General features: G+C 66.9%; 51 protein-coding genes (1 of these 51 running past the window's edge). 25 read left to right on the top strand and 26 right to left on the bottom strand.

Annotated features, from left to right (window positions below; translation table 11 throughout):
* Positions 1-104 precede the first annotated feature (104 nt).
* Both ABE543_RS11870 and ABE543_RS11875 read right to left on the bottom strand, forming a co-directional pair.
* On the bottom strand, positions 105-2,183 hold the full coding sequence (locus ABE543_RS11870; RefSeq protein WP_346475717.1) for a S9 family peptidase: 2,079 nt from the start codon (positions 2,181-2,183) through the stop codon (positions 105-107).
* A 232-nt stretch (positions 2,184-2,415) separates the two neighbouring features.
* Entirely contained in the window at positions 2,416-4,380 is a 1,965-nt protein-coding gene (locus ABE543_RS11875) for an oligopeptide transporter, OPT family (protein ID WP_053516183.1), read from the bottom strand.
* A 200-nt stretch (positions 4,381-4,580) separates the two neighbouring features.
* Between ABE543_RS11875 and ABE543_RS11880 the strand changes: the two genes are divergently transcribed.
* Together ABE543_RS11880 and ABE543_RS11885 are read left to right on the top strand one after the other, a co-directional pair.
* On the top strand, positions 4,581-5,729 hold the full coding sequence (locus tag ABE543_RS11880) for a heparan-alpha-glucosaminide N-acetyltransferase domain-containing protein (RefSeq protein WP_065182373.1): 1,149 nt from the start codon (positions 4,581-4,583) through the stop codon (positions 5,727-5,729).
* 88 nt (positions 5,730-5,817) lie between these two features.
* Complete coding sequence (locus ABE543_RS11885; RefSeq protein ID WP_065174593.1) at positions 5,818-7,572, top strand: oligopeptide:H+ symporter; 1,755 nt, start codon at positions 5,818-5,820, stop codon at positions 7,570-7,572.
* Between the two features lie 45 nt (positions 7,573-7,617).
* On the opposite strand, the gene ABE543_RS11890 is transcribed toward ABE543_RS11885, so the two are convergent.
* Together ABE543_RS11890 and ABE543_RS11895 are read right to left on the bottom strand one after the other, a co-directional pair.
* Positions 7,618-9,606, bottom strand: coding sequence for a prolyl oligopeptidase family serine peptidase (locus ABE543_RS11890; protein ID WP_197600829.1), 1,989 nt, complete (start codon positions 9,604-9,606; stop codon positions 7,618-7,620).
* Between the two features lie 162 nt (positions 9,607-9,768).
* Entirely contained in the window at positions 9,769-10,404 is a 636-nt protein-coding gene (locus ABE543_RS11895; RefSeq protein WP_053516190.1) for a LysE family transporter, read from the bottom strand.
* Positions 10,405-10,542: 138 nt separating this feature from the next.
* Here ABE543_RS11895 and ABE543_RS11900 point away from each other — a divergent pair, with 138 nt between their 5' ends.
* From ABE543_RS11900 to ABE543_RS11910, 3 genes are all read left to right on the top strand, one after another.
* The gene (locus ABE543_RS11900; RefSeq protein ID WP_053516191.1) at positions 10,543-11,448 is read left to right on the top strand and encodes a LysR family transcriptional regulator ArgP; all 906 of its coding nucleotides are present in this window, start codon (positions 10,543-10,545) and stop codon (positions 11,446-11,448) included.
* A 67-nt stretch (positions 11,449-11,515) separates the two neighbouring features.
* Positions 11,516-12,100: a hypothetical protein gene (locus ABE543_RS11905; RefSeq protein WP_197600828.1), complete on the top strand. Its 585-nt coding sequence runs from the start codon at positions 11,516-11,518 to the stop codon at positions 12,098-12,100.
* Positions 12,101-12,143: 43 nt separating this feature from the next.
* Positions 12,144-12,590: a GNAT family N-acetyltransferase gene (locus ABE543_RS11910; protein ID WP_065182375.1), complete on the top strand. Its 447-nt coding sequence runs from the start codon at positions 12,144-12,146 to the stop codon at positions 12,588-12,590.
* A gap of 27 nt (positions 12,591-12,617) precedes the next feature.
* On the opposite strand, the gene ABE543_RS11915 is transcribed toward ABE543_RS11910, so the two are convergent.
* On the bottom strand, positions 12,618-13,025 hold the full coding sequence (locus tag ABE543_RS11915) for a hypothetical protein (RefSeq protein WP_057496236.1): 408 nt from the start codon (positions 13,023-13,025) through the stop codon (positions 12,618-12,620).
* A 65-nt stretch (positions 13,026-13,090) separates the two neighbouring features.
* Entirely contained in the window at positions 13,091-14,206 is a 1,116-nt protein-coding gene (locus ABE543_RS11920; protein WP_080375221.1) for a PAAR domain-containing protein, read from the bottom strand.
* 214 nt (positions 14,207-14,420) lie between these two features.
* Here ABE543_RS11920 and mqo point away from each other — a divergent pair, with 214 nt between their 5' ends.
* From mqo to ABE543_RS11975, 11 genes are all read left to right on the top strand, one after another.
* Positions 14,421-16,106 (top strand): malate dehydrogenase (quinone), encoded by a 1,686-nt coding sequence (gene mqo, locus ABE543_RS11925; RefSeq protein ID WP_197600827.1) that lies wholly within the window; start codon positions 14,421-14,423, stop codon positions 16,104-16,106.
* Positions 16,107-16,372: 266 nt separating this feature from the next.
* A complete protein-coding gene (locus tag ABE543_RS11930; protein WP_197600826.1) occupies positions 16,373-18,574 on the top strand; it encodes a TonB-dependent siderophore receptor in 2,202 nt (733 codons plus the stop codon).
* 131 nt (positions 18,575-18,705) lie between these two features.
* Positions 18,706-20,349 carry a malonate decarboxylase subunit alpha gene (gene mdcA / locus ABE543_RS11935; RefSeq protein ID WP_197600825.1) on the top strand — a complete coding sequence of 548 codons (1,644 nt, stop codon included), beginning with the start codon at positions 18,706-18,708 and terminating at the stop codon, positions 20,347-20,349.
* Positions 20,350-20,359: 10 nt separating this feature from the next.
* Positions 20,360-20,680, top strand: a complete 321-nt coding sequence (gene mdcC, locus ABE543_RS11940) for a malonate decarboxylase acyl carrier protein (protein WP_053516201.1) — start codon at positions 20,360-20,362, stop codon at positions 20,678-20,680.
* Positions 20,677-21,585 carry a biotin-independent malonate decarboxylase subunit beta gene (locus tag ABE543_RS11945; RefSeq protein WP_197600824.1) on the top strand — a complete coding sequence of 303 codons (909 nt, stop codon included), beginning with the start codon at positions 20,677-20,679 and terminating at the stop codon, positions 21,583-21,585. Before mdcC ends, ABE543_RS11945 begins: the two co-directional genes overlap by 4 nt.
* Positions 21,582-22,292 (top strand): biotin-independent malonate decarboxylase subunit gamma, encoded by a 711-nt coding sequence (gene mdcE, locus ABE543_RS11950; RefSeq protein WP_053516205.1) that lies wholly within the window; start codon positions 21,582-21,584, stop codon positions 22,290-22,292. Before ABE543_RS11945 ends, mdcE begins: the two co-directional genes overlap by 4 nt.
* Complete coding sequence (gene mdcG, locus ABE543_RS11955; protein ID WP_197600823.1) at positions 22,285-22,926, top strand: malonate decarboxylase holo-[acyl-carrier-protein] synthase; 642 nt, start codon at positions 22,285-22,287, stop codon at positions 22,924-22,926. Before mdcE ends, mdcG begins: the two co-directional genes overlap by 8 nt.
* Entirely contained in the window at positions 22,923-23,780 is an 858-nt protein-coding gene (mdcB, locus tag ABE543_RS11960; RefSeq protein WP_128989346.1) for a triphosphoribosyl-dephospho-CoA synthase MdcB, read from the top strand. Before mdcG ends, mdcB begins: the two co-directional genes overlap by 4 nt.
* On the top strand, positions 23,777-24,697 hold the full coding sequence (gene mdcH, locus ABE543_RS11965; protein WP_197571092.1) for a malonate decarboxylase subunit epsilon: 921 nt from the start codon (positions 23,777-23,779) through the stop codon (positions 24,695-24,697). Before mdcB ends, mdcH begins: the two co-directional genes overlap by 4 nt.
* A 106-nt stretch (positions 24,698-24,803) precedes the next feature.
* On the top strand, positions 24,804-26,159 hold the full coding sequence (locus ABE543_RS11970) for an SLC13 family permease (RefSeq protein ID WP_053516216.1): 1,356 nt from the start codon (positions 24,804-24,806) through the stop codon (positions 26,157-26,159).
* Positions 26,160-26,218: 59 nt separating this feature from the next.
* Positions 26,219-26,938 (top strand): GntR family transcriptional regulator, encoded by a 720-nt coding sequence (locus tag ABE543_RS11975; protein WP_065174583.1) that lies wholly within the window; start codon positions 26,219-26,221, stop codon positions 26,936-26,938.
* A gap of 65 nt (positions 26,939-27,003) precedes the next feature.
* On the opposite strand, the gene ABE543_RS11980 is transcribed toward ABE543_RS11975, so the two are convergent.
* Positions 27,004-27,300 carry a hypothetical protein gene (locus tag ABE543_RS11980; protein ID WP_065174582.1) on the bottom strand — a complete coding sequence of 99 codons (297 nt, stop codon included), beginning with the start codon at positions 27,298-27,300 and terminating at the stop codon, positions 27,004-27,006.
* Positions 27,301-27,453: 153 nt separating this feature from the next.
* On the opposite strand from ABE543_RS11980, the gene ABE543_RS11985 reads away from it, so the two are divergent.
* The gene (locus ABE543_RS11985) at positions 27,454-28,401 is read left to right on the top strand and encodes a nucleoside hydrolase (RefSeq protein ID WP_065174581.1); all 948 of its coding nucleotides are present in this window, start codon (positions 27,454-27,456) and stop codon (positions 28,399-28,401) included.
* Between the two features lie 4 nt (positions 28,402-28,405).
* On the opposite strand, the gene ABE543_RS11990 is transcribed toward ABE543_RS11985, so the two are convergent.
* From ABE543_RS11990 to ABE543_RS12010, 5 genes are all read right to left on the bottom strand, one after another.
* The gene (locus ABE543_RS11990) at positions 28,406-29,686 is read right to left on the bottom strand and encodes an MFS transporter (RefSeq protein ID WP_065182383.1); all 1,281 of its coding nucleotides are present in this window, start codon (positions 29,684-29,686) and stop codon (positions 28,406-28,408) included.
* Between the two features lie 115 nt (positions 29,687-29,801).
* A complete protein-coding gene (locus ABE543_RS11995) occupies positions 29,802-30,929 on the bottom strand; it encodes a metallophosphoesterase (RefSeq protein WP_065182384.1) in 1,128 nt (375 codons plus the stop codon).
* Positions 30,930-31,040: 111 nt separating this feature from the next.
* The gene (locus ABE543_RS12000; protein ID WP_065174578.1) at positions 31,041-32,579 is read right to left on the bottom strand and encodes a TerC family protein; all 1,539 of its coding nucleotides are present in this window, start codon (positions 32,577-32,579) and stop codon (positions 31,041-31,043) included.
* A gap of 44 nt (positions 32,580-32,623) precedes the next feature.
* Positions 32,624-32,848, bottom strand: coding sequence for a helix-turn-helix transcriptional regulator (locus ABE543_RS12005; RefSeq protein ID WP_346475718.1), 225 nt, complete (start codon positions 32,846-32,848; stop codon positions 32,624-32,626).
* Between the two features lie 13 nt (positions 32,849-32,861).
* Positions 32,862-33,329 carry a DUF2975 domain-containing protein gene (locus ABE543_RS12010; protein ID WP_065174736.1) on the bottom strand — a complete coding sequence of 156 codons (468 nt, stop codon included), beginning with the start codon at positions 33,327-33,329 and terminating at the stop codon, positions 32,862-32,864.
* A gap of 259 nt (positions 33,330-33,588) precedes the next feature.
* Between ABE543_RS12010 and ABE543_RS12015 the strand changes: the two genes are divergently transcribed.
* Together ABE543_RS12015 and ABE543_RS12020 are read left to right on the top strand one after the other, a co-directional pair.
* Positions 33,589-33,906, top strand: a complete 318-nt coding sequence (locus ABE543_RS12015) for a metalloregulator ArsR/SmtB family transcription factor (RefSeq protein WP_196768758.1) — start codon at positions 33,589-33,591, stop codon at positions 33,904-33,906.
* An 11-nt stretch (positions 33,907-33,917) separates the two neighbouring features.
* Positions 33,918-35,312, top strand: coding sequence for a DUF2867 domain-containing protein (locus tag ABE543_RS12020; RefSeq protein WP_164151782.1), 1,395 nt, complete (start codon positions 33,918-33,920; stop codon positions 35,310-35,312).
* 69 nt (positions 35,313-35,381) lie between these two features.
* Here the strand turns inward: ABE543_RS12020 and ABE543_RS12025 are convergent, their stop codons facing one another.
* The 5 genes from ABE543_RS12025 to ABE543_RS12045 form a co-directional block, all read right to left on the bottom strand.
* The gene (locus tag ABE543_RS12025; protein WP_346475719.1) at positions 35,382-35,900 is read right to left on the bottom strand and encodes a GNAT family N-acetyltransferase; all 519 of its coding nucleotides are present in this window, start codon (positions 35,898-35,900) and stop codon (positions 35,382-35,384) included.
* Entirely contained in the window at positions 35,897-36,019 is a 123-nt protein-coding gene (locus ABE543_RS12030; protein WP_258391157.1) for a hypothetical protein, read from the bottom strand. Before ABE543_RS12030 ends, ABE543_RS12025 begins: the two co-directional genes overlap by 4 nt.
* Before the next feature lie 127 nt (positions 36,020-36,146).
* A complete protein-coding gene (locus tag ABE543_RS12035; protein ID WP_197600822.1) occupies positions 36,147-37,877 on the bottom strand; it encodes a diguanylate cyclase in 1,731 nt (576 codons plus the stop codon).
* 101 nt (positions 37,878-37,978) lie between these two features.
* Positions 37,979-39,004 carry an AI-2E family transporter gene (locus tag ABE543_RS12040; protein WP_053516238.1) on the bottom strand — a complete coding sequence of 342 codons (1,026 nt, stop codon included), beginning with the start codon at positions 39,002-39,004 and terminating at the stop codon, positions 37,979-37,981.
* 142 nt (positions 39,005-39,146) lie between these two features.
* Positions 39,147-40,154 carry a LacI family DNA-binding transcriptional regulator gene (locus ABE543_RS12045; protein ID WP_111186026.1) on the bottom strand — a complete coding sequence of 336 codons (1,008 nt, stop codon included), beginning with the start codon at positions 40,152-40,154 and terminating at the stop codon, positions 39,147-39,149.
* Between the two features lie 95 nt (positions 40,155-40,249).
* Here ABE543_RS12045 and ABE543_RS12050 point away from each other — a divergent pair, with 95 nt between their 5' ends.
* The 5 genes from ABE543_RS12050 to ABE543_RS12070 are packed head-to-tail and all read left to right on the top strand — an operon-like array spanning position 40,250 to position 44,885.
* Positions 40,250-41,302, top strand: coding sequence for a sugar phosphate isomerase/epimerase family protein (locus tag ABE543_RS12050; RefSeq protein WP_346475720.1), 1,053 nt, complete (start codon positions 40,250-40,252; stop codon positions 41,300-41,302).
* 27 nt (positions 41,303-41,329) lie between these two features.
* Positions 41,330-42,547, top strand: coding sequence for a nucleoside permease (locus ABE543_RS12055; protein ID WP_180875415.1), 1,218 nt, complete (start codon positions 41,330-41,332; stop codon positions 42,545-42,547).
* A gap of 12 nt (positions 42,548-42,559) precedes the next feature.
* Entirely contained in the window at positions 42,560-43,684 is a 1,125-nt protein-coding gene (locus tag ABE543_RS12060) for a Gfo/Idh/MocA family oxidoreductase (protein ID WP_197600820.1), read from the top strand.
* Positions 43,685-43,703: 19 nt separating this feature from the next.
* The gene (locus ABE543_RS12065; protein WP_346475721.1) at positions 43,704-44,570 is read left to right on the top strand and encodes a sugar phosphate isomerase/epimerase; all 867 of its coding nucleotides are present in this window, start codon (positions 43,704-43,706) and stop codon (positions 44,568-44,570) included.
* An 18-nt stretch (positions 44,571-44,588) separates the two neighbouring features.
* Positions 44,589-44,885, top strand: a complete 297-nt coding sequence (locus tag ABE543_RS12070) for a cytochrome c (protein WP_053516691.1) — start codon at positions 44,589-44,591, stop codon at positions 44,883-44,885.
* A gap of 13 nt (positions 44,886-44,898) precedes the next feature.
* Here the strand turns inward: ABE543_RS12070 and ABE543_RS12075 are convergent, their stop codons facing one another.
* The 5 genes from ABE543_RS12075 to ABE543_RS12095 form a co-directional block, all read right to left on the bottom strand.
* A complete protein-coding gene (locus ABE543_RS12075; protein WP_346475722.1) occupies positions 44,899-45,642 on the bottom strand; it encodes a DUF1080 domain-containing protein in 744 nt (247 codons plus the stop codon).
* A 43-nt stretch (positions 45,643-45,685) separates the two neighbouring features.
* On the bottom strand, positions 45,686-46,261 hold the full coding sequence (locus ABE543_RS12080) for a gluconate 2-dehydrogenase subunit 3 family protein (RefSeq protein WP_065174572.1): 576 nt from the start codon (positions 46,259-46,261) through the stop codon (positions 45,686-45,688).
* Positions 46,261-47,946 (bottom strand): GMC family oxidoreductase, encoded by a 1,686-nt coding sequence (locus ABE543_RS12085; protein WP_164151768.1) that lies wholly within the window; start codon positions 47,944-47,946, stop codon positions 46,261-46,263. Before ABE543_RS12085 ends, ABE543_RS12080 begins: the two co-directional genes overlap by 1 nt.
* Before the next feature lie 29 nt (positions 47,947-47,975).
* Positions 47,976-48,866 (bottom strand): TIM barrel protein, encoded by an 891-nt coding sequence (locus tag ABE543_RS12090; RefSeq protein ID WP_181452097.1) that lies wholly within the window; start codon positions 48,864-48,866, stop codon positions 47,976-47,978.
* A 200-nt stretch (positions 48,867-49,066) separates the two neighbouring features.
* On the bottom strand, positions 49,067-49,636 hold the full coding sequence (locus ABE543_RS12095) for a single-stranded DNA-binding protein (protein ID WP_053516685.1): 570 nt from the start codon (positions 49,634-49,636) through the stop codon (positions 49,067-49,069).
* Positions 49,637-49,951: 315 nt separating this feature from the next.
* On the opposite strand from ABE543_RS12095, the gene ABE543_RS12100 reads away from it, so the two are divergent.
* Positions 49,952-50,983 carry a LacI family DNA-binding transcriptional regulator gene (locus ABE543_RS12100; RefSeq protein WP_053516684.1) on the top strand — a complete coding sequence of 344 codons (1,032 nt, stop codon included), beginning with the start codon at positions 49,952-49,954 and terminating at the stop codon, positions 50,981-50,983.
* Positions 50,984-51,084: 101 nt separating this feature from the next.
* Here ABE543_RS12100 and ABE543_RS12105 read toward each other — a convergent pair whose 3' ends face one another.
* The 4 genes from ABE543_RS12105 to ABE543_RS12120 all read right to left on the bottom strand — a co-directional run.
* The gene (locus ABE543_RS12105) at positions 51,085-51,471 is read right to left on the bottom strand and encodes an SseB family protein (RefSeq protein WP_164151766.1); all 387 of its coding nucleotides are present in this window, start codon (positions 51,469-51,471) and stop codon (positions 51,085-51,087) included.
* Positions 51,472-51,622: 151 nt separating this feature from the next.
* Positions 51,623-53,338, bottom strand: a complete 1,716-nt coding sequence (locus ABE543_RS12110; protein ID WP_322522899.1) for an alpha-amylase family glycosyl hydrolase — start codon at positions 53,336-53,338, stop codon at positions 51,623-51,625.
* A 5-nt stretch (positions 53,339-53,343) separates the two neighbouring features.
* Positions 53,344-54,831: an MFS transporter gene (locus tag ABE543_RS12115; protein WP_277381482.1), complete on the bottom strand. Its 1,488-nt coding sequence runs from the start codon at positions 54,829-54,831 to the stop codon at positions 53,344-53,346.
* Positions 54,828-56,891 carry the 3' portion of a Six-hairpin glycosidase-like protein gene (locus ABE543_RS12120; protein WP_346475723.1) on the bottom strand. It continues 129 nt past the right edge of the window, so 2,064 of the gene's 2,193 nt are visible here — the last part of the coding sequence; its start codon lies off the right edge, out of view; it ends in the stop codon at positions 54,828-54,830. The genes ABE543_RS12115 and ABE543_RS12120 overlap by 4 nt, the downstream gene beginning before the upstream one ends.

Below are 56,891 nucleotides of genomic sequence, written 5' to 3' on the forward strand. Positions count from 1 at the left end.
GCCATGCTCGGCTGCTGTTGGCGGGAAAGGAGGCACAGAGCAGCCGAGCATGGCTCGGCTCTACAAAAAGCAGAGCGCCGCCCTGGGGGCGGCGCCGGACCGGCTTATTCGCCGATATGCTGCTTCAGCCAGCCGTTGACCGTGTCATGCCACAGGATGCTGTTGTGCGGCTTGAGCACCCAGTGGTTCTCGTCCGGGAAGTACAGGAACTTCGACTCGATCCCCTGCCGCTGCGCCGCCGTGAATGCCGCCAGGCCCTGCTCGACCGGAATGCGGAAGTCCTGCTGGCCATGGATGATCAGGATCGGCTTCTTCCAGTCCGCCACGTGGTTGACCGGGTTGAACTTCTCGTAGTTCGCCGCCTTCTGGTACGGCGTGCCGCCCTGCTCCCACTCGGTGAACCACAGCTCCTCGGTGGCGTAGCCCATCATGCGCTGGTCGAACACGCCATCGTGGTTGACCAGGCACTTGAACGGGCCGTTCCAGTTGCCGGCGATCCAGTTGACCATGAAGCCGCCATAGCTGGCGCCCAGAGCACAGGCCTTGTCACCGTTGAGGAACGAATACTTCTTCAGTGCCGCGTCCCAGCCCTTCTGCAGGTCTTCCAGCGGACGATCACCCCAGTGCTGGCTGATCGCATCGGTGAATGCCTGACCGTAACCGGTGGAGCCGTGGAAATCGATCATCACCACCGCGTAGCCCTGGCCCGCATAGGTCTGCGGATTCCAGCGGTAGCTCCAGCCGTTGCCGAAGCTGCCCTGCGGACCGCCATGGATCAGGAACGCGACCGGGTAGGACTTGCCTTCCTGGTAGTTGTGCGGCTTGACCACATAGCCGTGCACGGTGTCGTTGTTCCAGCCCTTGAACGAGAACTGCTCGAAATCGCCGAAACTGACGTCCTTCAGCACGTCGCCAGCAGACGGTGTCAGCGCGCGCAGCTCGCCCATCGGCTGGCCGGCGGCTGGCAGCAGGCCGACCAGTACCTGGTCGTTGCTCTTCAGGCTGTTGCGGGTGATCGCCACGCTGGTGCCGGCCACATCGACGGCGGTCACGCTGCCATCGCCGATCAGGCGGGTGGCCTTGCCGGTGGCGACATCGATCTGGAACAGCGGGTGCTCGCCCAGATCATCGGCGGTGGTATAGATGCTGGCGCCATCGGCGGACAGCACGATGCCACCCGCCGAGCGATCCCACTGCGGGGCGATCTCACGGCTCTTGCCGCTGGCCAGATCCATCGCCATCAGGCCGAAGCGATCAGCTTCAAAGCCGGGGCGCTTCATCGCACGGTAGAACAGCGTCTTGCCATCGGCACTGAACACCGGGCCCGCATCCCATGCGGGGTTGGAGGCGGTCAGGTTCACCGGTGCCTGACGGCCGGCAGCATCGAAGCGATAGAGGTCGAAGTTGGTCGACCACGGTTCCTCGCGGCCCGCCACGCGGATGCTGGCGACCACGCTGCTGCCGTCCGGCGACCACACGAAGTCATCATTGTCACCGAATGGCTTGGACGGCGCATCGCCATCGAGGGTGGCGCTCAGCGCTGAAGCCCCCTTGACCGGGCCGGCCTGGGCGCCCGGCAGCGGCGCGACGAACAGGGTGTTGCGACGGCCGTCGTTCCAGGTATCCCAATGGCGCACGAACATCGAATCCCAGACCTGGCCACTGGCCTTGGCGTCCTTCTTCTCTTTCAGCTTCTTCTCGGTGCAGGCCAGGTCCGACGCGCAGGCCTGGAACACGCCGGCGCTGAACAGCACGCGGTCGTCCTGTGGCGAGACGTGGTAGCTGTCCACATCCACCGGGAAATCGGTCAGCTGGCGCGGGGCGCCGCCGCTGATCGCCTGCGCGTACAGCTGCTGGCTGCCGTTCTTGGCACTGAGGAAGTACACCGTCTGGCCGTCCGCCGACAGCGAGGCGGAATTGACGTTCCAGCCGGCCGGGGTGATCTGCTTCGGCGGTGCCGCGTCACGCGTGCGCAGGTTGCGTGCGTACAGGGCGGTGCTGGCCTTGAGGTTGGCGTCGGTGCTGCGCTTGGCGAACACCACGGTGCCGCCATCGGCGCTCAGCACCGGCGCGGAAACGCGATCCATGGCCACCATGTCGCGGATCTCCAGGCCACGGGCAGCGGCGACGCTGGGCAGAGCGGCCAGCAGGCTCAGTGGCAGCAGGGCATGACGCAGTTTCATCGGGATCTCCGCAGGACGGCAAAAAAGCGATGGTAGGCCCCGCAGCCCGGGGCTGCCAAGGCCATCGGTCATGGCCGTGATCGGGCAGCCGCCAGAAACAGCAAACCGCGCCGTAGCGCGGTTTGTGGGTGGACCCGGGGTCGGATCCGATTCCGCAGGAATCGGCTCTGCCCCGGGCGCCGCCGGCGTGGGGTCAGAGCCCTTCCCTTCCGGGAGGGATCCGACCCATCACTTACGCCTTGGCGTACTTGCCGGTGCGGTAGATCAGCCAGCCCACCAGGAACAGCACGGCCAGGCCGATCCACTGCGCGGCCGGCAGATGGAACGGCACGGCCAGCACGTCGGCGCGGCTGCTGACCACGATCGGAATGGCGATCGCGATGCCCATCAGCGCCTCGCCGGTGATCAGGCCTGCGGCGAACAGCACGCCCGGCTTGTGCACGCGGTCGCGGCCCTCTTCATCATCGGCACGCACCTTGTGGAAGCGCTCGACCAGGTAAGCGATCAGGCCGCCGAGGAAGATCGGCACCATCAGCTCCAGCGGCAGGTAGATGCCGATGGCGGCCGCCAGCACCGGCACCCGGAAGCGCGCGTTGCGCGCCTTCAGCCAGCTGTCGAAGGCGATGATGACGGCGCCAACCACCGCACCGATGCCGATGAAGGTCCACGGCAGCTCGCCACCGAACAGGCCCTTGGCCACCGACGCCATCAGGTTGGCCTGCGGCGCAGCCAGCGCGTTCGGGTGCAGCTCGGTCTTCACGCCGATGCCATAGGCGGTGGCCAGCAGGTTCAGCACCGGGGCCATGATCAGCGCGCAGGAGAACGCACCGATGCCCAGCATCAGCTGCTGCTTCCAGGGCGTAGCGCCGACGATGTACCCGGCCTTGAGGTCCTGCAGATTGTCACCACCGACGGCGGCAGCGCAGCACACCACCGCGCCGATCATGATCGCCGCCACCGCACCCAGCGGTGCTCCGCCGGTACCGACCGGCTTGAGGCCATCGGCACCCAGCAGCACGACCAGTACCGCCGAGGCGAACAGGATGGTGGAAATGGTGATGCCCGAGACCGGGTTGTTGGACGAACCGATCAGGCCGGCCAGGTAGGCCGAGACCGACACGAACAGGAAGCCGGCGACGATCATGATGATGGTCATCGGGATCGACACGTGCCACTGGCCGACGATGGCCTGGTACAGGGCCAGCAGCGGCAGCACGAAGACCACCAGGGCGACCAGCATCCACTTCATCGGCAGGTCGCGCTCGGTGTGCGCCAGCACCGGTCCGCCGCTCTTGCGAGCGGCGGCAAAACCGCTCTTGACGCCGTTGAGCAGCGACTTGCGCAGCGAAATCAGGGTCCAGATGCCACCGATCAGCATTGCGCCGACACCCAGGTAGCGCATCTTCGCGCCCCAGATGGCGAATGCGGCCTCGGTGGAGGATGCAGCGGCCACCGACGCGGCCAGTGCCGGATCGGTGTTCATGAAGAACGCCTGGTAGAGCGGGATGGCGATGTGCCAGGTCAGGATCGAACCAGACACCACCACGATGCCGACGTTGAGGCCGACGATGTAGCCCACGCCCAGCAGTGCCGGCGACAGGTTGGTGCCGATGAACGCGGTGACCTTGGAACTGCCCACGTAGGCCGAGGTGGCCCAGGCATCGGGAATCAGGCGCATGCCGCTTTCCGCGGCCAGCTTGACGAACGCGCCGATCACCGCCGACAGGCCCAGGATCTTCAGGCCCGGACCCGGGTTCTCACCGGCCTTGAGCACTTCCGCCGCCGCCTTGCCTTCCGGGAAGGGCAGCGGATCTTCGACGATCATCGAGCGGCGCAGCGGCACCGAGAACAGCACGCCCAGCAGGCCGCCCAGGCCGGCAATGCCCAGCACCCACCAGTACTTGAAGTCCGGCCAGTAGCCCATGATCACCAGCGCGGGGATGGTGAAGATGACACCGGCGGCGATCGAGGAACCGGCCGAGGCGCCGGTCTGCACGATGTTGTTCTCGAGGATCGAGCCACCGCCCAGCAGGCGCAGCACGCCCATGGAAATGACTGCGGCGGGAATCGCGGTGGCGATGGTCAGGCCTGCGAACAGACCGAGGTAGGCGTTGGCCGCGGACAGCACCACCGCCAGCACGATGGCCAGGGCCACTGCGCGGAAGGTGAGCTGCTTGGGCGCAGCGTCGTGGTTCATGGGAGCCCCTGCTGGCAAAAAATCCCTGCCACGCTAGCGTTCAGGGGGCGGCAAGTCCAGCACACCGCAGCATGACAAGCGCCAGCGGATCAGGCAGGACACCGATCAGGCACAGGCAGCAGACGCATCCGGCACATTCCGGCTGGGCATCCCGCAAACGATATGTTATATCTTTTCGATTTAACGCCATCGCCGTCCGCATGCCCTCTCCGCCACCGGCCCGCCTCACCTCCATAGACCAGCTGCGCGGCACCGTCATGCTGTTGATGCTGCTCGACCACGTGCGCGAGACCTTTTTCCTGCAGCACCAGGTCAGCGACCCGATGGACGTATCCACGGTCTCCCCCGCGCTGTTTGCGTGCCGCCTGCTGGCCCACCTGTGCGCACCGGTGTTCGTGCTGCTGACCGGCCTGTCGGCCTGGCTGTATGGCCAGCGCCAGGCGGATCCGCGCCGGGCCACGGCCGCGTTCCTGCTCAAGCGCGGGCTGTTCCTGGTGGTGCTGGAACTGACCCTGGTGAATTTCGCCTGGACCTTCCAGCTGCCTCCGGACACCGTGTACCTGCAGGTGATCTGGGCGATCGGCCTGAGCATGGTCGCGCTGGCCGGCCTGCTGTGGCTGCCGCGCGCGGCGCTGCTGGCGCTGGCGGTACTGCTGGTGGCCGGCCACAACCTGCTCGACGGCGTGCGCGTGGCAGGCGACGGTGTGCTGCCGGTGCTGTGGAAGGTGCTGCACCAGCGGGACTGGATCGAGGCCGGTGCACTCCGGCTGCGCACGTCCTATCCGGTGCTGCCGTGGATCGGGGTGATCGCGCTCGGCTATCTGATGGGGCCCTGGTTCGCGGCGGACCGCATGCCAGCGCAGCGTCACCGCTGGCTGGTGTGGGCTGGGCTGGCAGCGCTGGGCATGTTCGCCCTGCTGCGGTTCGGCAACGGCTATGGCGATACGCCCTGGCAGTTCCAGCAGGACGCGCTGCGCACCTGGATGAGCGTGTTCAACGTGACCAAGTATCCGCCATCACTGCAGTTCCTGTTGCTGACCCTGGGCGTTGGCCTGCTGTGGCTGCGCCTGTTTGAGTGGCCTGCGATGGCACGGGCGTTGAGGCCGCTGGCAGACATCGGCGCGGCTCCGATGTTCTTCTACCTGCTGCATCTGTATCTGCTGAAGCTGCTGTATCTGGCGGCGCTCGGGTTCTGGGGGCCGACCCACGGCAGCCTGTACGCTCTCGATTCGGTCGCCGGCCTGATCCTGGTGGCCTGTGCATTGGCGGTGGTGCTGTACCCGCCGACGCGGGCATTCGCGCGGTTCAAGGCGCGTCGGCGCGACCTGGGCTGGCTGCGATACCTGTGACCCCGCTCGCCGGGCGCGGCCTGATGCTGCCCGCCACGGGCGCGGCGGCGGGCCTATAATCGCGCCCTTTCCGCAGTGCCCGCCGTCGATGACCGTTGCCGCTCCCGCTTCCGACGACTTCCTTGGCCACCCCAAGGGCGTCTACGTCTGCTTCTTCACCGAAATGTGGGAGCGCTTCTCCTTCTATGGCATGAAGGCGCTGCTGCTGCTGTACCTGACCAAGTACCACCTGTTCGGCGACAAGGCCGGACTGGACCTGCTTGGCGCCTACGGTGGCCTGGTGTACTGCATCCCGGTGTTCGGCGGCATGCTGGCCGACCGCTGGCTGGGCATGCGCCGTGCAGTGCTGTTCGGCGGTATCCTGCTGGTGCTGGGCCATCTCGGCATGGCCTTCGAAGGCCACGCGGCATACCGGGTCAACGGTGAAGTGGTGCGCGACACCTCGGCGCTGGCGGTGACCTATCTGTCGCTGGCGCTGATCATCATGGGCGTGGGCTTCCTCAAGCCGAACATCTCCACCATCGTCGGCAAGCTGTACGCCAAGGACGATCCGCGCCGCGACTCGGGCTTCTCGCTGTTCTATGCCGGCATCAACCTCGGGGCGCTGTTCTCGTCGCTGGTGTGCGGCTTCCTCGGCGAGGCCTATGGCTGGAAGTATGGCTTCGGCGCGGCGGGCATCGGCATGCTGGCCGGGCTGGCGATGTTCCTGTGGGGGCAGAAGTACCTGCACGGGCATGCCGAGCCGCCACAGCCGGCCGCGCTGAAACAGCGGGTGCTGGGCCTGCCGCGTGAATGGCTGATCTATCTGTGCGCGGTGCTCGCGGTGCTGCCACTGGCGTGGCTGATGTGGGCCGCCGGTAACGGTGCGTTCGCTCTGGGCGGCGAAATCAGCCTGGCGTTGATGCTGATGCTGGTGGTGCTGGGAGGCGTGCTGGTCTGGTTCGCCTGGTTCACCGGCAGCCAGTGCACGCCGGTGCAGCGCCAGCAGATGATCGCGCTGATGGTGCTGATTTTCCTGGCGCTGGTGTTCTTCACCCTGTACGAGCAGTCCTATGGCTCGTGGGTGACGTTCACCGATCGCCTGCTGACCAAGGACATCGTTCCCTCGCTGGTGATCACCGACGGCACGCCGCTGCCCTGGTCGATCCTGTCGTTGCTGCTGGCGCCGCTGGGCTTCGTGGTCAGCGCGCGCCTGACCGAGCGTCGGCCGGGGTCGGCCGCGCCGCGCCGGTTCTTCATTGCCATCGTCGCGCTGATGCTGGTCCTGCTGGTGCGCGACTGCCTGGTGATTCCGCAGACCGCCGGCTCCCTGACCTATCTGGGCGGACTGTTCCTGGTGCTGCTGGCGCCGGCCTTCGCCGCCCTCTGGACCTGGATGGACCGTCGCGGCTGGGAGCCGGGCAAGCCAGTCAAATCCGCCTGGGGCCTGGTGATCGGCGCGCTCTCGTTCGTCCCGCTCGCATTGGCCGCACAGCAGGTCGGCGCCACCGGCGAGATGGCCAGCGTGTGGTGGCTGGTCCTGGCCTACTTCCTGTTGGCCAGTGGTGAGATGTGCCTGTCGCCGGTGGGCCTGTCGGCCGTAACGCAGCTGGCCGTGCCGCGGGTGATGAGCCTGATGATGGGCACCTGGTTCCTGGCCACAGCGTTCTCCGAGACGCTTGCCGCGCTGTTCGGCAAGCTGGCGGCCATCGACGTGCCCGAAGGCGGCACGCTGGACATGGCGGCGGCGGCCGGTGCGTATGCGCACCTGTTCTGGCTGCTGATGTGGATCGGCCTGGGCTGCGCCCTGCTGGCCTTCATCGCCGCGCCGCTGCTGAAGCGGATGATGCACGGGGTCAGGTAACTGCACTGCGCGGCGGCGGATCGTGGATCCGCCGCCACTCTGCGTTTACGGCGCCTTGCCCTTCCCTGCCGGCGCCGATGCCTGGGCGGTCTTGCCTCCCAGGCTGCGCGACAGGAATGCGAGCAGCTTGTCGTAGTACTCGGTGCGATGGGCCAGGGTGTAGAAGCCGTGCCCCTCGGTCTTGTAGTACAGGCTTTCCACCGGCGTCCCGGCACGCTTCAGTGCCGCTTCCATGCGCTCGGTGTGCTGGATCGGCGCACGCTTGTCTTCGCCACCGGCCGCGAGGAACACCGGCACCTTGATCTGCGTGGCCAGGTTCACCGGCGAAACCGCGCCCAGCTTGGCCGGATCACCCAGCCATTCGCGCAGGAAGGTCACGCCCGAGTCGCGCTCCTGCACATCGCCGCGGGCAAACATCAGCGGCAGGTCGTACACGCCGACATAGCCGGCCGCGCACTGGTACAGCCCCTGTTCGCGGGCAGCGCCCATCATCGCGGCGTAGGCCCCGTAACTGGCACCGTAGATGCAGATGCGTCTGGCATCGGCGATCCCCTGCGCGATCGCCCAGCGGGTGGCGTCGGTGACGTCATCCTGCATCGCGGCGCCCCATTGCTGGGCGCCGGCCTGGGCATGCGCGCGGCCATAGTTCCCCGAGCCACGGAAGTTGACCTGCAGTACGGCGTAGCCGGCGGCGGCCAATATCTGCGTCTCGCGGTCGTACTGGCCATTGTCGAACACGTGGAACGGTCCACCGTGCGGCATCACCACCATCGGCAGGTTGCGTCCGTCGCTGCCGGAGGGCACGGTGAGGAAGCCGTGCAGCGGCAGGCCGTCGCGCGCCTTGAGTGCCACCGGACGCACCGTTGCACTGCGATCGATGTCGATCCAGTCGCTGCGGCTGATCAGGTGATCAGCCTTGCGGGCCTCCGTGTCGTACACATAGAAGTCGCCGGGATTGGTGCCTGACCAGGTCTCCACCAGCACCACGCGGCCATCCCGGGTACTGGACGTGATGTAGACCGGCCCCCCGAAGGCCGCCTCCAGGCTGCGGTACAGGCGCGCCTCCGGCGACTTCTCGTCGAAGAACCGGGTCCGCGGTGTGTCGCCCATGTACAGGGCGCCCACCGGCACATGGGTGCCGGGCCGGTGGATGATGCGGTACGGATCGACCACCTCGTCGCGCAGCACGACAGCGCGCTCACCGGTCTGCGGATTCCAGCTGACGATGGCATCCGGCCCCTGCGTCTGCTCGGCCTGCAGGTACGCCAGGCTGCCATCCGCGGAGAAGCCGATCGCGGTCTCGATGCGCTTGCTCACTGCCTCATCGTTGATCATCTTCCAGCTGTCGCCCGATCGCTCGCGGTAGTACAGCTTGTTGACATTGTCGCTGCCGGACCCGTGGACGAACCGGACTTCGCCCTGGCCATCGGTGGTGAACTCACCGCGCCGCACCGGCGAGGAGGCCATGCGCACGCGCCTGCCGCTGGCCACGTCCATGCGTTCGACGCGGGTGAACGGATCCTCCGCGAACGGCCATACCGTCACCAGCACGTTGCGTTCGTCGCCGGGCAGATCATCGGCCAGGAACGCCGCGACCGCCTCGACTTTCTTCGGCTGGATGCGGGTACCCGGGCCCTTGCTTTCGACGCGGTAACCGACCAGCAGCTCGCCGCGATTGCCGTTGGCATCGATGGCGTAGAGCTCGCCGGTGGGATTGGGCTTATCCAGCGCGCCCCACTTCTCGGCCAGGCCGATCAACAGCCGTTCGTTGCTGACCCAGTCGAATTCGTAGGCGTGATTCTTCTGCGGCGGGCGGAAGCTGCCCACGAGCTGCTTGTCGGCCAGCCGCATCACCGCGATCGCGGTGCTGTCCTCCATCGGCACGGTGGCAGCGACATACTCGCCCCCCGGCGATATCTTGATGTCGGTGAAGGTCTCCTGGCGCAGGAACTGCGTCAGATCCACCGCCCATGCGCTGCCCGCGGCAACGCTACCCACGACGACCAGTGCGGCCGTCAACATCGTCCTGCGCATCCTTCCCCCTGCTCCGATGGACACCTTGTCCTGTACACGGATTCTAGGCAGGCGCCGTCTGTCCCGCCAGAGCCGGAAAAGACGACGGCACCGTTGCCGGTGCCGTCGTTGCCACTGCCTTGGAGAGAGAGTCAGGACGTGGGTTCGGGGGCGTGCGCCGGGTCAGTGGACCCCGCGCACCGCCAGGGTGAGGGCCAGGATGCTGAGGATCACCGCGATGGTGCCGTCAAGCACACGCCAGGTGCTGGGCTTGGTGAACAGCGGCGCCAGCAGGCGCGCACCGAGACCCTGCGCGGTCAGCCACAGGCAGCTCGCGGTGACCACGCCGGCCGCGAAGGCCATGCGTGCGTGGCCGAAGTTCTCGGCAATGGAGCCGATGACCATCATGTCCAGCCAGAAGTGCGGGTTGATCAGCGAAAAGCCGACCGCCGCCATCAGCACCGCGCGGCGGCTGCCGTCGTCGCTGTCGGCTTCACCCATGCCACCGCCACCGGCAATGGCGCGGCGCGCCGACTTCATCGCGTACCAGGCCAGGAAAGCCACGCCGGTCCACAGCACGGCCGAGGTCAGCCACGGCAGCGCCGAGGTCAACGTGCGCAGGCCGGCCACGCTGGCGAAGATGAAGAACGCATCGATGGCCGCGCAGGTGGCGACCACCGGCACGATGTGCTTGCGCAGGATGCCCTGACGCAGGATGAAGGCGCTCTGGGCACCGACCACGGCGAACAGGCCGATACCGGTGGCTGCACCAGAGAACCAGGCACCGAGGCCGGTGCCGGCGGAGATGACCGAAAACATGGGATTCACTGCCTTGTCTTGCTGGGGGGAGGGTGCCTCGCGAAGGCGGACAGCACCGGGTACGGGCGCCATTGTCGCGCCGCAACATAGAAAAGACGAGCTAAACTTCCTAAACCAACATTAGCGGAACTTAATACCATGCGCATCGACCATGCCCAGCTGCGCGCGCTCGCCGCCGTGATCCGCGAAGGCAGCTTTGATCGCGCGGCGCAGTCGCTCAATGTCACCCCCTCGGCCATCTCGCAGCGGGTCAAGGCGTTGGAGGATCGTGTCGGACGCCTTCTGGTGAAGCGTGGCGCCCCCGCCACTGCCACCGCCGAAGGCCAGGTGCTGGTGCAGCTGGCCGAGCAGACGGCCCTGCTCGAGCATGACGCCCTGCACCGGATGGGCCTGGCCGATGAGGATCTGCCCCAGGCCAGCATTCCGGTGGCGGTGAACCACGACAGCCTGGAAACCTGGTTTCCGCAGGCGGCGCAGCAGTTCGCACTGGGTACCGGCACCACGCTCGACCTGCGCGTGGAAGACCAGGACCACACCGTGGAGCTGCTGCGGCAAGGCACGGTGCTCGGCGCGGTGACCACCCTGGACGAGCCGGTGCAGGGCTGCCAGATCCATGCACTCGGCAGCATCCGTTACGCGGCCACCTGCACGCCGGAGTTCCGCGAACGGCACTTCGCCAAGGGCGTGACCGCGCAGGCGCTGGCACAGGCACCGGTACTGGTGTTCAACCGCAAGGACGAAATGCAGTCGCGCTTTGCCCGGCGCATGGCCGGCGATGACCTGCCCAGCACCGCGCCGACCTGGTGGATTCCCTCCACCCGTGCCTTCGTGCAGGCCAACCTGGGCGGCATGGGCTGGACCATGAACCCCCTGCCGCTGGTCAAGCGGCACCTGGATGCCGGCCGCCTGGTCTACGTGCGACAGCGCGCGTGGGAGGACGTGCCGCTGTACTGGCAGCACTGGAAGGGCGATGTACAGACCATGGCCCTGCTGACCCGCGCGGTGCTGGAGGCGTCCTCGACGCTGGTGCGGCGCAGGCGCTGACGCCATATGCATCCCCTCCACAGCGGGCATGCCTCTACTGTGCGGAATCCGATGACAGGACGGGCCGATGCAGACCGATCCGCTGTTCCTGCATATCCGCGTAGTGATGGGCATCATCCTGGGCCTGTCGATCACGACCCTGCTGAAAGGGATTGCGCAGATCATCGAGCATCCGCAGCGACGCGGCTGCTCGGCACTCCATCTGTGCTGGGTGGCATGGACGCTGGTGTCGCTGGTCACCTTCTGGTGGTGGGAGTTCCGCCTGATCGAAGTCCACCGGTGGACGTTCGAGACCTATCTGTTCGTGATCTGCTACTGCGCGACCTGGTTCCTGCTCTGCGCCCTGTTGTTCCCGGATGACCTGCGCGACTACGGCAGCTACGGCAATTACCTGATGCAGCGCAGACGCTGGATATTCGGCGTGATCGGCGCGCTGACGCTGCTGGATCTGGTGGACACCGCGATCAAGGGCACAAGCCGATGGCATCTGCTGGGCGCGGCGTATCCGGCCCACACCCTGCTGATGCTGCTGGTGGTCCTGCTGGGCTGGAAACTGCACTCCAGCCGGGCACAGCTGCGACTGGCCGCGGCCACCCTGCTCTACCAGATCGGCTATTTCACCGCCGAATACTTCACAATCGGCAACGATTGAACGAGACGGGCAGTTCCTTCAGCGCCCGGTCACAAGGAGTGCCATGACCATCCGTTACCGCGATGCCCATCCCGACGATGCCGCCGCCTGCATCGACCTGCGCGGGCGTACCCGCGAGAATGCCTTCAGTGCCGCGCAGCTGGCCGAGCTGGGCATCACGACGCAGAGCTGGGCCGAAGGCATCTGCAACGGAGATTTCATCGGACGCATCGCCTGCGACGGCGAGCGCATGGCCGGCTACGGGTTTGCCGACCGCGAAAGCGGCGAGGTGCTGGTTCTGGCCCTGCTGCCGGAGTACGAGAATCTGGGCATCGGCCGACGTCTGCTGCAGGATGTGGTCAGCCTGGCCCGGGATGCCGGTCACCACCGGCTGTTCCTTGCGTGCTCGGCCGACCCGCGCTCGCGCTCGCATGGCTTCTACCGCCATCTCGGCTGGTGCCCGACGGGCGAGATCGACGAAACCGGCGACGAGATTCTCGAACTGCGTTGACCCCAAGCGGAGTGCTGGCCGCTGCGGTCAGTCGGCGTCGACCACGTGCAGCTGCGCCTGGACCACCTGCGCCTCGGCGCCGGTGGAACCGGGTGTCAGATTGATCGAGAACTGCAGGGTCACATCCATCGGGCGCAGGGCGAAGCGTGTCAGCTCCTGCGGCTTGATCGGGAAACCGATGCGCAGGGACTGGCCCGCGCGCAGCTCCTGCATCTGCTGCCGCAGCGCGGCCGCGGCCATGCCGCTGCGCAACGCCGTGGTCTTCTCGGAGTGGTTGTCCTTCACCCTGACCGACGGGCCACGGCTGCGGATGTACTCCAGCGGCAGCGACACAGGCTCGCTGCCGCTGTTGCGCAGTTCCAGTTCGACGTTGAGGGTGTCGCCACGGAAACGGCACTGGGCATCGTCCACGCAGCGCGCATGAAGTTCGATCATGGGAGGAAGCTCCTTGCTGTGGGCCGGCAGCGCTGCGGCAGCGGCAAAAGTGGCAATCAACGAAATCACTTGACGGTGCATGTTATCTCCCGGCCGATTTCCCGGCTCAGCAGTTCACGTACTTCCCGCGCGATGTTCCAGGCATGACGCGGCCGGGTCACCGCGCAGTCCACGGAATTCATGATGGTCGCCGCCGGATCGGTCAGCTCACGGGAATCCGGAACGGCAACCAGCACCTCCGGATCCAGAGTGCCATCGGGCTGGACGTAACGCACGGTCTCTTCGTCCGGGTCGTTATACGAATACTCGTCCGGCACGCCCAGGGTGTGGGCGAACTCGTGGGCGAATGTCCAGGCCGTGGTCGACACGGAGACATCGATATCCGGGAATTCCACCTGCTCCCGGTCATAGGTGCGATGAACGATCAGCCTGTAGTCGCTGCCGCCCTGCACCCACCGCACCTCGTAGCGGATCGGGAAGCTGCGGGTGCCGCACGCGGGATCATGGACGTCCAGCGTGAACCGGCCGTTCCAGAACTGATCGATGCCGCGCTCCATGCGCGCCTTGACCGCCGCCACCTCGGCAGCGGTGACGCCGGGCTTGGGCATCACCTGCACCTTGATCGACACCACCACCTCGCCCTGGGCCTGCAGCGGAACATCGATGCGGTAGCTGACCTGGAAAGGATAGTCATGCTTGTCGCCATTGACGTCATAGGCTTCGTAGTAGCGCCCGTCCACGTCACGGTCGATCTGCGCATCATGGTCCGCCACCCAGCACTGCGGCGCGTCCTCGTCGCGCACGGCGGTGCCGGGCGCTGCGAAGGGGGGTGTCTGCAGGGTCGGCTTCAACAACGGCGCGACGATCGCTGCGATCGCCGCCACTCCGGCGCCTGCACCTGCGCGCCCTCCACCGCCGGCCACCACGTGGGCGCGCTGCTGCTTGCCCGATACCAGTGCGCAACCGCAGCTGGCCCTGTCGCCATCGCGGGCGACCGGCTGGCCATCGATGACCAGGGTGGCATCGCCGGAAACGATCGAACCCGGACCATGGCGTGCACAGATGACACGGTCGCCGACACGCGCCACGGCGCGCCCTTCGATATCGGTATGCGGGGAACCTGTAAGGACCGAACCGCCCGTCTGCAGGGCGTCACCCACCACGATCAGCATCCGTGACATCGTTGCGCGGCCCCTCCGTGGCCGGTGGTCGTTCTGGAATCAGCCGACAAGTCTACCCCGGAGCGACCGCCGGCAGGATGATGCATTGCACAAAAACCGGACCCGTTCCGGGTAGAATCCTCTGCAAGGATGCTGCAAGGCGTTGTTTCTTCACGCCCTTCCCCTGCCCAGCGCGCATCCTGATCTCCTCCCCTCCGCCAACGATCCCGCCCCCATGAAGAAATTTGGCAAGGCCCTGCTCGCCCTGCTCGTGCTGTTCCTGCTGGCTGCCGCCGTGTTCCTGTACTGGCCGCTGACCCAGCGCTCCGTACCCGCCGCCAGCAACGACAAGCCTGTCGACGTTGTGCTGGTCGGCGCCGGCATCATGAGCATCACCCTGGCCACCTACCTGCAGGAACTGCAGCCGGACTGGAACATCCAGGTCTATGAACGCCTCGACGGCGTCGCCGGTGAAAGCTCCGACGGCTGGAACAACGCCGGCACCGGCCACTCGGCATTCGCCGAGCTGAACTACACCCCGGAACTGCCCGACGGCAGCATCGAGACCAAGCGTGCGGTCGGCATCGCCGAATCGTTCGAGGTCTCGCGCCAGTTCTGGTCGCACCAGGTGAAGGAAGGCCGGCTCAGCGAGCCCAGCGACTTCATCAACCCCACGCCGCACATGAGCTTCGTCTGGGGCGATGACAACATCGCCTACCTGCATAAGCGCCAGCAGGCGCTGGTGAAGAACCCGCTGTTCTACGGCATGCAGTACTCGGAAGACCCGGCACAGATCCGGCAGTGGGCTCCGCTGATGATGGAAGGCCGCGATCCGAAGCAGAAGGTCGCTGCGACCTGGATGCCACTGGGTACCGACGTCAACTTCGGCGTGATCACCCGCCAGTTGACCGCCGGCCTGCAGCGCAGTCCGAACTTCAGCCTGCACCTGAACCACGAAGTCTCGGCACTGCGGCAGAACGCGGACAAGAGCTGGAACGTCACGGTGAAGGACCTCAAGGCCGGCACCGAGAGCACCACCCACGCCCGCTTCGTGTTCATCGGTGCCGGCGGCGCCGCGCTGAAGCTGCTGCAGATGTCAGGCATTCCCGAGTCAAAGGACTACGCCGGCTTCCCGGTGGGCGGCCAGTTCCTCGCCTTCCAGGGCCAGGACGTGACCTCGCGCCATGGCGTCAAGGCCTATGGCATGGCCGAGACCGGTTCGCCGCCGATGTCGGTGCCGCACCTGGATGCGCGCAAGCTGGACGGCAAGCCGGTGGTCCTGTTCGGACCGTTCGCGCTGTACAGCACCAAGTTCCTCAAGCACGGCTCGTGGTGGGACCTGTACTCGTCGGTGACCCACAACAACGTTGCGCCGATGCTGGAAGTGGGCAAGGACAACCTGGACCTGGTGCAGTACCTGATGAGCCAGGCGCGGCTGAATGATGCCGACCGCCAGGCCGAACTGGTCAAATACTTCCCCAATGCCAAGCCGGGCGACTGGAAGCTGGTCACCGCAGGCCAGCGCGTGCAGATCATCAAGCGCGACCCGTTGAAGGGTGCGGTGCTGCAGTTCGGTACCGAGATCGTGACCGACAAGGACCACACCATCGCTGCGCTGCTGGGCGCTTCGCCCGGTGCCTCGACGTCGCCGCCGATCATGCTGGATCTGATGGCCAAGGCCTTTCCCGAGCAGATGAAGGCCGGCTGGGAAGCCCGCCTGCGTGAGATCGTGCCCTCCTACGGGCGCAAGCTCAACGACAGTGCGGCACTGGTCAACGAGATTCGTTCGATGACCAGCCAGACCCTGAAGCTGCCCTACCTGGAAGTGCCGGCCGATGCCACGGCTGCACCGGCCACACCGCCGGCGCCGACGCCGGGCAAGGAAAAGCGCAACGCCAACGAGGAACTGCAGGCGCTCTGAGCCCGGGTCTTCGATGACACCTACGGACGGCCACCTTCGGGTGGCCGTTCGCATTCAGGGAGCTCGGCTCTGCCGGGGCTCGCGGTGCGTGTCCCAGGCATCGACCAGCACGGGCGAATTGTAATGTTGTTAAGAACGATTTACATTTGCGCCTCGCGCGGACCGCCCGCGCTCACCAGACGGACCTGACCCAGCCCGAAGCCGCCGCCCCGGGTACCGCCCGGCTGTTGCCGCCCTTCCGACTCTCCCGCATCGAGCCCACCAAGATGTCCCTGCACTCCCCTACCCGCCCGCTCCGTCGCGCGCTGCTGCCGGCCGCGCTGCTCGCATCCCTGGCCCTGTCGACACCGTCAGCGTTCGCCGCCGGCGATGCCGCAGCCGATGCCGCAGCCGATGCCAAGACCCTGGACCGCGTCAGCGTGCGCGCCGACCAGGCTGCGCCGCCCTCAAGCAGCACCCGCCTGCCGATCACCCTGCAGGAAACGCCGCAGTCGGCCACGGCCATCAGCCTGCAGCGCCTGCAGGACGAATCGCTGTTCAGCATCAACGACGTGCTGCGCAACGTCACCGGCGTCAGCGTGTCCTTCTATGACACCCAGCGCCCGCTGTACTACGCCCGCGGCTTTGCCATCACGGACTTCCAGGTCGATGGCATTCCGACCTACAGCGGCTCCACCAACCAGGAATACGACACCGCCTTCTATGACCGCATCGAAGTGATCCGCGGTGCCAACGGCCTGCTCAGCGGCGCGGGGGTGCCTTCGGCCACGGTCAACCTGCTGCGCAAGCGCCCCGGCAAGGACTTCGACGCCTCGTTCTCGGTGAGCGCCGGCAGCTGGGACTACCGGCGCATGGAGGCCGACGTCACCGCGCCGCTGACCGCAGATGGCCGGTTCCGCAGCCGCGTGGTCGCCGCCTATACCGATCGTGATTTCTATTACGACCGCTACAAGGAGAACAAGATGGCCGGCATGGCGGTGCTGGAGGGCGACCTGACCGACAGCACCACGGTCACCCTCGGCTACCAGACCCAGGACAACAACCCGGTCGGTTCGACCTGGGGTACCGTGCCGTTCTTCGACAGCCGCGGCGACTTCGCGCACCTGCCGCGCTCGACCAACCTGGCACCGAAATGGAGCTACTGGCAGCGCGAGACCAGCACGGTGTTCGCCAACCTGGAGCAGCGCTTCGGCGAGGACTGGCTGCTGAAGATCAACACCGCCCACACCCGTGGCAATGTGCAGAACATGCGCCTGTACGGCACCGGCAATCCCGATCCGGCCACCGGTGCGGGCATCTACCTGCGCACTGCCGCTGGCGACTCCGAGGACACCCGCCGCAACATCGATGCCTACCTGACCGGCACGTTCCCGCTGTTCGGCCGCGAGCATGACGTCACCCTGGGTGCCCAGTGGTCCGACCTGGAAGGCACCACCCACACCGTTGCCCTGAACTACCCGCGCGACTGGGCCACCTGCGGCCGCGAGCGCTGCTACTACATCCCCAACGTGTACGACTGGAACGGCGACATCTCCGAGGTGACCTACACCCGTACCGGCGCGCGCCGCGTGCAGAAGACCACGCAGAGCGGCGTCTACCTGGCCGCGCGCCTGCGCTTGGCCGATCCGCTGTCGTTGATCGCGGGTGCGCGCCTGAGCCGCTGGGAAACCCTCAGCCGCTCCTACAGCGTGGCCGGTGCGTATACCGGGACCAGCGGGGCCTACAAGGTCAGTGATGAAGTGACCCCGTACGTGGGACTGGTCTACGACGTCACGCCGCAGTTCTCGGTCTATGCCAGCTACACCGAGATCTTCAACCCGCAGAACTTCAAGGACCGCAACGAGAACCTGCTGGCGCCGGTGCAGGGCTCGAATCTGGAAGCGGGCATCAAGACGCAGTGGTTCGATGGGCGACTGACCGCCAACGCCGCTGTGTTCGAGGCCAAGCAGGACAACTATGCCGTGCGCGACATGGGAGTGCCGGAAGGCTCGCTCAGCGATGGCACCTCGGCCTACATCGGCGTCAACGGCACCAAGTCGCGTGGCTGGGAAATGGACGTCAACGGCGAGATCCTGCCGGGCTGGACGGTCAACGCCGGCTTCACCCATGTCAAAGTGACCCGCGCCGCCACCGACCTTCTGTACGCCAACCCGCCCGAAGACCTGCTGCAGCTCAACACGCAGGTGCGCCTGCGCGGTGCACTGGAACGCCTGAGCCTGGGCGCCGGCGTGCAATGGCAGAGCAAGGTGCAGGGCTACAACATCCCCTACCCGCTGGGCGGCACGGTAACCGTGAACCAGCCGGCCTACACGCTCGTGCAGTTCAACGCCAACTACCGCATCAGCGACAACTGGACGGCAACGCTGAGCGTGCGCAACGCGCTGGACAAGACCTACTGGGCGAACCTGGACTACAACAACTACGGCGAACCGCGCTTCGTCGCCGCCAGCCTGCGCTGGAAGTTCTGAGAACGACCGGCTGAAAGCCTGCAACCTGAATGGGCCCGCCATTGGCGGGCCCTTCTTTTTGCTGCGCTGCAGGTTGCGTCGCCTTCCGTAATTATGGCGTAATTATCTCAACGCCAATCGGAAGCCGGTCGATGAACCCGAGCTGGGACACGCTGGAACGCAGCCGCCAGGCACGCCTGCAGCGGGCTGCGCCCTGGAGCAGAGGCCGTGCAGTGGCCGCCGACGATGTGGGCGAGCTGCTGCACGCCCTGCTTGAACCCGGCGACAAGGTCTGCCTCGAGGGCAACAACCAGAAGCAGGCCGACTTCCTGGCCGAATGCCTTGCCGGGCTGGACCCCGCCCGCGTGCATGATCTGCACATGGTGCAGTCGGTGCTGTCGCTGCCCTCGCATCTGGACGTGTTCGAGCGGGGCATTGCCTCGAAGCTGGACTTTTCCTTCTCAGGCCCGCAATCGGTGCGACTGGCCAACCTGGTAGCCGAAGGGCGGATCCAGATCGGGGCCATCCACACCTACCTGGAACTGTTCGGCCGCTACTTCATCGACCTCACGCCGCGCGTGGCCCTGGTCGCAGCGCAGGCCGCCGACCGCGACGGCAACCTCTACACCGGGCCGAACACCGAAGACACGCCGGTGATCGTCGAGGCGACCGCCTTCCGTGGGGGCATCGTCATCGCCCAGGTCAACGAGATCGTCGACACCCTCCCCCGCGTCGATATCCCCGCCGACTGGGTCAACTTCGTCGTGCAGGCACCGCGCCCGAACCACATCGAACCCCTGTTCACCCGCGACCCGGCACAGATCTCCGAGATCCAGGTGCTGATGGCGATGATGGCGATCAAGGGCATTTACGCCGAATACGGTGTGAACCGGCTCAATCACGGCATCGGCTTCGACACGGCCGCGATCGAACTGCTGCTGCCGACCTATGCCGAATCGCTGGGCCTGAAGGGCAAGATCTGCCAGCACTGGGCGCTCAATCCGCATCCGGCGCTGATTCCCGCGATCGAGTCGGGTTTCGTGAAGTCCGTGCACTCGTTCGGTTCGGAACTGGGCATGGAGAAGTACATCGCCGCGCGCGGTGATGTGTTCTTCACCGGCGCCGATGGCTCGATGCGCTCCAGCCGCGCGTTCTCGCAGACCGCCGGCCTGTATGCGTGCGACATGTTCATCGGCTCGACGCTGCAGGTCGACCTGCAGGGCAACAGCTCCACCGCCACCCGCGACCGCATCGCCGGCTTCGGTGGCGCGCCGAACATGGGCTCGGATGCGCGCGGCCGCCGTCATGCCAGCGACGCCTGGATCAAGGCCGGCCAGCAGGCCGCACGCCCGGGCGAGATGCCACGCGGGCGCAAGCTGGTGGTACAGATGGTGGAGACCTTCCGCGAACACATGGCACCCGCGTTCGTTGACCGCCTCGATGCGTGGGCGCTGGCCGAACGCGCTGGCATGCCACTGCCACCGGTGATGATCTACGGCGATGACGTGAGCCATGTGCTGACCGAGGAAGGCATCGCCAACCTGCTGCTGTGCCGCACCGCGGAGGAGCGCGAACAGGCGATCCGCGGCGTGGCCGGTTACACCACGGTCGGTCTGGGCCGCGATCGCGCGATGGTGGAGAACCTGCGCGACCGGGGCGTGATCCGGCGACCGGAAGATCTTGGCATTTCGGTGCGCGACGCCAGTCGTGACCTGCTGGCCGCGCGCTCGGTGAAAGACCTGGTGCGCTGGTCCGGCGGTCTCTACGACCCGCCCAAGCGCTTCCGCAACTGGTAAGGGGCACGCGATGGAAACCCTCGACTATCGATTCGACGGAAGAACCCCGGTGCGGTTCCCGCACGACGCAGTGCTGGTGGGCGTGCTGGCGTCCGGCAATCTGGAAGTCCTGCTGGAACCTGCCGCGCAGGACGGCGCAATGACCGTACATGTCGTCACCGCCGCGCAGGGCTTCGGCACCATCTGGCAGGCGGTCATCGGTGATTTCGCCCGGCGGCATCCGCTGCGCGACGTGCGCGTATCGATCAACGATGCCGGTGCCACCCCGGCGGTGGTCAGCCTGCGCCTGGACCAGGCGGTGGAGACACTGCTCGCCGGAGAACCGCGATGAATCCGATGCAACGACGCAGCTACCACGAGGCCGATGCCCGTGCCCGTATCGCCGGGCTGGTCGATGCCGGATCGTTCACCGAGTATCTCGGGCCGGCCCGGCGCGCCATGAGCCCGCACTTGGCACAGCTGGACCAACCCGCCGCGTTCGACGATGGCATCGTGGTCGGTGCAGCCTCGCTGCGTGGCAGGCGTGTGCTGATTGCTGCACAGCAGGGCGAATTCATGGGGGGCGGTGTCGGCGAAGTGCATGGCGCCAAGCTGACCGGCCTGCTGCGCCGGGCCGCGCAACACAGGCCCGAGGGTGTGCTGCTGCTGCTCGACACCGGCGGCGTGCGGCTGCATGAAGCCAATGCGGGCCTGATCGCCATCTCCGAGATCATGCGCGCGACCCTGGACGCGCGCGCCACCGGCGTGCCGGTGGTGGCCCTCATCGGCAGCGGCAACGGCGCCTTCGGCGGCATGGGCATCGTCGCCCGTTGCTGCACCACGGTGATCATGTCCGAGGAAGGGCGACTGTCGCTGTCCGGGCCGGAAGTGATCGAGACCGTGCGCGGCGTAGAAGAGTTCGACTCGCGTGACCGTGCCCTCGTATGGCGGGTGACAGGCGGCAAGCACCGCTACCTCATCGACCAGGCGCAGGTTCTGGTTCCCGATGCCATCGATGCATTCGCCCAGGCCGCATTCGAGGCGCTGCAGCCAGACGCCGCCAGCGCAGACGCCGATGCCGCGCTGGCCGCGCTGCAGCAGCGACATGCCGCCCTGCAGGCCCGGGCAGAGGCCTGGGGGGACTGCCGCGATGGTCTGGAGATCTGGGCACGCCAGGGAATCGATGATCCCGAGCGCCTGCCGCTGCTGGACACCGACGCGTTCCTCGCCGCCACCGCCCACAGGAAACTGCCATGACCGCGCCGCTGCAGCCCCTGCTTGACGCGCTGTTCCCGCGCGGCCACGACGTAACCGTGCACGATTCCGTGCTGACGGGAAGCGCCAGTACCGAAGATGGCGAGGTCACGGTCATCGGCACCACTGACAAGCTGGAAGTCGGTGTCGATCATGCGCTGGCACTGGCGGCAACAGTACTCGCCAGCACCGCCGCACATCCGCAGCGACCGATCGTGATGCTGGTGGATACCGCAGGCCAACGCCTTTCGCGCCGCGACGAACTGCTCGGCATCAACGGTTACTTCGCCCACCTCGCGCAATGCCTGGACGTCGCGCGGCGACGCGGCGCACGGCTGGTGACCCTGGTCCATGGCGAGTCGGTCAGCGGTGGCTTCCTATCGTTCGGCCTGATGGCGGACACGATCCATGCGCTGCCGGATGCCCAGGTTCGGGTGATGGACCTGCGGGCGATGGCTCGCGTAACCAAGCAACCGCTGGAAAAGCTGCAGGCGCTGAGCCTGACTTCGCCGGTGTTCGCACCCGGAGTGGAAAACTACGTGGCGATGGGTGCGGTACGGTCGCTGTGGTCGGGCGAGCTGGCGCAGGCCTTGCTGGATGCCCTGCGCGCGCCGGCCGACGGCGACCACCGTGCCGCACTGGGTGCCGAACGGGGGGGCCGCCTGCAGGCGGCTGCCGTCGCGGGCGCGGTGGCCAACGGCGATGCCTGAGCGTCTGGCCCGCCACACGCTGGTCTGGTTGTCGGCCCACGCCGACTGGCTGGCCGATGTGGCTGCGCAGGAACCGCGGCTCGCCGCATGGTTCGCGCAGGGATTGCCGGCAATGGTCGCGCGACGCGCGGCAGACGACCCCGATTCCCGCCTGCGGCTGGGTGTGCCGTTGCCACCGGGCGAAGGCAAACAGCGGCTTGCACTGCGGGTGCCGCTGGAGGATGTACAGCGTCGGCAGGCGCCGCCGGCACTGAGCGACATCCTCGCGGCAGGCGTATGCCCCGCCTGGCAGGCACCGTTGCACGCTCTCGCCACGCTCGCGCCGGCCCGTGTGTTCGGCGCATTCGCCTGGCAGCACGTTACTGGCCTGCCCTATGTGCATGACCGTTCCGATATCGACCTGCTCTGGGAGGTCCCGGATGCGGCACGGGCCGATGCGCTGGTGACTCGGCTGCGGGCGTGGGAAGCGCAGCATCCGCAGCGGGTCGACGGCGAGCTGTGCCTGGCCCGTGGCGCTGCGGTGAACTGGCGCGAGTACGCCGGCAGCAGCCGTCAACTGCTGGTCAAACGCCTTGACGGCGCAGCCCTGGAAGCACGCCACCGTCTATTCGAGGGCAGCGGGGTGGCCGCATGAACGCCGTCGCGCCGCGCCTTGCCGGCCGCAGCACCGCGCCCGACAGTGCACGCCTAGGCCGCATGGCGATCGCCGCGCTGCATGCCGAGCTGGCCTGTGCGCCCAAGCCCGGCCTGGTCACGCCGTTCGACAGCGGCAGCCATGACGACATGGATGCCGGTACGTTCCTGCGCAGCCTGTTTGCCCTGCGCCACTATTTCACTGCGGTTGCCCGCGATGGCGCCGCCGAAGCGCCGTTCCATCGGCTGCGCGACCACGGCCTGGCCGCCGAAGCGGCGATGCTGCGCGCCACCGGCGGCGTCAACACCCACCGCGGAGCGATCTTCAGCCTGGGCTTGCTGGTGGCAGCGTCAGCCTCGTGCCGCACGCGTCTGGGCCGAGCCGCGACAGGTGAACAGGTATGCCAGGCGGTCTGCCAATGGGCGGACGCCTTCGCCACCTCGCCCCTGGATGTGAACAGTCCGGGGCAGCGCGCGCGCGCCCGTCACGGCGTGCCCGGCGTACGCGAGCAGGCGGCCGCTGGATATCCCCTGCTGCGTGGGCTGGCCCTGCCGGCACTGCGCCATGCGCTGGGCGCAGGGCTGCCACGCGAAGCTGCACTGGCCCATACCCTGATGCATCTGGTCGCAGAGGTCGAGGATCTGAACCTGCTGCATCGGGGCGGTGTTGCCGGACTGCGCTGGGCCCAGCAGCAGGCACGCGGATTCCTCGACGCCGGCGGTGCCTTTGCCGCCGGCTGGCAACCCCGCCTGCAGGACATCGGCGATGCCTTCGTCGCACGCCGGCTCAGCCCGGGTGGCAGCGCCGATCTGCTGGCCTGCAGCGTCTTCCTGCTGTTGCAGGAGCAGGCGTGATGCTGGCCCTGCTCTGTCCGGGACAAGGTGCCCAGCATGCTGCGATGTTCGATCACGTGCGCGGCAACAACGCCGCGCATGGCGTGCTGCTCGCCGCCAGCGAGGTGCTGCAGCGCGACGTGTTCACCGCTGCTGCGGCCGAGGACCGGTTCGACAATGCGCAGGCACAACCGCTGCTGTGCGCGGCCAGTCTGGCGCAGTGGCACGCCCTGCGCGATGCATTGCCGGTGCCGACCGTGGTGGCCGGCTACAGCATCGGCGAACTGGCGGCGCATGCCATTGCCGGCACCTTCGACGCTGGCAGCTGCCTGGCCCTGTCGGCACAGCGCGCGCATCTGATGGACGGTGCCAGCGCGGCAGGCGCCGGCATGCTGGCGGTGCTGGGCCTGGATCGTACGACGTTGCAAGCGCTGTGCGATGCGCAGGGTACCCACATCGCCATCGTCAACGGCGAGGATCACTTCATTGTGGGAGGCATCCGGCACACCCTGCAGCCGCTGGCCGATGCGGCGCACGCGCTCGGTGCGCAGGTGCGTCCGTTGCCGGTCCACGTCGCTGCCCACACGCCCCTGCTGGCGGCTGCGGTGGCGCCCTTCGCCGCCGCGCTGGAGCGCTCGGGCATGCGGGCACCCCGCCTGCCGCTGCTGGCGGGCATCGATGCACGGCCCGTGCGCGATGCCGCAACGGCGGTGCACAGCCTGTCGGCACAGCTGGCACAGACCATCGAGTGGGCACAGGTGATGCGGCAGGCCTTCGAGCGCGGTGCGCGGGTGTTCCTGCAGCTGGGCCCGGGCAATGCGCTCGCACGCATGGTCGCGCCGTCCTATCCCTGCTGCGAGTTCCGCGCGGTGGAAGAGTTCCAGAGCCTGCATGGCGCTGCGGCATGGGTCCGCAGTGCGCTGCAGCGCCTGCAGTAACGGGTTCGAGCAGTACGTATCACGCAACACTGCAGTACGTCGCCTTACCCCGGGGATGGCGGGTCTCCATCCGCGCTGTACGTGAGCCACGTGTCTGGGAGGGCGCATGAGTCCACAAATCGCAACGATCATCGGTCTGGTGATCATGTTCATCGTCGCCACCGCACTGCCGATCAACATGGGCGCAGTGGCCTTCGCACTGGCCTTCATCATCGGTGGTGTCTGGGTCGGCATGGGGGGCAAGGAAGTCCTCGCCGGCTTTCCCGGCGATCTGTTCCTGACCCTGGTCGGCATCACCTACCTGTTCGCCATCGCGCAGAAGAACGGCACCATCGACCTGCTGGTGCACTGGGCGGTACGCGCGGTGCGCGGCCACATCGTGGCCATTCCGTGGGTGATGTTCGTGGTCACCGCGGTGCTGACCGCCTTCGGCGCCCTCGGCCCGGCAGCGGTGGCGATCATCGGTCCGGTCGCGCTGCGCTTCGCCAAGCAGTACAACATCAACCCGCTGATGATGGGCCTGCTGGTCATCCACGGTGCGCAGGCCGGCGGCTTCTCGCCGATCAGCGTGTACGGCAGCATCACCAATGGCGTGGTGCAGAAGGCCGGGCTGGAGGTCACCGAGATGGCGGTGTTCCTGACCAGCCTCGGATTCAACTTCATGATGGCGATCATCTGCTTCCTCGCCTTCGGCGGCATCGCGCTGATGCGACGCGGCTCGATCACCGCGGGCGGTGCGGAACTGGCAATGGCCGGTGGTCCGCAGGCGTCGTCGCGGCAGTTCGCCATCGAAGGCCATGGCGCGCTGGTGGCGGCCGGCGGCGGCACCCTGAGCAACGATCCGGCGGCGCTGGATGCAGTGGGTCTGACCCGGGAGCGGTTGTTTACCCTGGTCGGCCTGCTCGGCCTGGGCGTGGCGGCACTGATCTACAACCTCAACGTCGGCCTGGTGTCGATCACCGTCGCAGTGGCGCTGGCACTGCTCTCGCCGCAGAGCCAGAAGGGTGCGGTGGATGGCATCAGCTGGTCGACCGTTCTGTTGATCTGTGGCGTGGTGACCTATATCGGCGTGCTGGAGCATGCGGGCGCGGTCGACTTCATCGGCAACGGGGTCTCCAACATCGGCATTCCGCTGCTGGGCGCTCTGCTGGTGTGCTACGTCGGCGGTATCGTCTCCGCATTCGCATCGTCCGCGGCGGTGCTCGGCGCAACGATTCCACTGGCGGTGCCGTTCCTGATGCAGGGGCACCTGGGTGCAGCCGGCGTGATCTGCGCACTGGCAGTGTCGTCCACCATCGTCGATGTCAGTCCCTTCTCCACCAACGGTGCACTGGTCGTGGCATCGGCGGCGAAGGAAGAACGCGAGACGCTGTTCCGCCGCTTCCTGGTCTACAGCGGCCTGGTGGTGGCATTGGGGCCGCTGCTGGCCTGGCTGGTGTTCGTGGTGCCGGGCTGGATGTAGGCGATGACCGGTAGTGCCGGCTGACGGCCGGCACTACCGCCAGCGGGTACACTCTGCCAATGGCCATCGCCCCTGCTCCACGGTCCCCGAAGAAGCGCGCCCCTCTGTACGAGGAGGTCGCCGAACATGTGCGTGAGCGCATCTATGACTATCGCCTGCCCCCCGGCGAATGGATCGATGAGCCTGCGCTGTGCAGTGAACTGGGCATCAGCCGCACCCCGCTGCGCGAGGCGTTGAAGCTGCTGGCAGCCGAAGGCCTGGTGCAGATCGACGCCGGGCGCGGCAGCCGGGTAACCCGGCTGACGCTGGAGGACCTCAACCAGCTGTTCCCGGTGATGGCCATGCTGGAGGGCCGCTGCGCGCATGAGGCGGTCAGGCATATCGATGATGCGGGCGTGGCCCAGCTGGAATCCCTGCATGCCGCGATGGAAGCGGCGGCGGCTGACGGCAACATCGCCGAGTACTACCGCAACAACTATCTCATCCACGAAACCGTGCAGCACTATGCCGGCAATCCGTGGCTGATCCGCATCACCCACGACCTGCACCGCATCCTGAAGATGCATCGCGGCCGGCAGCTGCTGACGCCCGGACGCACGGCACAGTCGCTGGCCGAGCACCGCGAGCTGATGGAGTGCTTCCGTCGCCGTGATGCCGACGCGGCAGAACGCACGATGGAACGGCACCTGCTCAGCCAGGGCCAGGCGCTGGCCGCCTACGTGGCGGCCGGGGGCCTGCTGAACGTACCGGCGCCGCTGCCGACCGAAGGCGGCGCCTGAGCGAGCTGTCGCCCCGCCGGGCGTGGCCCGCATTGCGGGCGGTGGCTGACCCTGTTCCTGTGGCGTCAATCGCCGCAGCTGCCGCCGTCGCTGCCACAGTCCGCAGAGGGGGCATTGCCCTCGTGGGCGCCATCGCTGGCCCAGATCGCGCCGTCCTGGCTGCGTGCCTGCAGTCCGAGCGGGCCCTCGGCGGCTGCCACCAGCAGGCAGACGACGGCGCCGATCAGCGGCAGCAGCCAGATCACCAGCACCTGCGCGGCCCGGTTGCCCGACGACAATTCCTGCCGACGCAGAATGACCCAGCTCGCCAGCAGATTCAGGCCCAGCACCAGCAGGACCAGCAGAAGGGTCACGATCAGCACCAGGCGTCTCCCGGCATGGATATCGACGCCATTATGGCCCGCCGCCCCGCCAATGGCCCTGCCTGTCATGAAGATGGGACAATGTAGCGCGCGCCAGCCTGTCTCCTGGCCGCCGGGGCCCCCCGCACCACACGGAAGAAGAAGAACAACAACATGCTGAAAGTCATTTTCGATACCGACCCGGGCGTCGACGACGCCCTGGCCCTGCTGTACCTGCACAAGCATCCGCAGATCGACCTGATCGGCGTTACCACCACCTTCGGCAACGCCTCGGTGGAGTCCACCACCCACAACGCGCTGTACCTGAAGCAGGCCTGGGCGCTGACTGCGCCGGTCGCGCGTGGCGCCGCGGGTCCCCTGCAGCCCGATGCCACGCCGGAAGCCTGGCCGGTGCACATCCACGGCCACAATGGCCTGGGCAATCACCCGGTGCCTGCCCAGCTGGACGTGACCGCCGACGCCCGTCCTGCGCACCAGCTGATCATCGATCTGGTGCGGGCCCATCCAGGCGAGGTCACGCTGGTCGCGGTCGGCCGCATGACCAACCTGGCCCTGGCCCTGCAGCAGGCACCGGAGATCGCCGGCCTGGTGCGTGGCGTGGTCATCATGGGGGGCGCCTTCCACGTCAACGGCAACATCACCCCGGCCGCCGAGGCCAATATCTGGGGCGATGCGGAAGCCGCCGACGTGGTGTTCACCGCACAGTGGCCGGTCACCGCGATCGGCCTGGATGTCACCACCCGCGTCGAGATGGACCGTGACGGCCTGGACAAACTGGCTGCGGTCGGGGGTGCCGATGCCGAACTGGTGCGTGCGCTGTCGCAGGATTACGTGGACTTCTACCTGCAGGCCGGCCACAAGGGCATGGTCGTGCACGATTGCTGCGCCTGCATCGCGCTCACCCGTCCGGAGCTGTTCCGCTTCGAGCGCGCAAGCGTGCGCGTGGCCACCGACGGCGTCGCCCGTGGCATGACCATTCCCAAGCCTGAAGGCCTGGCATTCGGCCCCAGCGTATGGGACGGCCACGTGGTGCAGTCGATTGCCATTGGCGTGGATGCCGCCGCCGTGCTGGCCGACATCGAGCAGACGCTGAAGGTGTGACCGGCTAGGATCCGCCCTGCTTGCCAGGGCGGGTCTTCCGCGTCGATGCCGTTTCCGGCAGCGTCCACAGCACCGGCAACACCAGCAATGCGACCAGCGCGATCATCGCGCCCGGTGCCGCCGCCCAGCCGCTGCGCTCCACCCACCACTGCGCCAGCCACGGTGTCGCACCGCCGAAGACCGCCGTGGCCATGGTCACGCCCAGTGCCAGCCCGCTTACCCGGCCCTCGCCCGGAAACTGCTCGGCCGTGGCCGGTGCCGCGACCGCGCTCACGCCACCGGCCACGCAGGCCAGCAGCACCGCAGCCACGGCGATACCCAACGGCGTGGTATGCGCCATCCAGCCGAACAACGACAGCGGCAGCAACGCCGCCAGTACCGTCAGGCCCAACAGCAGCGGGCGCCGGCCGAAGCGATCGGACAACGCACCGCACAAGGGAGTGATGGCGATCACGGCCACCGCCGCGATCGTCGACAGCCACAGGGCATCGCCCTCGTCGTGCCCCTGTGCGTGCAGGAACGCGGGCACATAGGTGATGCCGACGTAGTAGGTGATCGAGCCCAGCGCGGAAATGGCGAAGGTACGCGCTACCGCCTGCGGATGGTGGCGCAGCACGTGGCGCAGCGGCGTGGCAGGAATGCTGCCCTCGCGACGCTGCCGCTCGAACTCCGGCGATTCATGCATGCCCGAACGCGCGATCAGGATGACCAGCGCCAGTGCAGCACCGACGAAGAACGGAATGCGCCATCCCCAGCTGTCCAGTTGTACCTGCGGCAGCAGCGCGACCGTCAGTGCGGAGATCGCCACCGCCAGCAGCGCGCCCACTTCGCTGGCCGCCGAGGCCAACGAGGTCACCAGTCCACGCCGGCGTGCCGGAGCGCTTTCCAGCAGATAGGCGACTACGCCCGTGTATTCACCGCCCACCGAAAATGCCATCACGCACCGCAGCACCAGCAGCAGCACACCCGCCGTCGTGCCCGCCGTCGCGGCGGTAGGCAGCAGCGCGGTGGCCAGCATGGCTGCAGCCATCAGCGCCATCGAGGCCAGCAGCATCCAGCGCCGCCCCAAGCGGTCGCCGAGGTGACCGAAGCACAGCGCGCCGAGTGGGCGCATCAGGTAGGACACGGCAAATCCCGCAAGGGTGACCAGCATCGCCTGTTCGCCGCCGCCGAAAAACACCCGCGACAGCACCGTGGCGAAATAGAGGTACAGGGTAAAGTCGTACCACTCCACCACGGTGGACAGGCCGGCGACCCACATCGAGCGCTGCTGTGTCGCACTCATCGCCTGTTCGCCTTCGGCACCGTCGTTTCCCTGTCTGCGGTCTGCACGCAGGGTGCCACCACGCGGGTGACGGCACGGTGGATCCGCTGCACGACGGGCGCGGACCGCAGACGGCTCAGGGTGCGCGGCGCAGGGTGATCAGGGTGATCTCCGAGGGCACGCCGATGCGTGCCGGGAAGCCGGCCCACAGTCCCGCACCGTTGCTCACATACAGCGTCATGTCATCGACGCGGTACCGTCCGGAGACGAAACCGCCGTTGGCACGCTTCACCAGCTGGTCCATGCCGAGGATCTGGCCGCCATGGGTATGGCCGGACAGCTGCAGCTTGACCCCGCGTGCGGCCGCGTCCTTCGCATTGCGTGGGCGGTGGTCGAGCAGAATCACCGGGGCGGCCGGATCCGCACCCGCCAGCGCCGCCTCCAGATCGGGCAGCGGCAGGCCATAGCGCGCAGCCACCGGATCGGTGACACCGGCGATCGTCATCGCTGCATCCCCACGCCGCACCTGCACGTGGCTGTTCTCCAGCACCTGCATGTGCAGCGCACGGAACGCCTGCATCCATTCGCTGTACTGGGCGTAGTACTCGTGATTGCCGGTGATGGCGATCACCCCGTCCGGCGCCCTCAGTTCACCCAGGGGCCGGAAGTCATTGCGCCGTGCCTGCACGGTGCCATCGATCAGGTCGCCGGTGATGACGACCAGGTCGGGCGCCAGGGCATTGCTTTCGGCCACGACCTGACGCACCCAGTCGCCGGTCAGCAGGCGGCTGGCGTGGATGTCGGTAAGCTGCAGTACGCGGTAACCCTCGAACGCGGCAGGCAGGCCGGCAATGGCCACCTCGATCTGTCGGGTCTTGGGCACCGCCATGCCCTGGCTCACGCCCCAGGCACTGACCAGCAGAGCCAGCAGGCCTGCGCCCGGGCGCAGCCACGGCGCGCGCAGCGCTGCGGTCACACGGGGCCTGCGCAGAACCCACGCGCCAAGCAGGCCCACGTCCATTACCAGCATCACCAGTGCCAGCAGCAGTACCGCAGTGGAGCCGGTGGCGAGCACGGCGATGGCCAGCTTGGGGATTTCCGGCGAGGCCATCGTGCCCCAGAACGTGGCCACGATCCGCAGCTGGACGGCGATGGCGACCAGCAGCAGGGACAGCAGTACTTTCAACCACACGGGCAGGCGCAGCGGCCAGAACAGGCGAAGGGCCACATACACGCCCATCAGCAAACCAATCGTACTCAGCACTGCGACGTTCCTGGACGAAGACAAGAGCCCGCCATGGTGACGGCTGCGGACAGCGTTGTGTAGAGCCGGGCCATGCCCGGCTGCTCAGTTCGCAGTCGAGCACGCTGGACGCTACGGAAGCCCGAGGCGCTCCACCCGCAGGCGGACAATGCGCCGCTTCTCCATGGCCAGTACGGTGATGCGGGCATCCGCTACTTCGACCGCATCGCCCACATCCGGCAGGCGGCCAAGCTGATCCAGCACCAGGCCGGAGATGGTCATGTAGTCGGCACTCCGGGGCAGCGACACGCCGGCCAGCCGTTGCAGGTCATCCAGCGTCAACGCGCCGTCGGCCTCCCATTGGCCCTCGTCCAGCGCCACTACGCCGTAACGCTCGTCCTGGGTATCGACCAGATCGCCCGCGATCGCCGCCAGCAGGTCATTGGCGGTCACCAGGCCTTCCACACTGCCGTACTCGTCCACCGCTACCGCCAGCGGTACCGGGTGCAGGCGGATCAGTTCAAGCGCCTGCAACGCGCTGGCGCTGGACAGCACGTACTGCGGCTGGCGCAGGTTGGCTTCCAGCTGCAGCGGCCTGCCCTGCAGCAGGTCGGCCAGCAGGTCGCGGCTCTGCACCACACCACGCAGGCTGTCCAGATCACCCTCGCCCACGAGCAGGCGCGTGTGCGGCGACGCCACCAGGCGCGCCACCACGTCGTCCTGGCCGCGCGCCAGATCGATCCACTGCACGTCGGCGCGCACGGTCATCACACTGGACACAGGCCGGTCAGCCAGGCCCAGCACGCTGCGGATCATCTCGTGCTCGGCCGGCTGCAGGCGTTCCTCCGGATCACCGTGGTCTTCTTCGCTGGCATCGTCGTGGCCATTGGCCGGACGGGCGCCCAGCAGGCGCAGCACGGCATCGGCAGTGCGCTGACGGAACGGCTGGCGACGCTCGTTGCGCTCGCGGTTGAAGCGCACCCACTGGTTGAAGGCTTCCACCAGGATCGAGAACGCGATCGCCGCGTACAGGTAGCCCTTTGGAATCTTGTAACCCAGCCCCTCGGCGACCAGGCTGAAGCCGATCATCAACAGGAAGCCCAGGCACAGCACCACCACCGTGGGATGCTTGTTGACGAAGCGGGTCAGCGGCTTGCTGGCCACCAGCATCAGTGCCATCGCGATGGTCACCGCGGCATACATCACGCCCAGGTTGTCGACCATGCCCACGGCAGTGATCACCGAGTCCAGCGAGAACACGGCGTCCAGCACTACGATCTGTGCCACCACCATGGCAAAGCTGGCGTAGACCTTCTTGCCGTCTTCCTGGTGACTGCGGCCCTCCAGCCGCTCATGCAGCTCCATGGTGCCCTTGAACAGCAGGAACAGGCCACCGCCCAGCAGGATCAGGTCGCGTCCGGAGAAGCTGTGACCGAACAGCGTGACCAGCGGCTCGGTCAGCTTCATGATCCACGCCAGCGCGGCCAGCAGCACCAGCCGCATCAGCAGCGCCAGCGTCAGGCCGATCACCCGCGCACGGTCGCGCTGGTGCGGCGGCAGTTTGTCGGCAAGGATCGCGATGAACACCAGGTTGTCGATGCCGAGCACGATCTCGAGCACTACCAGGGTTGCAAGTCCCATCCATATCGAGGGGTCAGCCAACCATTCCATTTCGGGTCCGTTTCGTCAGTAGGTCAGGGGGAAAAACAAAAGCTTCAGCCGCCATCGTGCGCCTGCGTCGGGTCGTAGCCGAGCAGCTCGCCGGGTGTGCATTGCAGCTCCCGGCAGATGGCATCCAGCGTGGAAAAGCGGATGGCGCGGGCCTTGCCGGTTTTCAGGATGGACAGATTGGCCAGCGTGATGTCGATGCGCCCCGCCAGCTCGGACAGGGTCATGCCACGCGCCTGCAGCATGCGGTCCAACGTGATCACTACGGCCATCAGGTCAGGTCCATCAGATCAGGCCATCCAGGTCGTCGCGCATCGCCGCGCCGACCGCGAACACGCGCGCCAGCACGAACAGCATCAGTACCGCGACCAGACCGGTGATGGACATGCCTCCGCCCACCTCCATCCAGGCGAAATCAGGCCCCATCCAGGCAGCGTAGAGGCCGATCACGATCGACAGCAGTTCCATCGCCAGCATCAACCAGGCCATGCGCTGCAGGCGCCGGGCATTGGCATGGGTGAAGGGGCGTTCGCGGGCAGCGGACCTCAGCATCCGCGCGAGGTGTCGAAGGAACACCAGGCACAGCACCAGCAGGGCAACGATGGTGCCCAGGCCGATGCAGAAGTGCAGGAACAGATCGCCTCCGTGGGCGGCGGCAGTACGTGCATCATGCACGGCATCCAGCAGCCAGCGGCGGTCGTAGGCGACCAGCGGCACGGCCAGCAGTGCGGCCAGGATGCCCAGCCAGCACATGGCCCGCACGGCCTGCACGGCGGTCTGGGCCAGGGTGAACAAGCCTCGCGCGGGTCTGGCGCGGGCGGGACGAGCGGTCAAGCGGCCTCCGGTATTGGGGTGGCCCTGCCGCCCCGGGGTGGATTTATCGATAAACGATATACCACATCCCGAAGTGAAAGGCTGAACGTCGGCGCTGTTGCACGCGAGCTTCGAACCCGCCTCCGCACTTGACACCCCAGTGACGATTTGATTATTAATTAACTAATTAGTTAATCACATTCTCATGGATCGCATCTTCGAAGCACTCGCCTCAACCGCCCGGCGGCAGGTCCTGGCCTATCTCAGCGCCGGTGAACTCAGTGCGGGCGAACTGTCCGAGCGCTTCGATTTCAGCAAGCCGGCACTGTCCAACCATCTGCGCATCCTTGAAGAGGCAGGTCTGATCGAACGCGAGAAGCGTGGCCAGTACGTGTACTTCCGACAGGTGCCCGACCGGCTTGCCAACACCTTGTTCTCGTGGGCTGCCGAAGTCTGCCCGGTGGGCGGCCCACTCAAGCGCGAAGCGCGCGCACGCCGCAAGTCACCCGCCCCCTGAGGAGCCGCCCGATGCCTGGACCGACCCACGACAGCCGCTCGTTTCCAGGTGTACAGCTTGCGGCTCAGGAGGGCGGCGGCCCCGTTGAAGTCACACTGATCGCACAGCTCGGTATCGGTGCCGGAGACGCGCTGGTGGCTGATGCCAGCCAGCGTCAGCGCCACCACCCCGCCTTCATCGATGCACTCGATGAGCCCTCTGCACGGCTCGGTGGCATGCATCTGCAGTACGGCGATGCGTCCTCGCTGTACAGTTTCATGGTCGGCGAAGGCGGACATCCGTTCCATCGCCACGCCGGCCCACGCATGTTCACCGCCATCGCCGGCAGCGCAGGCGCTGAGCTGCGTTTCGCGATGGCCTCCGATGCACAGCTCGCAATCGATCCCGTCGCGCTCCTGCGCTCGCTGCGTCGCGTCCAGATCCCACCGGACTGCCTTTTCACCGTTCGATTTGGCGGAGGTACCTGGCACCAGTTTGTATCGAACCATCCTGGCCACCCTGCCCTGTTCGCACTGTCTTGCCACAGCAACGAACTGGCCGGTGCGATGAGCGCTGAAACAAGAGCGCAGGTGCAATGCAACGGTGCTGATATTCCCAGCTTGACTGAGGTGCTTCCCGAGGTGCACTGGCCCACCATGGCCACGTTGGCGGCCACCCCGCTGCTGCGTCTCTCGCTGCAGGCCGCACCTCCCAGCCTGTGCGCGTCCCTGTGCGCCCGTACCCGGGCGTTGCTCGGCCCGCTGCGACGGATCAATCTGCGTCCACTGCGTGGCTTCGTCGAACGTGCCCCCCTTCCATTTACCCTCGAGTCCCGCGCGCCCAGCGATGACGGACTGCTGGGTAAAGCACTGCAGTCCAGCAACTACCATGATCTGACGGTGCTCCGGCTGGACGGTGCTCAATTGCAGCAGCCACCTGTTTCGCAGTTGCTGGCAAACGTGCTGGAAGGCTTCCTGTGCAACCCACCGGGCGGCGTCAGCCAGCTGATGGCGGTGCGCAACTGGCTGGTGGCTCCCTTGGGGCTGCGCACCGCGCGGCTGGGCTGCCCGGTCTCGTCGCTGGCATGCAGCGATCACACGCAGCTCTTTGCGGGCCGCTATCCCGTGTTGGATTCACAGGTCGATGCACATGGCCGCTATGCCGAAGTACTGCTGGGCGCCGACGATCGCCACCTGCGCTTCCGCAGCAGTGTCCGCGTGCAGCGGCATACCGACGGCCGCATCGATATCAGCCTTGGCACGCGTGTGCAGACCCGCAACATCTTCGGGCGTGTCTACATGGCGTTGATCGATGGCGTGCACCGGCATTACATCGCCCCTGCACTGCTGCGGCGCGCAGTCGAACATGCGCTCGCGCCCGAACTGGCGGTTCCCGGTGCCTGGACCGGTGAAGCCTCGCTTCGCTGAGTCCATAGAAGGCGGGATGAAACGCCATTGTCGTGTTCCGCAAACTGCCGAGGGGTTTACTGTCCGAACTCAACGCGCGTAGCGGAACACCAGATCGTCCGGATCGACGCGCACCGCGTCCGCATCCAGCACCCCGCCCAGCCGCCGGGCCACGGCCTGCGACGCGAGGTTGTCCGGCGCCATGTAGCTCACCAGCGTCGGCAACTGCAGCGATGTGAACGCCCAGTCGCGCAGGGCGGCCGCGGCCTCGCTGGCGAAGCCCTGCCCTTCGTGGCCGTCGTACAACAGCCAGCCCAGTTCCTTTTCCGGAAACAACGGGCCGTGATTGATGCCGACCTGTCCAATGCAGGCGCCGCTGTCGCTCCGTTCGATCATCAGCGCGCCGTGGCCGAACAAGGGCCAGCTGGCCAGGTCGTGACAGAACTGTCCCCAGGCCGCGACCTCACCAAATGGACCGCCCATGCCGCGCGCACGGGGCGATGCAAGAAAGCTCGCATAGGTGTTGAAATCATCCAGCCGCTGCGGGCGCAGGCGCAACCGTGCGGTATGCAGCGTGGGAATCTCCAGCATCGCCACGGCCGATCTCACTGCACAGCCACACGACCATCACCGCGGCGCCGCAGCGACGGAGGGCGTGGCGCATCGGCGTCGGTGCGCGCCAGCACGGACGCCGGCTGCGCGCTGGCCAAGGCGGGATCGACGGACATGGCGGGCTCCTGCAGTGTCAGGCTGCAAGTCTAGGCCGCGCCCTGTGCGATGCAGATGAAGTGCGGCGCCAGGGGGCATGCTGCCCCTGATGTACCGCCATGACCGGCGTCGCCAGCGCCGTGGCACTCAGCGTGCACCGGCAATCCGTACCTGGTCGCGTCCCTGTGCCTTGGCCCGATACATGGCGGCATCGGCAGCACGCAGCAGGGAACGCCAGCCCAGTGCATCGGTACTGCCCTCGGCCACACCGAAACTGGCAGTGACACGCAACACGCTGCCATTGCCCAGCACGATATCCGACTGCTGCAGTGCGACGCGCAGCGATTCGGCCAACCGGCCACCCGCGCCGAGATCCCCATCCGCCAGCAGCACAAGGAACTCCTCGCCACCGTAGCGGGCGATGCTGTCGGTGTGCCGCAGGTGCCTGCGCAGCAGCTGCGCAACCTGCACCAGTACCTCGTCGCCTGCGGCGTGGCCTTGGCCGTCGTTGATTGCCTTGAAATGATCGACGTCGAGCAGGATCACCACCGCCATGACGTTGCCTGCGGCGTGCCGCTGCTGCACGTGTTCGTCCAGCGCGCGCCGATTGAGCAACCCGGTCAGCGCATCGGTGCCGGCCAGCTGGCGCAGTTCGCTGGTCAGTGCGGAACGCTCACGTGAGGTCTCGCGCAGCACTTCAATCGCGTCGAACAGCCGCTGCATCTCTGCCAATGGATGAGTGACGTGCTGCGCGGGGCCCGGCGCGTCGGACGCGATCTGCACCACCTGTTCCTGTGCCTGCAGCAGCGGCCGGAGGATCTGCCGGTGGGCGATGCGCAGGGCCACGCCCAGCACCGCCAGCGTGCCCAATGCGGTGGCCCACAACACGGCCAGCCGCGTGGCCTCGCGATTCCGCGCCTGTTCGAAGCGCTCGATGGACACGCTCAGGTAGCCGTCGCGCAGCGCCTCCAGCGACTGCAGCGTCGGAACGTAGCGCGCCGTGAACTCCGCGGTGTTCCACGGCGGAGGCCGTCCACGGCGACCTTCCTCGATCAGCTGTTCGATCATCGGCAGCGACTCGGCGAAGAACTGCCGGCGTGCCATGTCCCAGTGCCAGGAAAGCTCAGGATCACTGCGGAACACCGACTCGTGACTGGCTGCCAGCCGCCACAGCTCGAGCAGGCGGCCCTCGGTCTGCTGCGCCGCGCGTACCTGCCGGACGCGCCAGGCCCCGGGAACCGCCACCGGCGCCATCACATTCGACGCCAGTCGGCCGCCATGCTCGCGCAGGTCCATCAGGATCTGGCCCTGGATCGCCGGAATCGCCGCTTCGCGGCCGGTGGCCACCAGCACGTTGATCTGCGCCGAACCCAGGCGATGCAGGCGATCGGTCACCGTGAACATGCTGTTGATCGCATGCTCCACGTCGTCGACCGTCCGCGCGTCTGCCGGCTTGGCTACGACCCGGTCCACCGCCGCGCGCGCCTGGCGGAGCTGATGCTGGGCCTCGAACAGGGTGCGGCGCTCGTCAGGCAGGGAGGGCCCGGACAGGATCACGGCATCCATCTGCGTCATCGCCATGTCGACCCGCCTTCGCGCCTGTGCCAGCCATCCCGCCAGCCGCGCGCGTTCGTCAGCATCGGCGCAATCGCTGCCGAGCAGGCTGTTGGCTGGCCCGCGCTCGGCCGAGGCCAGATTGGCCAGATCAAAGGTCTGCCGCAACCGGCGCAGACTGCGGAGGTTGTCCTCCGCATCGGTGTAGCGCAGCGTGCCCTGGACCAGGGCGATGGCCATCAAGGGCAGCGTGCACACCACGAACAGCCCGGCCAGGATCCAGACCCAGGTCCGCAACCCGATCGGCGACACCTTGCGGGCCATTCACCATTCCCCTGAAGTGCGGACCACTGTAGCTGCCGGCTGGCGGCACCCACAAGCGTCCACCGTGGCGCTGCAGTGGCGCCCGCTGGCACCGGCAACTGTCAGATCCAGCGCTGGTCCACCAGTTCCCGTTTCACATAGGCATAGAACACCGGCGCAGCGACCAGCCCCGGCAGGCCGAAGGCGGCTTCCATCACCAGCATCGACAGCAGCAGTTCCCACGCACGCGCCTGGATCTCGCCACCGACGATGCGGGCATTGAGGAAGTACTCGAGTTTGTGGATCACCACCAGGTACAGCAGCGCCACCACCGCCACGTAGAACGATACCGACAGGGCAACGATGGTGATGACGGTATTGGAGATGATGTTGCCCACCACGGGCAGCAGGCCGGCGATGAACGTGATCAGTACCAGCGTCTTCGACAGCGGCAGGTGCACGCCGAACAGCGGCAGCACCCCCAGCAGGAAAATCGCGGTGAACACGGTATTGAGCAGGGAGATCTTCACCTGCGCGAACACCACCTGGCGGAATGCGGTCGCCAGGCGGCCAGTACGGCCGATCAGTTCCTGCGCCAGCGGCCCCATCGTCGGCAGCGGAAGCTCGTCGTACAGCGCGATCATCGCCCCCAGCACCATGCCGATCAGCACGCGCACGCCGATCTGCACCGCCGATGTGCCGGCCACGCCCAGCTGCCGCTGATGCTCTGCCGCCCACTCGTTCAATGCCGCACGCAGTGCCGGCATGTCCTCGGGAATATAGGGCTGCAGCAGCGCCGGCACCTGGTGACGCGAGGTGTTGAGGATGTCCATCAGGCGCGCCAGCAGCGCATCCGGCCCGCCGGTTTCGGTGCGGAAGAAGGACGCCACGCCGATGCCGGCCAGCACGAGCACGCCGATGATGACGGCCGAAAGCACGATCACCGCGATCGCACGCGCGCGCCCGGGCGGCAGGCGCCCCTCCACTGTCGACGCCAGCAGGTGGGTCAACTGGAACACCAGCAGGCCCGACAGCAGCGTCACCACCAGGCCCAGCTTCAGTACCAGCCACATCCCCAGCAGCATCAATGACCAGGCCGCGATCCTTGCAACGGGAGGCCGGGGCTGGGCAACGAGGGCGTCTTGCATGGCATGAGTCCGGGCGGGGTGGCCCATGGTAGTGGAACGCTCCGGACACGGAAATGAATGGAATTGGGGCCAGCGCTTCTGATCACAGGCAATGAATCATCCCCGGCAGGCGCAGGCCTGCCGGGATTCCTGCCTGCTGCCTTCACCTGTGCCCGGGCGACGCTGTCGAGCCACGCAGCATCAGACTGAAGTCCAGCGTCTGCTGAAGCGGGACATCGACACCTTCGATGATGGCGAGCAGCAGCTTGACTGCGCGATCGCCGATCTCCCGCATGGGCTGCCGGATGGTCGTCAACGGCGGCGTGAGGTAACGCGACGACGCCAGATCGTCGAAACCGACGATGGACAGTTCCTCGGGCACGCGGACGCCCAGTTCCCGGCAGGCCGCCAGGGTTCCCAGCGCCATCTGGTCACTGAAGCAGAAGATCGCGGTCGGCGCCGATGCGGCGGCCAGCAGTGCCGTCGCCGCCGCATGGCCGGATTCGACGGAGAAGTCACCCGGCACGACACTCAACTGGCGCAGTCGGCCGCGCGCCCTGCCCGCCGCCCGTGCCCCTTCCAGCCGCTGCTGGTGCAGGGGGTTGTCGGGGGGCCCGCCCACCACGGCGATCCGCTCATGTCCCAGTCCGTACAGGTGCTCCATCACCGCACGCGCGGCGGCAGCGTTGTCGATGTGGACACTGGGGAGGCCCAGCGCGGGGTCGAATTCACAGCCGTTGACCACCGGCGCGGCGGCGCCCTGCTGCTCGACGATCGCGCGCGCGGTAGGCGGCAGGCGATGGCCCAGTACGATCAGGCCATCGGCCTCGTTGCGACGGAGCATCTGCGCATAGCGCTCCTCGCGGTCGGGTCGATGCTGGGTGTCACCCAGCAGGACCGCGTAGCCGACGGCCTGGGCCGCGTCTTCGGCACCCTGCAGGATCTGTGCGAAGAACGGGTTGGCAATGTCCGGCACGGTCACCAGGATCTTGCCGCTGCGCTGCGTCTTCAGCGTGCGGGCGACCGTGTTGGGCACATAGCCCAGCGCGGCGGCGGCCTGTTCGATGCGCGTGCGCGTCGCCGGCAGCACCTTGTCCGGCCGGGACAGCGCCCGCGACACCGTACCGGCGGAGACGCCGACGTGCTTGGCGATGTCGTAGATGGTGGCCATGGCGTCAGTTCTTGTTTCCGCTGTGCAGTGCACAACAGGGTTTGCGGGAGACCCTGCTAGGGTAATGCAATCGATTGCATCGCGGGCGAACCACGTTGAAGACGCTCAAGGGTCCGGCGCTGTTCCTGGCGCAGTTCATCAGCGAAACACCTCCTTTTGATCGGCTGGACACGCTGGCCGGCTGGGCTGCGGGCCTGGGCTATTGTGGCGTACAAGTGCCGACGAACGCGCCGCATCTGTTCGATCTGGCCGAGGCCGCGCGCAGCCAGGCGTACTGCGACGACATCAGCGGCATGCTGGCCGACCATGGCCTGCAGATCACCGAGCTGTCCACCCATCTGCAGGGACAGCTGGTCGCCGTCCACCCCGCCTACGACAGCCTGTTTGACGGCTTCGCGCCGGTGGATAAGCGCGGCAACCCCGCCGCGCGCCAAGCCTGGGCGGTGGAACAGTTGAAGCTGGCCGCCCGCGCCAGCCAACGCCTGGGATTGACCGCGCATGCCACGTTCTCCGGCGCGCTGGCCTGGCCCTACTTCTATCCCTGGCCGCAACGCCCACCGGGACTGGTGGAAGAAGCCTTCGCCGAACTCGGCCGGCGCTGGCGTCCCATCCTGGAGGCGTTCGACGCCAGCGGCGTGGACCTGTGCTTCGAGATCCACCCGGGCGAGGATCTGCACGACGGTGCCACCTTCGAGCGCTTCCTCGATGTGGTGGACCACCACCCACGCGCGAAGATGCTGTACGACCCCAGCCATCTGCTGCTGCAGCAGATCGACTACCTGGGCTTCATCGACCGGTATCACGATCGCATCGGCATCTTCCACGTCAAGGACGCGGAATTCCGGCCCAGCGCGCGCAGCGGCGTCTATGGCAGTTACCAGGACTGGATCGACCGGCCGGGGCGCTTCCGCTCGCTCGGCGACGGCCAGATCGACTTCAAGGCGATCTTCTCCAAGTTCGCGCAGTACGATTTCCCGGGCTGGGCGGTCGTGGAGTGGGAGTGCTGCCTGAAGCACCCGGAGGACGGCGCACGCGAGGGAGCCGCCTTCGTCCGTGACCACATCATCCGCGTGACCGAACATGCCTTCGACGACTTCGCCGGCAGCGGCACGCCGCCGGAATCACTGCGCCGCATGCTGGGACTCTGAGCCACTACCGCCCCGGGAGGGCAAGCCATGACGCACGCCATGTCGCGCTTGGGCGCGATGATGTTCCTGCAGTTCTTCATCTGGGGCGCGTGGTTCGTGACCCTGGGGACGTATCTGGTGCAGGGCCCGCTGCAGGCCAGCGCCAGCCAGGTGGCCACCGCCTTCCTCAGCCAGTCCATCGGTGCCATCGTCGCCCCGTTCCTGGTCGGCCTGATAGCCGATCGCTACTTTGCGGCGCAGCGCATTCTCGGAGTGCTGCACCTGGCCGGTGCGGTGCTGATGTGGTTCGCATCCACGGCGACGGACTTCAACACGTTCTTCGCTTGTGTCATGGGTTACATGCTGCTTTTCATGCCGACGCTGGCCCTGGCCAACAGCGTGGCGATGCGCCATATGCAGTCGCCTGAGAAGCAGTTCCCGCTGGTGCGCGTGGCCGGCAGTGTCGGCTGGATCGTGGCCGGCGTGCTGATCGGCTGGCTGGGCTGGGAGCAGGCGCATCGGCTCGAACTGACCTTCCGCATGGCGGCGATGGCGTCGCTGGCCCTGGGTCTGTATGCCTTCACCCTGCCGCACACACCGCCGCTGGCCAGGCAGCGCGATGCGGGACTGGGGCAGATCCTGGGCCTGGACTCGCTGCGCCTGCTGAAGTCGCGCTCCTACCTGGTGTTCTTCCTCGCCTCCATCGCCATCTGCATTCCGTTGGCGTTCTACTACAACTTCACCAATCCGTATCTCAACGACCTCGGCGTGCGCGGCGCGGCCGGCCTGCAGTCGCTGGGCCAGGTCTCGGAAGTGCTGCTGATGCTGGCCATGCCGTTCCTGTTCGTCCGCCTGGGGGTAAAGACCATGCTGGCGGTAGGCATGGCTGCGTGGGTGGTGCGCTATGTGATGTTCGCCTTTGGCGACGCCGGCGGTGCGTTCTCCCTGCTGGTGATCGGCATCGTGCTGCACGGCATCTGCTACGACTTCTTCTTCGTCACAGGCCAGATCTATACCGACGCACACGCCGGCCCCGACGCGCGCAGCAGCGCCCAGGGCTTCATCACCCTGGCGACGTACGGCGTAGGCATGCTGATCGGCACGTTCCTGTCCGGTGCGGTGGTGGAGCACTTCACCACGGCGGCGGGTCCGGACTGGCAGCAGATCTGGCTGTTCCCGGCCGGCGTCGCACTGGTGGTGCTGATCGCCTTCCTGCTGCTGTTCCGCGACCGCCCCGCTGTCGCGCCCGCTCCCACCGCACCCTGAGGAACCCATCGGATGTCCAAGCTTGGAATCGCCATCGTCGGCACGGGCATGATCGGTGCGGTGCATCGCCGCGCGGCACTGCTGGCCGGGGCCGAGGTCCGCGGCGTGGCGGCCTCTTCCCCGCAGCGCGCGCAGGAGGTGGCGCAGGCGTGGAACGTCGCGCATGCCTACCGCGATATCGAGGAGGTGGTCAGCGATCCGCAGGTGCAGGTCGTGCATGTGTGCACGCCCAACCATCTGCACCGCGCCATGGCGCAGGCCGCGCTGGAAGCCGGCAAGCACGTGATCTGCGAGAAGCCACTGGCCACCACCCTGGAAGACGCCCAGGCATTGGCCGCGTTGGCCGCCAGGACCGGTCTGGTCGCTACGGTCCCCTTCGTCTACCGCTATCACCCGGTGGTCCGCGAGGCACGCGCACGCATCGCGCAGGGCGAGCTGGGGCCACTGCACCTGATCCACGGCAGCTACCTGCAGGACTGGCTGCTGGATCCGGCCAGCAACAACTGGCGTGTCGACCCCTCGTTGGGCGGCACCTCGCGCGTGTTCGCCGATATCGGCTCGCACTGGTGCGACCTTGTGGAATGGGTCAGCGGCGAACGCTTCGCCGAGGTCAGTGCCGCGTTCGCCACCGTCATCGCCGAGCGCGGCGCGGTCACCGGGCAGAGCTTCACCACGCCGGCCGCCGGCGGCACGACGCAGGCTGTTTCCAGCGAGGATGTGGCCACGGCGATGTTGCGCACGAGTGCGGGTACGCTCGCCTCGTTGACGGTCAGCCAGGTTTCGGCCGGACGCCACAACCGGCTGTGGTTCGAGATTGACGGCGCCAGGGCCAGCGTGGCCTTCAACCAGGAAGATGCCGAGCGGCTGTGGATCGGCCGGCCCGACCAGCGCGAGGATAGCTTCGTGCGCGGGCCCGGTGCCGGCAGCGCCGAACAACGCAGATTGTCGGTCTTGCCGGCCGGACACGCGCAGGGCTACGGCAACTGCTTCGAGGCGTTTGTCGCCGACACCTACCGTGCCATTGCGGGCGAGCAGCCGGAGGGCCTGCCCACCTTCGATGACGGCCTGCGCTCGGCGCGGATCGTCACACGCGTCATCGCATCCGCCAGGTCACGTGCCTGGACGGCCATCGATTGAATTCCCGGAGGACTGCCTGATGAACATCCGTATCCGCAGGACCGCAAGCCTTGCACTGCTGCTGCTCGTTGCCCTGCCCGCCTTCGCGCGCGATGCCACCGACCTGCACACGCCCATCGCGGTGCAGATGTACACGTTGCGCAATGCCGGCTCGCTCGACCAGCAGCTGAAGATCGTCCACGACGCCGGCGTGCGCGCCGTGGAAACAGTCGGTACGCAGAATGTCAGCGCTGCCGAACTCAAGCAGCTGCTCGACAAGTATTCGATCAAGGCGATTTCCTCGCACACGCAGCTGGCCGATCTGCGCAGTGACCTGGATGGCGTGGTCGCCTTCAACCGGGCCATCGGCAACACCACGCTGGTAGTGCCCTATCTGGCCGAGAAAGACCGCCCCACCGACGCTGCCGGCTGGACGGCGCTGGGCAAGGAACTGGGCCAGCTCTCGAAGCAGGCTCGTGCCAAGGGCATGCGCCTGGCCTATCACAACCACGACTTCGAGCTGGCCGACTTCAATGGCACGACCGGACTGGAACTGCTGTTCGCTGCGGCCGGCCCCGATCTGCAGACCGAGCTGGACCTGGCCTGGGTCGCACGGGCCGGCCATGACCCGGCGGTGATGCTGGGCAGATTCAAAGGCCGCCTGTTCGCGGTGCACGCCAAGGACAATGCCCCGAAGGGCCAGGCTGAGGATGAAGGCGGCTTCGCCGCCGTGGGCCAGGGCGTCCTGGACTGGAAGGCGATCCTGCCCGCCGCCGCCACGGCCGGCGTGCAGTGGTACATCCTCGAGCACGACCAACCCCGCGATCCAGCCACCGTCATCCGCACCGGTGCGGACTATCTGCGTGAAAACCTGACTGCCCGCGTGCCTGCCGGTGCACAGCGCTAGCCCGCGAAGGAGCCCAGCTTGAAAACGATTCTGAAAGTGACTGTCGCGCTGTGCGGCACCCTGCTGGCCGCTGCGGCGTGGTGCAAGGAAGACCCTGCTGCCGGAGCGCAGCTCTACGCAACGCACTGCGTGGCCTGCCACGGTGCGGAGCGCGCCGGCGTGCCACCGACGTTCCCTGCGCTCACCGACGTCAGCAAACGGCTTCAGCCTGCGCAGATCAAGGACAAGATCAAGCAGGGCGGCGGCTTGATGCCCCCCTTCCCGCAGCTGTCGCAGCAGGAGATCGACAACATCGCCAGCTACCTGGCGAAGTAGGCATGAGGGTGCGCTACAGCTCGCGCACCCAGATGTTGCGGTAGCTCACCCTGGCGTCGTGCTCCTGCAGGTACAGCGGCGCACAGGCATGTGGCGCGTAGGAAGGCGCGCCGATGTACTCGGTCTTGCCCGCCAGCACCGTGTCGTCCTGCACCAGCACACCGTTGTGCAGCACGGTGATGCGGGCTGGCGAGGTGAGCCCACCGCCAGCCGAGAAACGCGGGGCCTTCCAGATGATGTCGTAGGCCTGCCACTCGCCGGGCGCACGCGAGGCGTTCACCAACGGAATGGCCTGCTTGTACATCGATCCGGCCTGGCCGTTGGCATAGGTGGGATTGTTGTAGCTGTCGAGCACCTGCAGTTCGTACACCTCCTGCAGGAAGATGCCACTGTTGCCGCGGTGCTGGCCGTCGAATCCGGCGGTCGCGGTGGGCGTGCGCCACTCGACATGCAGCTGGACATCGCAGAAGCGCTGCCTGGTGCGGATGCCCTTGCTGCCGGGCACCACGGTCAGCGCGCCATCAGCAACGGTCCAGGGCACGGGTCCGCCCTGCTCCGACTCCCAGCGCGACAGATCCTTGCCATCGAACAGCACGATCGCATCGGAGGGCGCGCGGCCCGGTGGCGTCGCCACGACCGCGGGAACCGGCGTCCACACTTCGGTCTTCGCCGGATCGCGCGCAGGGTCGCCGGCGTCCTGCGCGAACACGGGTGCGGTGCCCAGCAGGCAGGCCACTGTCAGGAGAGGTCGGTTCATCGTGCTTCCGGATCAAGGTGGAGGGTCGAGGCGTGGAGGTCCATCAGCTGGTCCCCCACGCCGGCGTGCCGGGCGTATAGGCAAGATCGCCGTCATAGCGACCCGGCACCGCAACGTACTTCAGCACTTCGGTCGCACCGACCTTCGAGGTGAAGAAGCCGAAGATGACCAGCTGCTTGATCATCGTGAAGTAGTGCGGCGCAGCCTCCCCCTCTTCGGCGGTACCGGTCTCGGTGACCTCGACGACGTGCGCCCGGGCTTCCGCATCCAGGGTGCGCAACAGTTCGCTGCGGGCCTGCGAGGGAAGCGACACGAAGCGGCCACCGGCACGCTTGTCGATATCGACCAGGCCGGCGCGGAATATCGCCTGCTGCCGGGGGGTGTAGCAATCGGTGACGAACAGCGCCATGAACGGGCCCGCGCCGGCATCCTTCGCGCCCGGCGTTGTGGTTCGCGGCAGGATGGTTTCAGCGATCTCGTCCAGCATGCTGATGTCAGCGGCAGAGAACGCGGCCTTCGATCCTGTCGTCGCGCTCTGCCCTGCGGCCAGTGCGGGCAGGCCCACCATGGCCGCGCCGGTGGCGGCGACGATCATCTTCAACAGTTCGCGACGGTCCATCACAGGTTCCCCGCTTTCAGTTCGCGTACGGCATGGTCGGCGGCCCGTGCCGTCAGCGCCATGTACGTCAGCGATGGATTCACGCACGCGCTGGAGGTCATGCAGGCGCCATCAGTCACATAGACATTCGGCGCATCCCAGACCTGATTGTGCTGGTTGAGCACGGAGCTTCTGCGATCGCGGCCCATGCGGGCCGTGCCCATTTCATGGATGCCCTTGCCCGGGGCGTAGTCGTTGTCGTGCATCTCCACGTCCTTGACGCCGGCTGCCTCCAGCATCTCGGCAGCGTCGGCCGCCATGTCCTTGCGCATCGCCAGTTCGTTCGAGCGCATCGAAACGTCCATCGCCAGCACCGGCAGCCCCCACTTGTCCTTGCGCTGTGGATCCAGGCGGATCGTGTTGTCGTGGTGCGGCAGCATCTCGCCGAATCCGGTCATGCCGATGCGCCAGTCGCCCGGCAGGGTCAGGGCCTCCTTCAGGTCGGCACCGATGTTCAGCTCGGCGATCTCGCGCGACCACCCGGTGCGGCTGGCACCGCCCTGGTAGCCGAATCCGCGCAGGTAGCTGCGCTTGTCCGCAGCGACGTTGCGGAAGCGCGGAATGTAGAAGCCGCAGGGGCGGCGACCGAAGTAGTACTTGTCGTCGTAACCCTCGACCCGGCCTGAGGCACCGGCACCAAAATGATGGTCCATCACGTTGTGCCCCAGCTCGCCGGATGACGACCCCAGGCCGCCCTCCCAGACATCGGTGGCCGAGTTCATCAGCATCCAGGTCGAGTTGAAGGAGGATGCGTTGAGGAAAATGACCTTGGCCGTGTACTGATAGGTCAACCCGGTCTCGGCATCGATGACCTCCACACCGCGCGCGCGCTTGCGGTCCTTGTCGTACAGCACTTCCTTGACGATCGAGAAGGGCCGCAATGTCAGATTGCCCGTTTTCATCGCCGCCGGCAGCGTCGCCGCCTGGGTCGAGAAGTAGGCACCGAAGGGACAGCCCAGGATGCACTTGTTGCGGTACTGGCAGTTCACGCGCCCCTGCTCGGGCATGGGCTGGGTGATGTTGGCGGTACGCGAGTGGATCATGTGCCGCGTTCCGCCAAACGCCTTCCTGATCCGCGCGGCCACATCCTTCTCTACGATGTTCAGCGGGATCGGCGGCAGAAATTCACCGTCCGGCAGCACGTCCAGTCCCTCGCGCGTACCGGCGATACCGGCGAACTTCTCCACATGGTCGTACCAGGGTGCGATGTCGGCGTAGCGGATCGGCCAGTCAGTAGCGATGCCGTCCTTGAGGTTGGCTTCGAAATCCAGATCGGAGAAGCGGTAGCTCTGCCGCCCCCACATCAGCGAACGGCCGCCTACGTGGTAGCCACGGAACCAGTCGAAGCGCTTGGTCTCGGTGTACGGTGACTCCTGCTCATTGGCCCACATCCCTTCCAGGTTCTCGGCCAGGCCGTAGTCGCGCATCAATACGGGGAAGGCGGCCTTCATCGCCTGTGTCGGCCGGTTGCGGTGCGGGAAATCCCACGCCTCCTTCATCGCATTGACGTAGTCCTTGACGTGCTCGATGTTGCGCCCGCGTTCCAGCATCAGGACCTTCAGGCCCTTCTCAGTCAGTTCCTTCGCCGCCCAACCGCCACTGATTCCCGAGCCAACAACGATGGCGTCGTAATGATTGTCTGCCATGGGTCTACTTCACCTGGGTGGATATCGTTTCAGACGTCGCAGAGGCGGATCGCCTCGCGCAGCGAGCCGACGGGATCGGGTGCCGCAGGCATGAACTCCTGCGCCAGATACCCCTCGAAGCCGGTGTCGCGGATCGCGCGACAGATGGCCGGATAATGCAGTTCCTGCTGGTCACCGATCTCGTGCCGGCCTGGCACACCTGCGGTGTGGTAGTGCTTGAAGAAGCGGTGATGCCTGCCGATGGTGGCGATGATGTCGCCCTCCATGATCTGCATGTGATAGATGTCGTACAGCAGGCCGAAATTGTCCGATCCGAGCCGCTGGCACAGCTCGACGCCCCATGCGGAGTGATCGCACAGGTAATCGGGATGATCGACCCTGGAGTTCAGCAGCTCCATCACCAGCACGACACCACGCTTCTCGGCATGGCCGAGGATGCGCTTCAGCCCGGCTTCGGCATTCTCCAGGCCTTCCCGCGGATCCATGCCGTCACGATTGCCGGAGAAGCAGATGAGGTTGCGGTAGCCGGCATCGGCCACCAGATCGATGTGCCGCGCGTAGCGCTCCACCAGTGCATCGTGATACTGGCGGCCGGCAAAGCCTTGGGTCAGGCTGATCTCGGCGCCGTTGCACATGGAGCTGTAGACGCCATGCGCCTTCAGTGTGGGCCAGTCCGCCGGCCCCACCAGATCGATGGCGGCGAAGCCGATATCCTTCACCGTCTGGCAGAGCTGGGCGACCGACTGCTGCGGGAACGTCCAGCGGGCGACGGAATGCTTCAGGTTGCCCTTGAGTGGGGCCTGGGCGGCGAACGAGGGCAGCGCGGCTGTCGCAGCCAGGCCAAGGCCGCCAGCGAACGCCATGCGCAACGCATCGCGCCGCGTAAGCCTCGATGCCGGTCCCATCGAATGGATGGACATCCATCTGCCGGCCTCCCAACCGGTATCAAACGCAACGATTCACAGCAATGCAATCGATTGCACCATAAGGGAGGAATTCTTTTTTTTGCAAGACGCGGTGCACGAAAAACCATGCTGCGCGGCACAACGCCGGCCTGCCGTGGAAAAAAGAAAAGCCCCGCATCGGCGGGGCTTTCTGTTTCCTGCGGACGCGCGTCCGATCAGAACGGAATGTCGTCGTCAGCAAAATCGTCCATCGGCGGCGCCGACTGCTGCGGCTGCGGGCGCTGGTTGCCGCCCTGGTTGCCGTAACCGCCACCCTGGTTGCCGCCCTGGTTGCCATAGCCACCGCCCTGTCCACCACGCTGGCCACCACCGCCGTACTCCTGGCGCGGTGCCTGCTGGCGCTGCGGACGATCACCGCCGTAGTTGCCGCCACCACCGCCACCGCCTTCACCGCGGCCGCCCAGCATCTGCATCTCATCGGCGACGATATCGGTGGAGTACTTCTCCACGCCGTCCTGGCCGGTGTACTTGTCGTAACGCAGGCTGCCTTCGACGTAGACCGAGCTGCCCTTGCGCAGGTACTCGCCGGCGATCTCACCGAGCTTGCCGAAGAACACCACGCGGTGCCATTCGGTGCGTTCCTGCTGGTTGCCATCCTTGTCCTTGCGGACGCTGGTGGTGGCCAGGCTGATGCGGGTGATCGCCATGCCGCTCTGGGTGTACTTCACGTCCGGGTCGTTGCCGAGATTGCCGACCAGGATGACTTTATTGATGCCGCGCGCCATAGGTACCTTCGTCCGTTGTCCAGGGGCAGTCGACCAGTGATAGCACAGCCCCGGCCGGGGGTGCAGGACACTGGGCCGCCCCCGATGAATTTGGGGGAATGCAAGAACGCCGCATCTTAGCACTGCCGCCGCTCCGTGCCCGGCCAGAAGCGACGAAAGACACCGAAAGATCCTACTGAAATCCTTGTAAGGCAATGACTTAGCCATCCGGGCCGGAGCTCCCGGCGCGGCCGGCCGCAGTGACGGCCGGCGCTGCGATGGCGCCCCCATGGCATCATGCCGGGGCACCTACTCATTCGTTCGCGCGCTTCCCCCATGACCATCAAAGGCAAAGCCACCTCCCTGGACATCGCCCATCTGGCCGGCGTCTCCCAGCCGACGGTGTCGCGGGCCCTGCGCGGCAGCCCGATGGTCAATGCGGAGACCCGAGAACGCATCCTGCGCATCGCCCGCGAGCTGAACTACAAGGTGGACAAGAACGCCTCCAGCCTGCGCCTGCGCAATGCCGGCACGCTGGCCCTGCTGTTCTTCGAGGACCCGACCAACGACGATTCGCTGATCAACCCGTTCTTCCACTCCATGCTGGGTTCGATCACCCGCGCCTGCGCGTTGCACGGGCAGGATCTGCTGGTGTCGTTCCAGCAGCTGTCGACCGACTGGCAGGCCGACTACGAGGACAGCAACAAGGCCGACGGCATCATCCTGCTGGGCTATGGCGACTACCACGAATCGCGCGACCGCCTGCAGCGGCTGGTCGAACAGGGCACCCACTTCGTGCGCTGGGGTGCGGCCCTGCCCGGCCAGCCCGGGGTATCGATCGGCAGCGACAACTTCCAGGGCGGGCACGACATCACCACCCATCTTCTGCAGCAGGGCTGTCGGCGCATTGCCTTCCTCGGCCACGCCTCCAGCCATTACCCGGAATTCGAGGAGCGCTACCGCGGTCACGTGGCAGCCCTGCGCGATCACGGGCTGCATGCCGAACCGGCCCTGCAGCACGATGCCATCACCACCGAAGCGTCCGGCCAGGAAGCCTGCCAGGCGCTGCTGGCGCGAGGCGAACCGATCGATGCGATCTGCGCCGCCAGCGACCTGATCGCCATCGGTGCGATCCGTGCACTGCGCGAGGCCGGGCTGCGGGTGCCGCAGGACGTGGCGGTCACCGGGTTCGATGACATCCCGCTGGCGGCCTCGGTATCCCCTGCGCTGACCACGGTGCAGCAGGACACCAAGCAGGCCGGGCAACTGCTGGTGGAACGGCTGCTGGCCTCGATCAGCCGGCAGCCGGTGGAGAGCCAGAGCATCCCGGTGAAGCTGGTGGTGCGGGAATCATCGCTGCGCGGCTGAAACAGCGGACGTGATCGGACGGGACTACGCAGTGAACCCGGCCTGCGGGCACCGGACCGGGTGCCGCAAGGCCCGCAGGTGGACGGCCCCGTCGGGTGGCCTCAGCCCTGGGCGAAGTCCTTCAGGATCTCGCCGACGCCACTGGGCGAAATCTCGAAGCCCAGCGAGGTACCCGGGTTGATCACCACGCCGTAGCCCCCCGGCACGCGGCGCAGCACGTCCAGCATCAGCCAGCGGATCTGGTGTTCGGCCTGCTGGCTGTAGATGCCCACCCGCGATGGATCGGTGAACACGGCCACGTGCAGCGTGCCCTGCTTGTCGAACAGCAGTGGGTCGAAGCCGCTGCCGTCGGGGGTGACCAGGCTGCCCGTCAGCAGCAGCACCTCGGAGGCGACGAAGGCCTCCATGAAGGCGCGGATCGGCACCGCCCCGTCCATCGCCGCCTTCAGCAGGGTTTCGATCGGGGTCTGCGGGGCGAGGTCGGACATGGCGGTACGGCGCGGCGTGAGGGGTGCCTATTGTAGGGTCGAGCCTGCTCGAAGAGCGTGCCAACCAAGGTTGGCACCTACCAGGGCGGGAGTGCCAACCGAGGTTGGCACCCACCAGAGCGGTAGCGCCGGGCCACGCCCGGCGGCGCCCTCACCGTCCCAGACGCTGGTCCCGAGCCTTCTGGTCGGCCATCGCCCTGTCCAGCTCTGCCTGCAGCGCTGGCTGCTGCACGGAGGCATCCAGCACGTACACCTTCACGCCATGCGCGGGCACTTCGGCCTTCAGGGAGGCATCCACCTGCAACGAACCGCCGTCCAGCGCGTCGCGCCAGCGGCCCGCCTGCAGGTAGCGCTCCACCTGGAAAACCGTCGCCTTGTCGCCCTTGTTCAACAGCACCAATGCGGTCTGTGCCACATCCCCCTGCTGCAGCACACGGAAGAACACCGCCTCATTGCCACGCAGGCGCTCGTTCACCTGCAGGCCGCGCTGCAGCGCCGGGGTGGCCTGGCGCAGCTGGGCGATGCGCCGCAGGGGCGCGAAGATCGGGCTCTGCGGTGCGGCATCCACCCGCGCCTGGCCGAAGTAGGCACGGTTGCCGGCATGCTCGGCACGGCCCCGCATGAAGCCGGTTTCCGAGCCGTAGTAGACCACCGGGATACCACGGGCGGTGAACAGCCAGTTGTGTGCGTCGATGAAACCGTTGTCGCTGGCCTGCAGGCGTGGCATGTCGTGGTTGTCGTAGAAGCTCATCAGCTCGTACGGATTGGCATAGGGGCCGCCGGTCAGGTGCAGCGGCTCGGCCAGCGTCTCGAAGCCCTTGCCGGCGGTACCGAAGGTCTGTTCCAGCGCGCCACGCAGCGGGAAGTCGAGCACGCTCACGTTGGCGTTGCCCGGCCAGGTGTGCTCGGCAATCCTGCTGGCGTCGTAATCGAAGGCCTCGCCGAACATGAACATGTTCGGATGCTCGGCACGGATGCGGTTCACGAACTCGTGCCACCACGGGTGCGGCAGCCAGCCGATGGTATCGATGCGCAGTGCGTCCACGCCCTGCGCGGTCCACTGCAGGTACGCGCCGACGAGGTAGTCCATCACCGCCGGGTTGTTCTGGTTGAAGTCGGACAGCTCGGCCAGGTTGCCATCGAAGATCGAGCCTTCCTTGCTGTCGACCGGGCCGATGGTGTTGTAGAACGCGTGCAGCGGGTTGTGCTTTGGATCCAGCTTCTGCGGGGGCAGGTTCTGGTGGTCGGCGATCAGCTTTCCCTCCTTGTCGAAGATCTGGCCGAACTGCGGCTGCCGTGTCGGCATGGTCCAGGCCGGCGAGCCGTGGTTGCCGACGATGTCCAGCACCACCTTCAGGCCGGCACCGTGCAGGCCCTTGGTCAGCCCGGCAAAGTCCAGGTCCTTGCTGGGCAGGTGCTCGTCGAGTTTGTAGAAGTTGATGCCCCAGTAACCGTGGTAGCCGGTCTTGCCGCGGTCGGTCAGCGTGCTGGTGCAGCTGATCGGCTTGCTGCCGGTGAACGCCTCATCCGGATTGTCGACGATCGGCGTGATCCACACCGCGCCGAAGCCGAGCTGGCGGATGTAGTCGGCGTTGTCGAGCACGCCCCTGAAGTCGCCACCGAGGTAGCCGATGTTGCCGTCCACCTTGTCCGGGCACGGCACCGGAATGTCGAACGTGCGGTGGCTGCCCCCCTGGTCGCGATGATCGTTGGACGGATCACCATTGACGAAACGATCGGTCACCACGAAGTACACAGCATCGCTGGCGAACGGTTCGAGCGTGCCCACGTAGTCCGGGCGCGATGCGGCCTGTACCGCCGTGGCGAGCAGGGCCAGCGACAGCCCCAGCGACATTCTGGAATACACACGCATCATGCACTCTCCTGATGGGCCGGCACGCGAAGCACGCACAGCCCGGCAATGAACAGACTCACTCCACCCAGCACCAGCACGTGCAGGGGATTTCCGCCCAGCCACTCGCGCAGTGCGAAGCCCAGCGCGCTGGCGGCGACCAGCTGCGGAATGACGATGAAGAAATTGAACAGGCCCATGTAGATGCCCATCTTCGCCGCCGGCACGCTGTCGGACAGCAGGGCGTACGGCAGCGACAGGATCGAGGCCCAGGCGAAGCCGACGCCGGCCATGGACAGCAGCAGCCAGGTGGGGTCCTTGATGAACATCAGCGAGATCAGGCCCAGCCCGCCGAGCCACAGGTTCACCAGGTGGCTCCAGCGCAGGCCGATGGCGCGCACCATCGGCGGGATCAGCAAGGCGGCCAGTGCGGCGAAGCCGTTATAGGCGCCGAACAGCACACCGACCCAGTTGGCACCCTCGTTGTACGCCGCCGACTGCGGGTCGGTGGAGCCGAAATGCGTGCCGGCCACCGCTGCGGTGGTGTAGATCCACATCGCAAACAACGCAAACCACGAGAAGAACTGCACCCAGGCCAACCGGCGCATGGTCACCGGCATCGCCCGCAGATCACCCACGATTGCCGCCAGCATGTGTGCCTGCGGCAGCGTACGGGCCAGCGCAAGAAGCACACCATAGCCCACGCAGAGACCCGCCAGCACGTAGAGCATCCTGTCGCCCTGGCGCGCGGCGATCACAGCGGCCAGCAGCACGCCTGCACCCAGCCACAGCGCCACCTGCGCCCACGGTGCGGGGCCACTCGCAGCGGCGGCGGCATGGTGCGCCGGCGGCTCGGCGTCATCGAACCCGGCCAGTTCTGCCGGTGAATACTCGCGGGTACTGACCACGGTCCAGGTGATCGCCGCCAGCAGCACTGCCGCACCGAAATAGAACGCATAGCGCACCGTATCCGGCACCTCGCCGGCAGCGGCTGTGTTGGCCACGCCGAAGTGGGCCAGGATGAACGGCAGGAAGCTGGCAACGATGGCACCGACACCGATGAAGAAGCTCTGCATCGCGTAACCGGCCGGTCGCTGGCGCGGTGCCAGCTGGTCGCCCACGAAGGCCCGGAACGGCTCCATTGATACGTTGATCGAAGCATCCAGCACCCACAACGTGCCCGCCGCGATCCACAACGCAGGCGAGTTGGGCATGACCAGCAGGGCCAGCGTGGTCAGCACCGCACCGATCATGAAGAACGGGCGACGCCGGCCCCAGCGCGTCCACGTGCGGTCGGAGAGATAACCGATCACCGGTTGCACCAGCAGGCCGGTCAACGGTGCGGCGATCCACAGCCCGGGCACCGACTCCATGTCCGCGCCAAGCGTCTCGAAGATGCGGCTGGCGTTGGCGTTCTGCAGGGCAAAACCGAACTGGATGCCGAGGAAGCCGAAACACATGTTCCAGATCTGCCAGAACGACAGCTGCGGTTTGGCAGGGCGGTTCATCGTGCGTCCTCCGCCGTGGCGACCGGCGCCAGCGTCAGCGCCTTCACCTGCGCCTGGTTGAGCACGCCTTCGCGCCCGCCCTTTCCGCCGGTGTAGTGCGCGAAATGCTGCAGCGCGCTCATGTTGAAGCCTTCTTCAAGCACGACCGTGCACGGCCCCTTGGGCACAGCGAACGTTGCCGAGGTCGAGTCCTGCACGGCCACGCTGTGCGGCATCGCAACCGTATGCCGCTGCAATGGCTGGCCCGGGCACTGCAGCACCAGTTGCTTGACCGCAGCCGTGACGCCGGTGTTGATCGGCCCGTTCGGGTTGCGGTACTGCAGGCGCAGGCGCACCTGCCCGGCCTTGGCCGAGGTGAACTGCCAGCGTTCCTCGCCCTTCAGCACCTGCTGCAGACCGACGCAGAGCATCGGGCTGTGCAGCGATTCCAACGTGCCTTCGCGCCGGGTCAGGCTGAGGCAATGCTGTAGGCCATCGTCGCTGATGCGTGCCACGCCCTTGCTGTCGGTGACCGCCTTGCCATCCTTCCACAGCACCTGATCGGCTGCCACCGGAACGTTCCAGCCCGCGCCCTTGCGCAGGGCCTGCGGCGCAACCGGCGTGGCCGGCGCACGCACGTTGGCCTCCGCGGTCGTGGCAGCGAAACCGGTTGCTGCCGGGGCGGCGACCAGCTGCACCGTCGTGGTGCTGCCACGCGTGGTGGTTCTGCCGGCCACCAGCAGGCCATCGCCCACGTTCTGCGGGCGCTCCAGCACATAGCGCTTGCCGTTGGCTTCCAACGTGATACGGGGATGTGTGCCGAACAGTTCCGGCACCAGCGCGGCCGGCAGCTTGGGCTGCACGCGGCCATCGTCCTGCACGCCGAACACGCCTTCGGTGACCATGGCCAGATAGCCCGCCACCGACCACAGCTGGCGCTCTGAATTGACCACCGGCCCGCTCAGCGCGCCTTCGTCCACATGCACGGCCTGGCTGACCAGCTCGTAGTTTTCCATGTTGGAACCAGCCAGTGCCGCCCCCTGCATCAGCGAGCGGATCTCGGCGGCGATGCGCGGCGCGTCGTCCAGCTGTCGCGCAGCACGCAGCGAATACGCACTGACGAACGGCCAGATCGCACGGTTGTGGTAGATCGGCTGCTGGGCTTCCTGTGGCCACACCACCGGGCTGCCGGCCGGCCCCATCGGGTAGTTCGCCAGCGCGCGGCGCGCCCGCGCCTCGGGCAGCACGTCGGCCAGGATGCCCAGCGACAGGCCCAGCAGGTCGACCTTGGCGTAGGGCACCGGATGCGCCGCCTCACCGATGTAGCTCATGTACTGGCCCATGTCGTCGCGCCAGAAGCGCGCATCGATCCGTACCGCCAGTTCATCGGCCCACGCCTTGTACTGCGCACGGCGATCATCGCCCCGCTGCGCGGCCATCTGCTCTGCCAGCCGCAGTGCCTGGTAGTGCAGGACGTTGGTGGACAGCGCGTAGGAATCACCGATGAAGCGCACGTTCTCCCGGGTCCAGTCCGGATACGTCTGTTCACGCCAGTCGAGGAACGAGGTTTCGCCGCGATAGAGGCCCATCTGTGGGTCGAACACCATCGCCCGGTCCTGCGCCAGCGTGCCCTGCAGCGCCTGCCAGACCTGTTCGGCAAAAGCAGGATCATCCAGCAGGTGGCGTGCGGCCAGGAACCACACCACACGGTCGCTGCTGATCGGCCAGCTGCCGCCGGAGCCGGTATCCTGCGCGACGAACAGGCCGGGCGTGCGCCCATCGCGGGCAGCCGACAACTTGAACTGCAACGACTGACGCGTGCGCTGCGGATCCAGCCGCGCCAACGCCAGGTCGGCGGCGAAGCTGACATCTCGGGTCCACACGTAGGGCCAGCGGGCACCGGTCTGGAAGCAGTCGCATGGCACCGGCCGTCCTTCGTCAAAGGCGGGGTCGCGGATCGCATCGACCCGGTCCTGCGCCATCTCCTGCTGGGCCAGCGCGAACAGCGCGTCGAACATCACGCTTCCGGTCTGGCTGCGCATCGGCGCGGCGGCAATCGGCACAGCGCCGTTCGGCGTGTG

Source organism: Stenotrophomonas sp. TWI169 (assembly GCF_039674705.1).
Classification (GTDB): Bacteria; Pseudomonadota; Gammaproteobacteria; order Xanthomonadales; family Xanthomonadaceae; genus Stenotrophomonas; species Stenotrophomonas maltophilia_P.

Coding starts and splice junctions, on each gene's coding strand:
- ABE543_RS11875 (WP_053516183.1), bottom strand. CDS start 4,380: ATGAACCACGACGCTGCGCCCAAGCAGCTCACCTTCCGCGCAGTGGCC.
- mdcA (WP_197600825.1), top strand. CDS start 18,706: ATGAACCCGAGCTGGGACACGCTGGAACGCAGCCGCCAGGCACGCCTG.
- mdcC (WP_053516201.1), top strand. CDS start 20,360: ATGGAAACCCTCGACTATCGATTCGACGGAAGAACCCCGGTGCGGTTC.
- ABE543_RS12105 (WP_164151766.1), bottom strand. CDS start 51,471: ATGTCCGACCTCGCCCCGCAGACCCCGATCGAAACCCTGCTGAAGGCG.
- mqo (WP_197600827.1), top strand. CDS start 14,421: ATGAAGAAATTTGGCAAGGCCCTGCTCGCCCTGCTCGTGCTGTTCCTG.
- ABE543_RS11915 (WP_057496236.1), bottom strand. CDS start 13,025: ATGATCGAACTTCATGCGCGCTGCGTGGACGATGCCCAGTGCCGTTTC.
- mdcE (WP_053516205.1), top strand. CDS start 21,582: ATGACCGCGCCGCTGCAGCCCCTGCTTGACGCGCTGTTCCCGCGCGGC.
- ABE543_RS12100 (WP_053516684.1), top strand. CDS start 49,952: ATGACCATCAAAGGCAAAGCCACCTCCCTGGACATCGCCCATCTGGCC.
- ABE543_RS11975 (WP_065174583.1), top strand. CDS start 26,219: ATGGCCATCGCCCCTGCTCCACGGTCCCCGAAGAAGCGCGCCCCTCTG.
- ABE543_RS11945 (WP_197600824.1), top strand. CDS start 20,677: ATGAATCCGATGCAACGACGCAGCTACCACGAGGCCGATGCCCGTGCC.
- ABE543_RS12030 (WP_258391157.1), bottom strand. CDS start 36,019: ATGTCCGTCGATCCCGCCTTGGCCAGCGCGCAGCCGGCGTCCGTGCTG.
- ABE543_RS11970 (WP_053516216.1), top strand. CDS start 24,804: ATGAGTCCACAAATCGCAACGATCATCGGTCTGGTGATCATGTTCATC.
- ABE543_RS12095 (WP_053516685.1), bottom strand. CDS start 49,636: ATGGCGCGCGGCATCAATAAAGTCATCCTGGTCGGCAATCTCGGCAAC.
- ABE543_RS11905 (WP_197600828.1), top strand. CDS start 11,516: ATGCAGACCGATCCGCTGTTCCTGCATATCCGCGTAGTGATGGGCATC.
- ABE543_RS11985 (WP_065174581.1), top strand. CDS start 27,454: ATGCTGAAAGTCATTTTCGATACCGACCCGGGCGTCGACGACGCCCTG.
- ABE543_RS11900 (WP_053516191.1), top strand. CDS start 10,543: ATGCGCATCGACCATGCCCAGCTGCGCGCGCTCGCCGCCGTGATCCGC.
- ABE543_RS12040 (WP_053516238.1), bottom strand. CDS start 39,004: ATGCAAGACGCCCTCGTTGCCCAGCCCCGGCCTCCCGTTGCAAGGATC.
- ABE543_RS11870 (WP_346475717.1), bottom strand. CDS start 2,183: ATGAAACTGCGTCATGCCCTGCTGCCACTGAGCCTGCTGGCCGCTCTG.
- ABE543_RS12065 (WP_346475721.1), top strand. CDS start 43,704: ATGAACATCCGTATCCGCAGGACCGCAAGCCTTGCACTGCTGCTGCTC.
- mdcB (WP_128989346.1), top strand. CDS start 22,923: ATGAACGCCGTCGCGCCGCGCCTTGCCGGCCGCAGCACCGCGCCCGAC.
- ABE543_RS12080 (WP_065174572.1), bottom strand. CDS start 46,261: ATGGACCGTCGCGAACTGTTGAAGATGATCGTCGCCGCCACCGGCGCG.
- ABE543_RS12045 (WP_111186026.1), bottom strand. CDS start 40,154: ATGGCCACCATCTACGACATCGCCAAGCACGTCGGCGTCTCCGCCGGT.
- ABE543_RS11890 (WP_197600829.1), bottom strand. CDS start 9,606: ATGCGCAGGACGATGTTGACGGCCGCACTGGTCGTCGTGGGTAGCGTT.
- ABE543_RS12000 (WP_065174578.1), bottom strand. CDS start 32,579: ATGGAATGGTTGGCTGACCCCTCGATATGGATGGGACTTGCAACCCTG.
- ABE543_RS12115 (WP_277381482.1), bottom strand. CDS start 54,831: ATGAACCGCCCTGCCAAACCGCAGCTGTCGTTCTGGCAGATCTGGAAC.
- ABE543_RS12010 (WP_065174736.1), bottom strand. CDS start 33,329: ATGTGCTGGCTGGGCATCCTGGCCGCACTGCTGGCCGTGCCGCTGGTC.
- ABE543_RS12090 (WP_181452097.1), bottom strand. CDS start 48,866: ATGTCCATCCATTCGATGGGACCGGCATCGAGGCTTACGCGGCGCGAT.
- ABE543_RS11910 (WP_065182375.1), top strand. CDS start 12,144: ATGACCATCCGTTACCGCGATGCCCATCCCGACGATGCCGCCGCCTGC.
- ABE543_RS12085 (WP_164151768.1), bottom strand. CDS start 47,946: ATGGCAGACAATCATTACGACGCCATCGTTGTTGGCTCGGGAATCAGT.
- ABE543_RS12005 (WP_346475718.1), bottom strand. CDS start 32,848: ATGGCCGTAGTGATCACGTTGGACCGCATGCTGCAGGCGCGTGGCATG.
- mdcG (WP_197600823.1), top strand. CDS start 22,285: ATGCCTGAGCGTCTGGCCCGCCACACGCTGGTCTGGTTGTCGGCCCAC.
- ABE543_RS11880 (WP_065182373.1), top strand. CDS start 4,581: ATGCCCTCTCCGCCACCGGCCCGCCTCACCTCCATAGACCAGCTGCGC.
- ABE543_RS12060 (WP_197600820.1), top strand. CDS start 42,560: ATGTCCAAGCTTGGAATCGCCATCGTCGGCACGGGCATGATCGGTGCG.
- ABE543_RS11930 (WP_197600826.1), top strand. CDS start 16,373: ATGTCCCTGCACTCCCCTACCCGCCCGCTCCGTCGCGCGCTGCTGCCG.
- ABE543_RS12055 (WP_180875415.1), top strand. CDS start 41,330: ATGACGCACGCCATGTCGCGCTTGGGCGCGATGATGTTCCTGCAGTTC.
- ABE543_RS11885 (WP_065174593.1), top strand. CDS start 5,818: ATGACCGTTGCCGCTCCCGCTTCCGACGACTTCCTTGGCCACCCCAAG.
- ABE543_RS12020 (WP_164151782.1), top strand. CDS start 33,918: ATGCCTGGACCGACCCACGACAGCCGCTCGTTTCCAGGTGTACAGCTT.
- ABE543_RS11895 (WP_053516190.1), bottom strand. CDS start 10,404: ATGTTTTCGGTCATCTCCGCCGGCACCGGCCTCGGTGCCTGGTTCTCT.
- ABE543_RS11990 (WP_065182383.1), bottom strand. CDS start 29,686: ATGAGTGCGACACAGCAGCGCTCGATGTGGGTCGCCGGCCTGTCCACC.
- ABE543_RS11920 (WP_080375221.1), bottom strand. CDS start 14,206: ATGTCACGGATGCTGATCGTGGTGGGTGACGCCCTGCAGACGGGCGGT.
- ABE543_RS12075 (WP_346475722.1), bottom strand. CDS start 45,642: ATGAACCGACCTCTCCTGACAGTGGCCTGCCTGCTGGGCACCGCACCC.
- ABE543_RS12035 (WP_197600822.1), bottom strand. CDS start 37,877: ATGGCCCGCAAGGTGTCGCCGATCGGGTTGCGGACCTGGGTCTGGATC.